Raw genomic sequence first — 57,671 nt, 5'->3', positions numbered from 1 at the left:
CCAGATTGACGTTGCCGGTGTTGCCTTCGTCATATTTATATGTGATTGTATTTTCCCCTTCTTGAAGGAAAACATTGTCATAGCGGTCAGCCCAGCGGTCCCAGCTTTTTAGACTGAAGAAATCGACCTGCTTAATCTTTTGACCGTTCACATACATAGTCAGCGTCCGGTCATCATTGAACCCCAGGCTGTAGCCCAGCTTAACCGAATAGCTGCCGGCAGCAGCGGCATTTACCTTGAAAGAAACGGCAGAGCTAGAAGTCCAGAGCCCTCCGGCAAATCCCGTTCCGCTGTAACCCGGATGATCTGCATCAACCTTTGCATTTCCGGACAGCACGGCATTTTCTGCTTCATACAAGGTGCTGCGCTTGATAATCATGGCATCCAGAGCCAAAGCACTCTTGCCGGACAGGCGGATTGTGTTGCTTCCGGCGTTCAGCGGAAGGTTATAAACGGATTTCAGATCGAAATTCGCCGCAAATCCGGCATTCGAAGGGAAGGAAAGATCGCGGGTTGCTCCCCCATTAACGCCTAATTTCATAGTAACCGGATCCGCCGTGTTATTGTTGTATCTGAAATCCAGCGAGTAGGTCCCGCCAGCAGCAGTATTTACTGTAAACTCTATATAGTCATTAGTGCTGCTGTTATTGTACTTCTCGTATACGCCGCCCGAAGCATAAGCCGTTCCTCCGGGGATTCTCGCTACTCCCGACAGCTTTGCCTCCTCGGCTTCATAGATTTCACTTCTCTCTTCTCCGGAAGGTCTGTTCAGGACGGTGCCGGGGTTGGAAGGAATGCCCAGATTGATGAAATCATTATCATCCCAGTGAATCCGCTGCGCTCTTATGCCTCTGTTCCCGCCGCCTTGCCCATGGGTCGGTATGCCGTGATACAGAATCCAATCCTCGCTGTCGTCTTCGGACTTCAGGAACAGGGGAGAGCCGGGGCCGTACGAGCTGTTCTCATCCGATCTTTTCATCACAGGCTCAGGATATTTGACCCATGAATCCGCATTCATCACATCCGAGGATGCATCCGCAACGGATACGCCAACCGCATAGTTATCATTCATGAAGCTGCTGGCCGAGTAGGCAAAATAGATTTTACCGTTTCTCTCGACTACCGCAGCGCCTTCGTTGATATTATCGTTTTTCTTTTCCCAATCATATTGCGGTTTGGCCACCGTGCCTTCCGGCCCCTCCAGGGTCCACGGGTTCTTCATTTTGACAATCGTCGGACTCTCATCGAATTTCGTATTCTCCGGATTCTGCGGGTCCGTGAAATAATAGTATTTGGTATAGGTGAAGTAGGGTTCCCCTTTAATCATAACCACACCGCAGGCCAAACCGTAGCCTTCCGTGTTCAGCAGTCCCTGCTTGACCGTAACCTGGCCGTTGCTGTCTTCATTGGCAGATTCGCCCTTGAGCTCCCAGGTTCCTTCAAAAGGGTCGGGTGATGCGTTCTCCAGAACGTAGGAGCTTGGATGCCCATATCCGAAGCTGTCCTCCGGGCCGGAAGAGAAATACAGATACCACTTGCCATCCAGCCGGTAGACATATGGACCCCACACATAGCCGAAGTTATCGGGCTTCTTCCAGACCACTTTGCTTTTGGCCGTAGATACGCCGAGAATGGTTTCATGCCTTTTCAAGGTGATGTTATTATCGCCTGAAGATGCAGAATAGTAATAACCGTCAGCAGCCCTGGCCACTGTAGGATCAGCACCGCCCATAAGCGGGTTAACGTAATTAGAGGTTACATCCGCGTAAGATATGCCTGACAGCAGCAATGAAAGTATCAACACCAGGGGGAGCAGCTTTAAGCTTTTTTTCCTCATATGAATCTCCTTTTCTAAGCAATTTCTGATCAATTTGACAAAAGTTATGTTCACTTGCCCTCCTCCGCAAAGATATGACCCTGCTTTTCTTGAAACCGCTTACCATTAATTGCAGCGCTACGCTTCCATTATAAAATAAGAGCGGAACTGTTTTTCCGCATCATGTTTTGCGATATTTTGAGCGATTGGCTGAGCCGGAGAGGGGGCGGGGAGAGCAGCCCGGTGTTCTTGCTATATTTTTAGCTTTCTTATGTTATTTTGACTGGTCTTTATTGTAAAATTCCGGATTGATTATTGACAAGTAAACTTGGCGTATTATAATGAAGATGCCAAGTTTACTTGTCATAATCAAAGGAGGATTTCTAATGGAAAAGGAACTGATATTAGAAAAAAGCAGACAAGAGAAGAACGACGAAGGAAGAGAATTTGTTCATAATAGAGGCAGGAAATTTGGAGTCCTGGGTATGCTGATTATTTTTAGCATCCTGGCTGTTTATAATTTATACGATAACCATCAAGAGACGAATACTGCATTAGTAGCGGTATTTATGGGGTATTTAGGCTGTGAAAGTATCGGGATCTATAGTATAACTAAAAAGAAATTAGATTTAATTAAAGCTATCGCAGGACCTGTATTAAGCATCTATTTTTTCGTAAAGTACTTTTTAATTGCAGGATAGGAGTCAACATGAATGATAAGCTGGTTTTGAAAAACAGGCTGCGGGAGGCAAGGGCAGAGCAAAAAATATCCCAAGCTGAGCTGGCAGAAATGGTGGGTGTTTCAAGGAATACGATAAGTTCGATTGAAACCGGACAGTTCAATCCTACTGCCAAGCTGGCGCTTGTTTTATGTATTGCTTTGGATATGAAATTCGAAGAATTGTTTTATTTTGATCTGTAAAATTCAAGCCGTTTGTAATCTTTTCCCCTCCAGCGGTTAATAATGCTTAGGACTAGCAGGCTGGAAAGGGGTATGGGATGAATGAAACGCAAACTTTTACTGACCGGAGCGGCTGGAAGGATCGGCAACGCACTCTTCAAAGGGCTGAAAGAAGACAGCAGATATGAAGTAATCGGCGCAGATATACAGGCAGACGAAGAGCAGGGGATCGCCCAACTGGATATTAATGATGAAGCACGGCTGGCGGAGCTTACTAAGGGGATCGATACGGTGCTTCACTTTGCCTGGATTAAGGATGAAGACGATTTCCTCGGTAAAGTGCTTCAGGGGAATGTAGCGGGTGCGTATAAATTGTTTGAGGCGGCGGTGCAGAATGGGGTGCGGCGCATTATATTCGCCAGCTCCAATCATGCGACCGGCTATTATAAGTCGGATGAGACAACGGGACCGTCTGACCCTTACCGGCCGGACAGCTTCTATGGATTAAGCAAATGTTATATCGAGCTGCTCGGCCGCCTCTATTCGGACCAGGGCAAGATTTCTTCACTGAATATCCGGATCGGCAACTTCCCCGGGGATGACCGTCCCCATTCGGAGCGGGCAGGGCATATCTGGATCTCGGAGCGTGATTTGCTGCAGCTGGTCAACTGCTGTATCCAAGCGGATGAGGGACTGCAATATTTGAATCTGTACGGGACCTCGGCGAATAGTGACAACTATTATACCATCGGTTATCTGGAGGAGCTGATCGGATACAAGCCTCAGGATGATGCGGCGGAGCTGCTCGAACAGGCGAAGGCGGAGGGCCGGGAAATACGCAAGGATGAAACCGAATATCAGGGCGGGCAGCAGGAGTAGGAAGAGGCGTAAACTGCGGATTCTGTAGCGGTCACCGCCAATAAAAACCAACAGCTGTCTAAGACGGAACAATAAAGTCCTAGACTACTGTTGGTCTTTTTAAATGGAATTACTTATGTAGGGTCATAGCCACTTACTCTAATTAGCGCTGTTGAGCTAAAGTGTTCTGTAAGCTTAATCCTCAATGCTGTATTGTGTATTGTTCATAATCTCTTCGATAACTAAATGGATAGCATCTACATCTTTCAGGCTTGTATCTAGTAAATATTTATGGTTTATTACGGATTCTTTAAATTCTTTGATCAAAGAAAGGCAGCGTTCACCCATCTGGTGTTCCGGCAATCTAAGCTGGTCTCTTTTTAACAAAGTCTCAGGGTCGGTCCATAAAACTACATAGATGACATTTTCGGTTAACCCCTTTAGTTTATCTTTTAGCCAAAATGCCTCAGCTGGAAAAGTAACATAATCAATTACAACATCAATTCCACTCTGAATGAAATTTTGGGTAAGGCTCAAAATATTATTCCAAATGAGCGACGATTCTGAATTGCTTTCCCAAGGCTTTTGTCGCCCGCTAACATGCATATGGCTTACATCATCGCCTGAAATATACGCACTGTTACTTAAGGCGCTCACCAATGAACTCGAGGTAGTGGACTTCCCGACTCCTGCCGGCCCTGACAATATATATACTGTTTGCATTATCTTTCACCTTTCTGCGACAACCACTCATATTTATTGGGATATTGCACCATAGGAGGGGGAAACAGGTGATGCACAGTACGCCCCATCATTCTATTATTCAAATTTTAACTGGAGCGAATCACAAACGGGCACATAGCCTATCTTTTGATAGATGCTATTAGATGTCGGATTTGCTAAGTCCGTATATAAGACGCATTTAGTAAAGCCCTTATCCAATGCAAGCTGGCTAATTTGCGCCACGATTGAAGTAGCGTAACCCTTTCCGCGCATATATGGAGGGGTATATACAAATGCCACGCCAATAGCCGTCTGCATTTCCCTTGTATATCCTGCCATAGCAACAGGTACCCCGTTGTCCTCTAAAATATAGAGTTTTTTCGATGCTATCCGGTAGAGGTAAGGGTCTGCATCTTGCGGGATGGACATTTCTGTTTTGCCATAACTCGCCGCTGCATAAAATGCTTCAGCCCAGTAGGGGAAAAAGTGAATATCCTTGTCATCCAGCAATCGAACGATACCAGCCTTTTGAATGTCTGGGTTTACTGCCGTAAGTTCATATATACGCTGGCTCATGGTTGTTTCAAAGGTAATCCCCTTGCGTAAGGTATATGCTTTGGCAAAATACTCTGCCAAGGTTTTTTCGGTTATCACCCCTGGAATTTCATGGTCTTTCAGCCCATCGATCAGACAGTTGATAGCTTCGGGGTTAATTATGTTGTCTGTTGCATAAAGCGTAATATTGTGTGGCGGTGTCATTATGGCGGTAAGTTGTATGCCCTTAGCATCCGAAATCGTTACCATAAGCCAATTAACAGGGTCACGCCAGTCTGTTTTGTCTTTTCCTTCATGCCCAATGATGATATTGCCAAGAGGAATCAAATTTTGTGCTTCATGACGCATCAGTACAGCATAGGTATCCTTGTAAAACTCATGCACATCCGTATACAACTTGAATTGCATTGCGATATCACCCTTTCATGTGCTCAACCTTTATGAAGACGCAAAAACTATAATTCGGGGGACAGCTCTGAGGTGATTTTCGATTCGGATATCCGCTGCCTCGGACCATTATTAAACAATCCTGCCCGCTGCACAGTACGAAGACAGTGATTGGTAGACTCATATAGCGCAATTAAAAAAACCAGCAAAAGTGCCGGTCATTTCTTCATTGTTGATTAAGCCTAATCTAATGAATCTTATCATCCAACATTATTCCTGATCTTGACTAACTCGTTAATAAAATAATCAAGTTGATTCTCAGTTGATTTAATAGAAGCAGTACGACTGTTTTTTTGGTTTTATAATCCTGTTTTAAAGCTTCTAACGCTAATCCGGCCGCTAGCGCAGCGATTCCATCACCTAATGCAGCTATAGAGATCCCAATAAAATTCCAATTGCTGTACCTCTATTTTCACACATTAGTGTATGTTCGTAAATACAAACCAAAAAAGGAATCTGTTCGTGTAGCCCACTTACTTCTGATTTGCAGCTAAGTGTTGTAGCAACAGATTATTATACTTCGCCGCATGTTTTTGCTCATCGAGAATAATGCCATACAAAGTATCCTTATAAATGCCGTAAGGAAGACCGAACCAAATCTTTCGATACTTTTCAACTGCGGACAATTCACCTTGGAAGGCTTTTTGCAACCCGGCAATATACGAATTAACATGTTCAGGAACTTCGTTGCTAACGCCTGTCACTTCATGTCCAGTTAATTCCCTGTACATTTGTCGGAACATATGATTATGCCCCCGTTCATCATTACGAATAGAGGTAATAACTTCAGCCTGCTCCTGGCCAGGAGCAAGTTGAATGAGCTGGTCATAAAAAAGTTCATCATTTCGCTCCCCCTGCACTGAAGTTCTTATTAATTCAAGTGCGTCTTGGCTTGAAGTTGCCCAAATGGGAGCGAATTGTGGTCTGAACCAATACGGATAAACCATATTCATGAGCGTAACCCTCCGATAATGTAAGTAATTCCACCCTCAATTATATGCACATGAGCCTAGTGTGTGATTAATTCTGAGTATACGAAAGATACAAGCCCTCAACGTGCTCTGTCCGCACCGCGCAGCCATTTCTGCTTGTCATACATTCTGTAAAAATAGTTATAGAGTCTGCTATATAATCCGGGGATAATAAGTAACGGATCTGGCAGATGCTCTGCTACAGCCAAAAGGAGGAGATTACCTTGACTCAGGAAGACCTTATTAACGAAATTTTGGATGATAACATGAAAAGAGAGAAAGAAGACAAAGTAAAAAAGTATAAGATTCTAAATAAATACGCCAAAAAAGGACAGACCGTACTATCCGGCTCGTCCCTGATGGAATACTTTCCGGTGAATGAATTACAGCAGACGCTGGCGAAGCAGACGGTTATTTACAACCGCGGAATTGCGGGCTATGTAACGAGTGAGCTGTTAAGTTCGCTCGAAGAATGTATTTTTGAGTTAGAGCCTGCTAAGCTGTTCATTAATATCGGTACCAATGACATCAGCTCGGCAGACGGCGAATATGACCCCGCGAGATTGCTTGCGAACTATAATGAGATTCTGACGCAGATTGGAGTAAGGCTGCCGGAATGCAAGGTATATGTAATGGCGTATTATCCGGTGAACGCACAAGCTGATTTTGCCGGCATGGATCAGGCTGCGAAAGAAAGCTACTTCCGAACAAGAACGAATGCCGCGTTACTCGAAGCCAATGCCGAAGTGGAGAAATTAGCGGCGCAGCATGGATATGCGTTCATTAATGTGAATGAAGGCTTGATGGACCCGGAAGGGAATTTGAAGGAAGAATACACAATGGATGGCGTTCATATGTATGCGAATGGGTACGCGGTGGTCCTTAATAATCTACAAGAATATCTATAAGCACCTGACACAATGCACAGCAGCAGTTCTCCGGAGGGGAGAACCGCTGCTGTGTTATCCCACTGTCCTCAGATCAGTTCCTCCCGCCGCTTCAAGTACACATACAGCACAATTCCCGACACGGAGCAGACCGCTGCGCATAAGCCGATGAAGCCATACCCCGCCTGCAGACCGCGCAGCAGGCCAAGCTCGCTTGAACGGCCATACACCGTCTTGACGAGTTCAATTACCCAGCCAATGATATAGTTCCCGATAACACTGCCGAGACCCATCAGCGTCACCACAAAAGTAATAGCCGTATCACTCCCGTTAGGATAGCGGCGGGCAATAAACGCCATAACGGTGGGGTAGATGATCGCGATTCCTGCTCCGGACAAGGCGAACAGAAAAGCGAGGCTTTCCCCACCAGCGAGGGCTGCAAAGGTACAGAGCGCCGAGAACAATGAGAAAATAATCAGCGAGAGCACGAAGCCGATCTTGTCTGTCAGCGGACCGATTAATAGTCTTCCCAGCGAGAAGAGCAGGAAGAAGGCCGACAGCATGCCGGAAGCCTTGACGGTGTCCCAGGCGTACGCTTTCTCCAGAAAGTTAACCAGCCAGCCGCCCACAGCGAGCTCGGAGACCACGCCGAAGGACAGGATCATCACCATCATCCAGAGCGCAGGATCGCGCATCAGGGTCTTGAAGGAAGTGCGGTCCTCATGCGGCAGATCATCACCGGGAAAGGTACTGCGCAGCGCCGACACAATCGGCAGCAGACAGAGCGACAGCATCACCAGATACATTCCGCGCCAGTCCAGCAGATGTCCAAACACACTCAGCGACATTACCCCGGTGGCGAGCAGCGGCGCTACGGTTGAACTAAGTCCATAGAAGAAGTGGGATAAATTCATCATCATCCCCGTGTTTTTCACAAAAATCCGCGCCCCCAGAATCGCCAGGCCAATCTCCAGCATCCCGTTGCCGATGTACATGAGGAAGTAGGAGGAAGCGAATAAAGGATAGGTATGCGAGAGGAAGATCAGCACACCCGAGAGGACCATCGAGGCGAACGAAACGATAGTGACCGCCTTGATGCCCCATTTGCGGACGAGAATTGCCGTGAACGAACAGGCGATGAGATAGCCCAGCGCATTCAGCGAGAGCAGCGTACCCAGCTGCCCTTCATCCAGGTTGAAAGCGAACTGAATCCGCGGAATGGCGGGGCCTTTAATATTTTCCGAGATCCCGAAGACAATAAACCCCAGAAAGATGGTTACGAGCTGCATGATATAAATCGTGTTGCGTTTGCCTGCAGAATTGCGTGCTTGAGCCTTCAAAATGATGCCTCCCGGATGATAAAAATGATGTGTGGCTTACTTCCGTTCAACCAGCTGGAACCGGTAGGTCAGGCTCTCCATGGTTGTTGTAATCAGTCCTGCCATGTATTCCTGGCGGGTGTCATTCTGGATGATCAGCTCAGGCATATGCTCGGGCGGAATAATCTCCCGGCAGCCGCTGCGCAGCTCCTCCAGCATCCCGGGCGATATATTATCACCGGTGATAACGATCGTAGCAGGGTTAATGATGCTGATAATGGACACCAGTGCATGTACCGCCAGCTTGCCGGGATCTCCATCGTTCTGAAGCAGCTGCAGCTGCTTCTCCCTCGGAATGCCATAAGGCAGGTAAGACACTTCTCCGCTGAAAAAGCTGTTCCCGTTAAGCAAACGCCCATTCACCATAAAGCCGGCCCCCGGGAAATGGTCCTTGGGGAAGGTCAGCACGGCAAACTGGCTCTCTTCATCCGGAAACAGCCGCTGATACAAGCCGTAAACCGTCAGATTCATATCGTTCTCAATAATAATCTCAACCTCTTCATAGCGTTCCTTCAGCAGAATACCAAGGGGCTGATCTGCGAGCGCCGGAACATCACAGATCCCGATCCGGTCTTGCTGAACTACACCCGGTATGCCGATGCCAACCGCCTGAACATTCGGGTGAACCTCAATAATCTGATCCAGCCAGTCTGTAAGGGTGTCTAGGGTAATCTGGTCATGCACTTTATCCGTTTGCTCCAGGATTTCACCATTCAGGTTCGCCAGCGCATAGCTAATGGATTGAATTCCGCCCTCTGAACGCACGATCATACAGATCATGAGGGAATAATTAGCGTTGAACTGATATTTGCGCGCAGGCCTGCCACCGCTGGATTCCTCCCAGCCAAGCTCCAGAATCTCCCCGGTCTGAACCAGTTCATTGAGAATGGTGCCGCAGGTGGCTACACTTAGCCGGGTCAGCCCGGCAATGGATGCTTTGGTGCCTATGCCGGATGTGCGGAGTATATTTTTAACCAGTTCGACATTTATTTTCTTCACCAGCTGTGTGTTATGAGACGGTGTGGCCATATCGGAACCTTCCTCCCGGATGATTATAATACTATTATTAAAAGAGTTATAATAAGTGTATTGTAGTGACTTCCCGGCAAATAAGCAAGAGATGATTAGCGCAAACAGAGCATTAACACAGGATCAACGAAGTTCGCTTGGTGTCCGCTGCTTGACCTGTTTAAATACACGGTTGAAGGTGCGGATATTGGAGAAACCGCATTCGAGCGCGATATCGAGTATGCTTTTGTCTGTGTTCAGCAGCAGCCGCTCAGCCTGATTGACCCGGATACTGTTGAGGTACGAAATGTAGCTCATGCCCGAGATGCTTTTGAAGAAGCGGGAGAAATAGAACAGGCTCATGTTGGCGTGACGGGCGGCGTCGGCAAGGGTGATGGGATACATGTAATTGACGTCGAGATATTCAAGGACCTCCTGCATGATCTTCATATTCGTAATGCGCCGTTTATCCTTATGGGGATTGACGGTGTCAAGCGGCATATGCCGCAGAATCAATGCGCACAGCTCGTGCAAAAGGCCGGTCATCAGCTGCTCGTGATGCGGAAGCTTCTGAACATGTTCCTGCAGCAGCTCCTGCATGATTGCGGACAGACGGCGGTTAATGGCCTCCTCTTCCGGTGTGGACGGCCGGTTCTCCCGGAAAGGGGAGGTGAGCCGCAGATTCAGGGGCCAGCCTGCCGGAAACCCGATCAGCGACGGATTAAAAATAATCAAAATAAGCTCGGACGTGTTGTCCCTGCTGTCATAGTAGTGGATATCTCCGCTGCTGCATACGGCCAGATCACCTGCCTTAAGCACCCGTGTCTCCGAGTTGATCCCCATCCGGATCGATCCCTCCAGTACATAGACAATCTCCAGATCATTATGCCAGTGGGCGAGATATTCAATATTGTGGCTTATAAATGCAGTGAAGGGAAAAGCTGTTCCATACGTTCGGTTCTCGTGAAAAGCTCTCATGATCTCTCCTGTTCTGAGTCTGCTGGTCCGCTTGTCAGGAAGCGGTTTCAGAGATTTGATGATTATCGCTCTATGTGTATATAAACTTAGCAAAAAATGACCATTCATACAAGCAAAATGGCGAGCATCCGCCACCTGTATGGATTACAATTTCCTCAGGGTATAGAGGTGCTTATTGATTCCATAACCAAAATTGATTGCAGGACAAAAGGAGAACTTGAGATGGCGAAGAAGGCATTGATTGTAAAAGGCGGATGGGATGGTCATGAACCGAATGAGGTTGCAGCGATTTTTGCCGGCATCCTGGAGGCTGAAGGGTTCGAGGTAGAGGTGTCGGATACGCTGGACAGCTTCAACAGCGCTGATGCGCTTAAAGAATTGAGCCTGATTGTGCCCGTCTGGACAATGGGTGAAATCGCAGGTGAACAGGTGGCGTCGGTGCTTGCGGCTGTGGCTTCCGGGGTAGGCATTGCCGGTTGTCACGGCGGGATGTGCGACTCCTTCCGTAACAATACAGAATGGCAATTTTTGACCGGATCACAGTGGGTGGCGCATCCCTTCAACGACGGGGTGGATTATGAAGTGAACATCGTAAGATCCGGCTCCAGCCCGATTGTGGAAGGCATCCCGGATTTCAAGGTGAAGTCCGAGCAGTATTACCTGCATGTGGATCCGGCGGTGGACGTACTGGCGACAACTACTTTTGTGCTGAGTGAAGGCGACCATTCGGCGAACGGTGTAATCACCATGCCTGTTGTTTACACGAAACGTTGGGGTCAGGGCAAGGTATTCTATAACTCACTTGGCCATCATGCGGATATCTTCGATATTCCGGAAGCCAAGGAACTGATGCGTAAAGGCTTCATCTGGGCAGCTAAATAAAACGGGACAAGGAGGGACTCATTGTGCGAAAAGTGAAAGTAGGTATTGTCGGCTGCGGGAATATCAGCGGCATTTATTTCGAGAATTTGACCGGAACCTTTGTGAATACGGAGGTCTATGCCTGTGCCGATCTTGACCTTGAGCGGGCAGGGAAGGCCGCGGAGAAATATGGAGTTCCTCATGTATGGACAACAGAGGAATTGCTGGCTTCAGAAGAGATTGAGATTGTCGTTAATCTGACGACGCCTAATTTCCACTTCGATGTGTGTAAGCAGGCTCTGCTGGCCGGCAAGCATGTGTATGTGGAGAAGCCGCTGTCGCTGACACTGGAGAATGGAACCGAGCTTGTTAAGCTGGCAAAAGATAAAAATCTGTTCATCGGCTGCGCACCGGATACTTTCCTTGGAGGCGGCCTGCAAACCTGCGCCAAGCTGATTGCGGACGGCTATATCGGAGAGCCGATAGCCGCAACGGCCTTCATGCTCTGCCATGGCCATGAGAGCTGGCATCCGGACCCTGAGTTCTACTATCAGGCCGGCGGCGGCCCGATGTTTGATATGGGGCCATATTATCTGACGGCGCTGGTGTCCTTGCTCGGCCCGGCGAAGACGGTATGCGGGATCACCAAAACCTCATTTCCGACACGGACAATCACCAGTGAGAAGAAGTTCGGCAAGGTGGTTGATGTCGAAGTGCCTACACATGTGGCCGGAATCATCGAGTTCGCCAGCGGTGCGGTAGCCACGATGATTACGAGCTTCGATGTCTGGCACAGCACTTTGCCGCGGATCGAAATCTACGGCTCGCTCGGCACGCTGATCGTACCCGACCCGAACACCTTCGGCGGGCCGGTCCTGCTGCGTCCGGCGCACAGCACGGAATTCCAAGAGGTGCCTCTGATCTACAATTATGCCGGGAACAGCCGCGGCATCGGCGTAGCGGATATGGCCCGCTGCATCGGGACAGGCGACACCCCGCGGGCCAATGGCGAGCTGGCAAATCATGTGCTCGAGATCATGCATGCGTTCCACACCAGCTCAGACACTAAGCGCTATGCGGAGCTGGTGACCAGCTGCGAGCAGCCGAAGCTGCTGCCGCTGGGATTGGTGAAAGGATATTTGGAGTAGTGAATATACAGGTTTAAAAGCAGCGATCTGTTCCCGTTATGTCCGGGGGCGGGTCGCTGTTTTTGTGCGTGGCTCCGCTACCCCGTTCGCAACCGCTGTGGCAGCAGTCCGGCCAATCCGCTCCGCAGCCCGTCGTGCCAGCAATCCGGCTTACATGCTTCGTACCCCCTTGCGCCAGCAATCCGACTAATCCGCTTCGTACCTCGTCGCGCCAGCAATCCGATTAATCTGCTCCGTACCTCGTCGCTCCGGCCAATCCGCCCCGCAGCCCGTTGCGCCAACAATCCGACTAATCCGCCCCGTACCTCTTCGCGCCAGCAATCCGACTAATCCGCCCCGCAGCTCATCCCGAGCGATCCCGCGCACCGCCCCGATGCTGGTCAATCGAAATAAGTGGAAAAAGAACATTTAATATCTCATCAAATACTAAAAAGAGGATAATAAGTGGAAAAAGAACAACTAATTCTGCCGAATATGCCTTCCGCAGAGAAATGGAGTGAATTAGATGCCCTTTATCCACTTATTGTTAATAATCAGTTTGGTTATTGAAATTTAAATGTACATTTTCCACTTAATTAATACTGGGCTAGAGACAAACTTATCAAAACGGGCCATTACTGCGATAAATGTCCAATTCCCCGCTGCAGATTGCTCACGCACCCTTGATTTAACCAAATATTACTGTTATTTATGCTTAACGGGGGACTTTCCAGCGCGATGCGGTCAATTAGCGGCTAAAGCTACTATTACAGTAACTAACACCGCTATTAATGCAGTTACCGCTACGCTTCAGTTATCGCAGTTACCGCTACGCTTCAGTTATCGCAGTTACCGCAATCATGGCGTTGCCGCTGCACTCCCCCCGATACACATTATCGCCTGTCTTAATGCCATTTATCTGTACTGCGCAAACACCAATACTACGCAAACAGCTGTACTTCGCTTACATCCGTGCTACGCAAACATTTGTCCTACACAAGCTATTGGCGGATTAACTCTATTGACAACCTGTATATACAGGTTTAAACTGTGTGAGGTGTTTGATCTTGTATATACAAGTTTAATGATTGAAATACAGCAATTCTTTTGGAGGTGCTTAATTTGACCCAGTCCCGGTATTCAGAATGGTGGCGCCGGTCCACAGTGTATCAGGTGTATCCGAAGAGCTTCAAGGACACGACAGGCAATGGAACAGGCGATATAAGAGGCCTTACTGAGAAATTGGATTATTTGCAGGAGCTTGGGATTGATATCGTCTGGCTGCAGCCGGTCTATGTCTCGCCCCAATATGATAACGGTTACGATGTTGCAGATTATAAGGAGATTAACCCCGATTTCGGGACAATGGAGGACTTCGACGAGCTTATACAGGAATTGCACCGGCGCGGCATGAAGCTGATGACCGATATCGTGGTTAATCATACCTCGACGGAACATGAGTGGTTCAAGCAGTCGGTTTCAAGCAAGGACAACCCTTACCGTGATTATTATATCTGGAAGGATCCGGCGCCGGGCGGCGGCTTGCCGAGCAACTGGCAGTCGAAGTTCGGGGGGCCTGCCTGGCAGTTCGATGAGGCTTCGGGACAATATTATCTTACGTTGTTCGACAAGACTCAGGCCGATCTGAATTGGGAGAACGCAGAGGTCCGCAGAGCGGTTAACGATATGATGCTGTTCTGGGCCCGCAAGGGTGTGGACGGCTTCCGGATGGACGTTATTAATCTAATCTCCAAGGACCAGCAGTTTCCTAATGATGACGGAAGTGTGCCGCCGGGAGATGGACGGAAGTTCTATACGGACGGACCGCGCGTTCATGAATACATCAAAGACATGTATAAAGAGGTGTTCGGCCCGTTTGAGATGGTAACGGTCGGGGAGATGTCATCCACTACCCTTGCGCATTGTATCCGCTACTCGAACCCTGAAGAGCGGGAGTTCTCCATGACCTTCAATTTCCACCATCTGAAGGTGGATTATCCGGGCGGCCGGAAGTGGGAGCTGATGCCCTATGATTTCGAGGCATTGAAACGGCTGTTCAGTGAGTGGCAGACCGGGATGCAGCAGGGCGGAGGCTGGAACGCTTTATTCTTCAACAATCATGATCAGCCGCGGGCCCTCTCCAGATTCACCGACGATGATGTTTACCGTGAAGAAAGCGCCAAACTTCTGGCTACAACGCTGCATGGTCTTCAAGGAACCCCTTATGTCTATCAGGGTGAAGAAATCGGCATGCCGAATCCGAAGTGGAAGGGCATCGAAGAATTCCGCGATATTGAGTCCCTGAACATGTACCGTATTCTCCAGGAACAGGGAAAAAGCCCGGAAGCAGCCCTCAGCATTCTGCAGGAACGTTCGCGCGACAATTCACGTACGCCGATGCAGTGGGATGACAGTCCGAATGCCGGATTTACCAGCGGTACGCCATGGCTGAAGGTCGATGAGCGGTACCCGGACATCAATGTGAAGAAAGAGCTGGAGCGGCCGGATTCCATTCTCCATCATTACCGCAAGCTGATTGCGCTGCGCAAAGAGCATGCTGTATTCACCCGAGGCGTATTCCGCAGAATGGATGAAGGACATCCCGAAGTGTTCGCTTATACGCGGACAGGAGAAGGGGAGGCGCTTGTTGTGGTCTCGAACTTCAGCAGCAAGGAGATTAGCTTCCGGTTCGAGGACAAATATTGGACAGACTTAAGCCATGCTGGCACGGACAAGCCTATAATCGGTAATACAGCCGATGCTCCTGCATTAACGCAAGAGCTTAAGCTGAGTCCCTATGCCTCCTATATGTGGTTAACAACATCTAATACGTGAGGAGTGATGATATGGCTATTGACCGCAAGAATGTAGAGGATATTGTACGGGCGGTTGGGGGCAAGGAGAATATTGAGGTCGCGACGCATTGCGTAACCCGGCTGAGATTCTCGCTCTATGACGAGAGCAAGGTGGATTCGGCAGCGCTGGACGCCAACGACCTTGTCAAAGGACAATTTTCCAGCCAGGGCCAGTTCCAGATCGTAATCGGTCCGGGAACCGTTGATAAAGTGTATGACGAGATGATTCAGCTGACCGGCGGAGCCCGTTCTTCCAAGGATGAGGTGAAATCGGCAGCGGCCCGTAAGCAGAATCCTCTGCAGCGGGCGATTAAGACGCTCGCCGATATTTTTATTCCGATCCTTCCGGCCATCGTAACCGCAGGTTTGCTGCTCGGGATCAATAATATTCTGACTGGACCGGGTATCTTCTTCAGCCAGTCGCTGGTTGACGTCTATCCGCAGTGGAAAGACATTGCGGCGATTATCAATACGATTGCCAGCACGGCCTTTACCTTCTTACCGGCCCTGATTGGCTGGGCGGCAGTGACCCGGTTCGGCGGCAGTCCGCTGCTAGGGATTGTGCTCGGACTCATTCTTGTCCATCCTGATTTATTAAGTGCCTACGGCTATGCCAGTGCTTCTACGGAAGGAACGGTTCCGACCTGGAATTTGTTCGGCTGGCATCTGGAGAAGATCGGTTATCAGGGACAGGTATTGCCGGTGCTGGTCTCGGCCTATATTCTGGCCAACATTGAGAAGTTCCTGAACAAGAGAGTCCATGACTCGATTAAACTGCTGGTGGTTGCGCCAGTGACTCTGCTGATTACAGGTTTCCTGGCGTTCACAATCATCGGACCGGTTACATTCGGCATTGCCAATGCGATCACTTCCGGACTGGTCTATGTGTTCGATCATTTCGCGATTCTAGGCGGCTTAATCTATGGCGGATTCTACGCGCTGTTAGTCATCACGGGGATGCACCATACCTTCCTGGCGGTTGACGTTCAGCTTATCGGCAGTGAAGGAGGCACCTTCCTCTGGCCGATGCTCGCTCTCTCCAACATTGCACAGGGGGCTGCGGCACTGGCGATGATGTTCGTCATTAAGGAACAGAAGACCAAAGGCCTTGCAGTGACGTCTTCAATTTCTGCCTTCCTCGGAGTCACCGAGCCGGCAATCTTCGGGGTCAATATCCGCTACCGTTATCCGTTCATCTTCGGGATGATCGGCTCTGCACTGGGCGGGGTTCTGCTCACAATTAACCAGGTCCGCGCTTCTTCCATTGGAGTAGGCGGGGTTCCCGGCTTCTTGTCCATCTTCCCGAACCAGTGGGGCGTATTCTTCGTAGGTATGGCGATTGTGCTGATCGTGCCGTTTGTGGCTACTGTGCTGTATGGCCGTGCCGTCGTCAGCCGTGCCGAGAAGAGTTCAGTTGCAGCCGCAGGCGCAACAGCAGCGGGAACAACAACGGTCAGCCCCCCGGCCGGACAAGATGAACTCAGCAGCCGCCGGTCCGTTCAAGGCTCACAGGAGCCGGTGAACATACTGGAGCTGGCTGCACCGCTCAGCGGCACGGCAGTACCGCTTGCGCAGGTACCCGATCCTGCTTTTGCCGAGGGGCAGATGGGTCAAGGGATTGCCATCGAACCTTCCGAAGGGAAAGTATATGCACCGTTTGATGCCACAGTCGCCCATGTAATCAAGAGCAAACATGCGCTTATTCTGGAGCATGCCAGCGGCGTGCAGGTGCTTATCCACGTAGGGATTAATACCGTGTCGCTCAAAGGCAGCGGATTCACCCAGCTTAAGAATATTGGGGATAAGGTGAAGGCCGGCGAGCTTCTGCTGGAATTCGATATGGATGCCATCCGCGCAGCTGGCTACCCGGTGATCACTCCAATCATCATCCCTGTAGGGCAGGAGATGGTGGAGAAGATTGAGGAGAAGACGGGACCGGCGACGGCGAAGCAGACCAGTATTCTGACCATCCATCTCAAGGGTTAACCCATTCAGTATAGGTTAAGACTTATAATTACAGGCAGAACAGCCCTCCGGGGCTGTTTTTCTTTAAAGCTGAGAAGCCGTACTTAAGAATTGAATCAATGCGTCCAAAGGCATGGCGTGATACAATATAGGGCGGTGATCTATAATGAGAGAAAATATATATTTGCAAATTTATAATGAATACAGTAACCAGATCCATTCCGGCCAGCTGCTGCCCGGGACCAAGCTGCCCTCCGAAAGTGAGCTGGCTGAAGCTTACAACACTTCGCGGGAAACGGTGCGCAAAGCGCTGAATCTGCTGTTCCGCGAGGGCTATATTAATAAAATTAAAGGCCGGGGCTCCTTCGTGCTGGATATGACCCGGATGGATTTTCCCGTAACCGGACTGATTTCATTCAAGGAAATGGCGGATACGCTGGGCGCTCCCTCGCGGACACTGGTGGAGGAGACTGTTCTGGAGCCGGCAGGCGCGGCGTTAGCCAGACAACTCCAGATTCCGCTGGATACTCCGGTATGGAAGGTAATCCGCGCCAGAGAGATTGAAGAAGAACGGATCATTCTGGATAAGGACTTTTTCCGGTCGGATATTGTGCCGTTCTTAAGCGCAGAGATCGCGGAAGGCTCTATCTATGAATATCTGGAAGTGAAGCTGGGGCTGAAGATCAGTTATGCGAAGAAGCTGATATCCGTGGAGCCTTCGACGGAGGAGGATCATCGCCTGCTTGATCTGAAGAAATACACTCATATTGTTGTTGTGCGAAACTATGTGTATCTGGAGAATACGGTGCTGTTCCAATATACCGAATCCAGGCACCGGCTGGATAAGTTTCAGTTTGTGGATTTTGCCAGACGGGTAAGACGGTAATAGGCCTGAAAGCGGCGCCTAGGAAATCAGCGGTAACGAAAAGTAAAACACATTTCCGGTACCGGGCAAGGTGTGAACCCCGATGTCCCCGCCATGTTCTTCAATAATGTATTTACAGATGGCCAGCCCAAGGCCAGCTCCCCCCAATTGGCTGGAACGTGATTTATCCCCGCGGTAGAAACGCTCGAAGAGGCGGGGCAAATGTTCAGGTGCGATTTCTGTGCCATTATCGCTCACGCTGACTTCAAGCCGCTTCCCGGTATGGGAAGCGGCTATGGTTATATGTGCCTCTTCACCTGCGTATTTGGTGGCATTGCCGACCAGGTTGTTAAATACCTGCGTGAGGCGGACCTCGTCTGCCCGCACCATTCCAGCCGGAAAGGGACGGACCACTGTTAATCTGGCTTTGCCCCCGGCAAATTCATATTCCAGCGGCCGCACGATGGATTCCAGCAGAAGGGCGCATTCCATCTCCCCGTAGTTCATTTGCAGCTGCCCCGACTCCAGCTCGGAGAAACGGAACAGATCCTCAATCAGATCGTTTAGCTTGTCTGTCTTGTCCCGGATGATCGATAAATAACGCTCGAATTTGATCGTATCCCGGGCGACGCCGTCCTGCAGACCCTCCACATATCCCCTGATAGATGAAAGAGGGGTTCTGAGATCATGAGAGATGCTCGCTATAAGCTCATTGCGTGCTTGTTCATAAGCGTCCTGGTTCACCTTGGATTCTAACAGACGGGTTCTCATCAGTTCGAACACAGCGCTGAACCTGCCCATTTCATCATTGGCCCGGTAAGTGATCGGGCAATCCATGTTGCCCTGCACAATCTGTTCTGCCACAAGCGTAAGCTCCCGGAGAGGCAGCAGAATTTTGCGGGTAATGATTCGGGTCATCCAAATCGTACAGCAGATAAGCGGGAGTGACACCATAATGATCACAGGAATCATTCCATTATAAGCTTCATCTGCCCGTGCGTTGTTATTGCCGGTACCAAGAGCTACAGATATGAGCAGCAACGGAAGCAGGATAATGATAAACATCGAAGCAACCATGGTGAAGCGGAGGCCCGGTTTCATCATTTAGTCCCCCCGTGAAATTTATAGCCTATGCCTCGAACGGTAAGAATGTACCGGGGATTTGCAGGATCAAGTTCGACCTTTTCCCGTATTTTTTTGACATGCACGGTTACCGTATTGAGATCCCCGTATTCGTGTATTCCCCAGGCACTCTCAAAAATCTGCTCACGGGTAAACACCTGATTGGGATGGATGGCAAGGAAGCGCAGCACCTCGAATTCCCTCGCGGAGAAATGAACGATCTCATTGCGTACCCGGACCTCATATGCTTTAAGATCAAGCTCCAAGCCGGGATATACGACTGAATTCTGTTGCTTGGAAGGTATGGCTAATCCATGGAAACGCCTCAGCTGAGCCTTTACCCTGGCCACAATCTCACCAGGACTGAAAGGCTTCACCACATAATCATCCGCTCCAAGACCGAGCCCCAGAATTTTATCGGAATCCCGTTTTTTTGCGCTGAGCATAATGATGGGAATATCAGACTCTGTACGTATACTGCGGCATACCTCCATGCCATCAAGCAGCGGCAGCATAATATCAAGGATAACCAGCTGCGGCTGAAACCTTCTGAAAGCCCGGAGCGCTTCTTCACCGTCTTGACAGAGAATCACCTCATATCGCTCTATCTCCAAATAATCCCTGATCAGCTCGGCAATCTCCAGCTCATCTTCGACAATCATAATCCGTTCACTTGCCATAGTAAGGACACACCCGTTTTCATAGGATTGTTGTTCTATATAAGACGCACTCAAGAGTTGAACTTGAAGCTTAGTCGTCACTGCGGTGAACATTTGGACTTCCGGCCGCTGTTGTCCCCAGATTTCTTGATTATTACCGCTGTCCGCGGTGGAAATCCGGTGACAAAGGCGGTCGCTACCGCTCCTACAGTTCCAAATTTCCCCTCCGCTTCTTTCGCTTTTTGTTAATTTTATTAGTGCGTCTTATATAAAAACCATCATATATGATTTGGATATTTCCGTAAATCAGGCCGGTTCAAAACCGATCATGGATAATATCAATAATGCGCCGGCAACAATGATCACCAGATAGAGGATGCGTTTTTTCATAATTAGGTCTCCTTTGAATTCTGTTTATTATTTGATTTCCATGTTTCTGAAGCTCATAATCCCCACCCAGGCAAATAAGAGAATAGTTGCAATTGGAATCAGAATAAAGAGAGCGAGTTCATATGTTGTCGGCTGGTAGGCGGTGATATCCATAAATAGCTTAAAAACGGTATGCTCATAAAATTCTCTGTACACAGCCCATTTCCCGCTCAGCCATTGTGAGATTGTATCGAAGAAAAGCAGTACCAGGAGCACCGCACCAATCGTTATGCCGCTTACTGTCGTTGTGACAGCGAACACGGCAACGATGGAAGCAAAGGCCGCTGCATATAGGATCGTGAAGGCAAGTGTGCGCAATAAATATAGGGGGGCATGAATTTCCGGGAGGCTGCCGAAGCCATTCAGCATACTGCCGGCTGCCACGCATATTACAGGGACGATGAGGGACAAAATGATGATTCCGGTAGAATAGGCCGTCAGCTTGGCAGCATAAATCTGCCCGCGGCTGTACCCCGAAGCAGCCGATATTTTCATAATCCCAAGGCCATGCTCATTTGAGAGGAAGAAGCCCCCCACTACGGCTAAAGAGACTTTAAGCACAAGCACATTAACTTGTACACCGTAGCCGAGCCCTGTAATACCACTGAAAACCTTCTGCTCTGAGCCCATATAATTTATAACTCCGGACAAGATGACCGCCACGAAGAAAAAAGTGAAACACAGAATCCGGAATGAGGGGTCTTTGTACAACTTGTACAGTTCAGACCGTAACAGGTTTGCCATTTGCCGCCCCTCCGATCAGCTTGGTATAATACCGCTCCAGCTTTTCGCCCATCGGCATGAACTGCTGGACTTCAAGACCTGCTGCAAACAGCTTCGCGGAGAGCTCGCCGGGACGGCCGAACGGTTCATACAAGCGGATGATACCGTCAGCATCTATCTCGTATTCCGTTGTCTGCCATTCTTCTTGTATAATTCCTAAGGCCCTCTCAGGTGAGTCCACCTTGATGTGCAGGTATTGCCTGCACTTGGCCTGCAGCTCGCTTACAGATAACTGCTCCAGCATCCGCCCGTTATGAATAATGCCGTAATCACTTGCAAGCAAATGGAGCTCACTCAGAATGTGGCTGGATATAAGAATGCTGATGCGCTTGTCTCTATTTAAATGAAGCAATAATTCTCTTAATTCAACAACCCCCACAGGATCGAGCCCATTGGTAGGTTCGTCAAGAATAAGCAGCTCCGGGTTGCCGAGCAGTGAGACCGCCAGACCCAGCCGCTGCTTCATACCCAAAGAGAAGTTGGCAGCGATTTTGCTGCCGGCCTGCTCAAGTCCTACTAATGATAACGTTTGGCGGATCTGAGACTTGTCGCGGATTCCCTTCTGCAGCCGGAATACCTCCAGGTTCTCTGCTGCTGTCAGATGAGGGAAAAGGGCGGGGGTCTCTATAGTCGTGCCAATCCTTTTTCTCGCCTGTACAAGCTTGGTACCTTCACGGTATCCGAATAATTCGATTTGGCCTGAGGTTGGCCTGGAAAGTCCTGCCGCTATCCGCATAAGGGTTGATTTTCCGGCGCCGTTCTGGCCTATGAACCCATAGATGCTGCCCCGGCGTATCGACATATCGACACGGTCCAGAGCAGGATGATTCTTGTAATGCTTCGATAATTGGTGTGCCTGAAGCACATATTCGCTCATGCGTTGTCCCACCCCACTACAGTTCTATGTATTTAATTTGTTTGCCGGCATTCTCTCATTCTAGCGGGCCGTTATAAACGTTCACCCCATCTAATCTGAACAAGCCATTAAGGCTTCATTAACATTTGATAAACATTCAGCAAAAAATGACCATTCCTCCAAGCAAAATGGCGAGCAGAGGCCCGTTGTTTGAATTACAATTTCGATAGGATGGCGATTCTCATAATTTTCGGGGTAAGTCCTTTATTCTGCGTATGGGAAATAATAATATCGGCTTGTAAAATGGTACTGAGGATTGTAAACGCTTGCGCACAATTTCAGGGAGGGTATTATGCACTCAACAAATGTCAGGAATCCTGTGATCCCGGGCTACTATCCAGATCCCAGTGTAGTCCGCGTAAATGATGATTATTATTTGATTAACAGCTCTTTTGAGTATTTCCCTGGCGTCCCTATCTTCCATAGCAAGGATCTCATTCACTGGACGCAGATAGGGCATGTATTGACCCGGCAATCCCAGGTGGATCTGCGGACAAGCGGCAGCTCTGACGGTATATACGCCGCTACGATACGCCATCATGCGGGCCGCTTCTATATGATCACTACGGATGTGCGGGGGATCGGTAATTTCTTCGTGACGGCGGACAAGCCGGAAGGTCCCTGGTCGGAGCCGGTTCTGCTGCCTTACGGGGGAATCGATCCGTCCCTGTTCTTCGATGAGGTTGGGCGCGCTTACGTGACTGTGCAGAATGGAGCCGGCTATGAATCCCATATTATCCAGTACGGGATTGATCCGGTGTCCGGTGAAGTGCTGTCGGAGCCTGTGGAGATCTGGCGGGGGGATGAGGGTCCATGGGTAGAAGGGCCGCATCTGTACAAAATCAAGGGCGTCTACTACCTGATGACGGCATCAGGCGGCACCGCCCGGGATCACCGGGAGATCATTGCCCGCAGCAGCAACCCTTACGGGCCGTTTGAGGATAAGCCTGAACCTATACTTACCCACCGCGGGCTGAAGGAGCATCCGGTTCAATGCCTGGGTCATGCGGATCTGGTGGAGGATATGTCGGGGAATTGGTGGGCCGTGTTTCTGGGCATGCGTCCGGTGGACGGTAAATACTCTCCGCTGGGCAGAGAGACCTTCCTGGCTCCGGTGACCTGGACGGAAGAGGGCTGGCCGGTGATTGACAACAATGAAGGAACAGTGGTCTCCGCTGAGGATGCAGGCCCGGACGACCGTGTTCAGCGGTTGGAGCTGGGCGGCAGCTTCGGGCCGGAATGGGCTTTTCTCCGCAGCTATGAGGAGGAAAGGTATTCCTGGACAGAGCAGGAGGGTAAACTTGCCATCCGGGGGAATGCCTATACGCTGGATGACGAGGCGCCGGCAGTGTTTGCCTGTATCCGCCAGAAGCATCACCGGATGGAGACGGGCGTTAATCTTGATTTTGATCCCGCGAAGGATGGGGAGTATGCCGGATTGGCCGCCCGCCTGAATAACCGGGGATACATCTTCTGGGGACTTGCCGGCAGGGAAGGCAGACGCGTAATTGAGCTTACCGTCAAAGACGGGGATCATAAGCAGGTGTACCATTACGCAGCAGGTAGCTCCGGGGAGGTCCGGCTCCGCCTTGGTTCGGACGGTGAAGTCTATACCTGCTCGTATTCGGAGGATGGGGTATCCTGGCAGGAAGCAGAGCAGCAGGTCCATGTATCTGTTCTGTCACCTGAGGTGAACGGCGGGTTCACCGGGGTCTGCCTGGGACTTCACGCCTCGGGAGAGGGGATGGATGCTGCGGCTCCAGGTTATTTTGCCGAATTCTATTACACAAATACCAAAGGAGATGTCCTATGACACGTTTGCCAAAACAAAATGAACCGCTCGTTACCCACATCTATACTGCGGACCCGTCCGCCCATGTCTATGAAGGGAAAATCTACATTTATCCTTCGCATGATCTGGATCATGACGGACCGGATAATGATAACGGGGACCAGTATGCCATGGAAGATTATCATATTCTGTCGCTGGAGAACTTTGAGTCGCCGGTAGTGGATCACGGCCAGGCGCTTCATCTGGATCAGATCCCCTGGGCCTCCAAGCAGCTCTGGGCTCCGGACGCAGCCTATAAGAACAATACCTATTATCTGTTCTTCCCGGCCCGTGACCACGACGGAATATTCCGGATTGGGGTGGCAACCTCTGCTTCACCGGCAGGCCCGTTTGACCCGCAGCCCGATTACATCGCCGGCAGCTATAGTATAGATCCGGCTGTATTGGTGGATGACGATAACAGGGCATATATCTACTTTGGCGGCCTTTGGGGAGGCCAGCTGGAGAAATGGCAGACAGGCACATTCGTGCCGGATGCGGAGGGACCTGCTCTGGATGCGCCGGCGATTGGACCGCGTGTGGCTCTGCTGAGCGAAGATATGCTGTCTTTTCAGGAGCAGCCTGCAGAGATTTCGATTGTGGATGAAGACGGTAACCCGATTCTTGCCGGTGATGAGCAGCGGAGATATTTCGAGGGGCCATGGGTTCACAAGTACAACGGTACTTACTACCTCTCTTATTCGACAGGAACACAACACACGCTGGTATATGCCGTCAGCCAGAATCCTATGGGGCCGTTTACCTTCAAGGGCGAGATTCTGTCTCCGGTCGTTGGCTGGACTACCCATCATTCGATTGTTGAGTTTGAAGACAAGTGGTACCTGTTCTATCACGACAGCTCGTTGTCGGGCGGCGTGAATCATAAGCGCAGCGTGAAATATACCGAGCTTAAATATAATGAAGACGGAACGATTAAGAAGATTAATCCTTATCCGGCCTCTGCTGAATCTGCGGAGTAATCCGCAGGCTCAGCAGCTTGCATGGCAGCAGAATCAAAGGGCAGCTTCCCCGCGGAGGCTGCTTTTTTGCTGTATGCAGAATGAATAATCCGGCAATAAAAATGCACGTTAGCACGTTAGAGTAAGCCCGGACAAATTGCCGATTCACGCGTAGAGACAGGGAGAATCTCTTGGTTTCTCATACCGGATTCGTACCGGCAGCGCTGAGATTCTTAAGTTCAGATTGTATCGGCATAAATGTTGTACGTAGTGCAACTTCGATACCCGGATATCCGGGTGTTTGGCAGGATTGTTGTACGAAATACAGCAATTGTCCCGTTAAACCGTCTGGAGGCGGCGAAATGATGCCTTTTGTACAACAATTTTGGATTTTGTTCTGCATAGTGAGGGGAATGTTGTATTTGGTGCAGGATTATTGAAAGTAATCTGTACAGCATCCATAGCCGGGAGCTCCAGCATATTCGGCAGGTTAAGCGGGCTTGTAAGACAGTAAACTTGGCTTTGGTAAGCAAGTCATTTGGCCAGGGACTGAACATTTCCTTTAATTTGGCCAGCGTATCTTTAATTTCGCTTCTATTAGATCCGGCAGAAACTGCTATATATTAAGCTTGGATAAAAAATAAGAGGAGGAGCAGTACTTATCAGAATGTAAGAATTTGTATGCTTCACGTTATAACTTATCCTTATATGAATGCGTTCTCATTAAACCGCTGGATTACCTGACAGAGCCGGAGATTAACCCAAGAATGAGGAGAGTGGACAATGGTATCTCATACCCGAACACCGAAACTTCACAAGCTAACTTCAACTGTGTTAAGCGCAGCGCTTCTGGTTACCCTGCTGCCGCAGACAGCCCTGGCCGGAGACACCTGGCCGTTCCAAGAGGAGAGTGCGCATGGGGCGAACCAGCCGAGCGTACATGGTTACACCAGTAATCAGATAGCGGACTGGAGTCCGGAGACGGATCAGGATGCGGAGCTTCTGCGTTCCCGGGTCCCGTTGCAGCAGCGGATTGCGCCCTTCAAGGCTACGCAGGCGAATCCGGACCTGAATCCGGATGTACAGATGATTAACGTAGCGGGAGACTATGGGAATGCATTCATCGAGAACGCTCCTTATACCAACAAGTTCGCACAATATCACTTCAATTTCTGGCAGTATATCGACTATTATTCCTATTGGCATGGTACGGCGACAGCATACACACCGCCGGAATATTATGACGATCTGGCCCAGTCCGACTGGCAGCAGAAATGGTTTGAATTCGGCATGCTGAACATCCCGAACCCAACCTACACCGATGCCGCGCACAAGAATGGCGTGATGTCTCTGGCTGGTGTTTTCTTCTCCAATAATGATCGGGGGCAGCAGACCTATAAACAAATGCTTGTGAAGGATGAGAACGGGAACTTCCCCGTAGCCGCGAAAATGATTGAAATGGCGCGTTACTTCGGCTATGATGGTTATTTCCTTAACCAGGAGGAGCAGAATCCGAACGTCGTGACCGCAGATATTCCGGATTACATTGCATTTATGAAAGCGCTGCAAAAGGGCGGGTTGTATGTCCAGTGGTATGATTCCTTGAATACAGCAACGGGCTCCAATACCTTCGCCAGAACGTTTAACGATAATAATATTTCTATGCTGTACGACAAGACAAGCAAGGAACAGGTCTCGAATTCTTATTTCTTTGATTATGGGATGGGCAGTTCGCAGATCAATGCAGCAACGAATTATCTGAATAATCTGAACAATACACAAGGGACTGATTTCAGCCTCTATGATGTCGGCTTCGCCGGACTGGAAGCTGGGAGGGACCGCTTCAAGAATGTGCAGGGCACGGCGCTAAGCAGCAAGCTGTCCGGCGGTGTTCCGCGGCTAAGCATGGCGACGCTGGGAGCCGACTTTGTCCATGCGGGCCTGGATGAGGATATGGGGAAAGCCTGGCCGGTGTCGAACCGGACGGATAACAAGTACCAGTGGATGACGAACCTGCGGGAGCAGCTCTGGTGGTCGGGACCCAATGTAAATCCTGATAATACCGCGGTATCTGCTGCGAACACTGTATCCGATGTGTATGCCGATAACCGCTATTGGCCGGGGATCGCTTCCGTAATCACGGAACGGTCAGTAGTGAAGGATTTCAGCTTCTACACGAATTTCAATACCGGCCACGGACTGTCCTATTATGTGAACGGAGCGGAATCCAGCGGAGACGAGTGGTCGAATATGAGTCTCCAGGATGTCCCGGTAACCTGGCAATGGTGGCAGGACACATCGGGCAACCGCTTGGAGGTAGATTTCGATTATGGCCCGGAATATGAGTTGTCCGCCAATCCGCGGATGAATTATGAGCAGATCGGCGGCTACAACGGCGGCAGTTCCCTGGTGGTGAACGGGGCACTGGATCAGGAGAACTTCCTCCGGCTGTATAAGAGTGACCTGGCTGTAAAGGCGGACTCTAAGCTGTCCATTGTTTATAACAAGCCTTCGGCTGACGATGCTTCGGTAATGAGTGCGGGTCTGATCTTCCGGGACAACCCGGCTGAGGTGGTTAAGGTTCCTCTGGCGGACAGCGGCAAACAAACCGCAGGCTGGGTGGCCCGTGAAGTTAGCCTCGGGGCTTACGCCGGACGGGAAATCGCTGCTCTCGGCCTTGTATTTACACCCGGACAGAGTACGATTGCGGATTATCAGGTGAATATCGGCCAGCTCCGGATCCATGACGGCTCGGCTGTCAAACCTCCGGCTCCTGAGGGTCTCGCGATTGCGCAGGCTTTGTCAGGCACAGATGAAATGATCGTGAATTGGGAGATGGACCCTGATTATTCCAAAGTGAAGCAATACAATATATATGTGAACGATATCTATATGGGCGGCAAATATGACGAGATGTTCTATATCAAAAAGCTGCCGTCCAAAGCCGGTGTCCTCAAGGTTGTTCCGGTAGGGGCGGACGGGCTGGAGGGGGACGCAGCCAGCTTGTCCTTCGACCTGAATTCGGCGGTCTCGAATATTGAAGCAGCGTCTGCTGCGGATGGGGATTTACTGGTCAAATGGTCGAATCCCGGTTCCGCCCAGGGTGCGGTTAAGGTTACAGTGAAGTCGACCAACTGGATTACCACGCCTGAGCCGGTCTTGCAGGAACTGACCTTGCCCGAGGGTACAACTTCAGCCCTGTTCCCGAACATGCCGGTGAACGGAGACGAGTATACCGTTACGGTCCAGGCTGGCAATACGGATAAGGTAACCTATAACGGGACCTTCACCGATAAGGTGTCCGAGCCCTATGCGGAGAATTGGTCGTGGAACGGCAATACGCTGAACCTGCCGATGCCGAACGCCAGGGACTGGCGGTATATGTATATTAATGAAGACGGCAAGGACAGATCCTTTCCGGTAACCTATTTGTCGGATGCTGCTGCGAACAAGCCTATGATTATCCGCGGCCGCACGACAAAAGCCAGTCTGAGCTTTACCTCAACAGCTAAAGTGGTAACAGCGGTGATGGAGGATTACAGCGGGAACAAGTCCCGGCCTGTATACCTTAGAGGGCGCTATGATATCACCTTTGATGCTAACGGGGGAAGTCCGGCCGGAACAGTAGTTCAGGCTGTGTACGGGGAGTACTTGAATGCTCCGGCTGTAACGAAGGAAGGTTACGAGCTGGAGGGCTGGTACAACGGTGCCGAGAAATGGGATTTTGCTGCCCGGACGGTACCTGGTGAATTAACGCTGACGGCGAAATGGGCCCTCAAGGCCCCGGAGGTGCAGATTGTCAGTGAAGGCTCGCTGCGGGCGGGCGGGACTGGTGTGCTGCGCGCCGCCGGCAAAGGGGCAGGCAGTCTATCCTACACTTGGTATGTGGACAGGGGAGAGGGCTATGGCGAACCGGCCGGAACGGGGGAGGTGCTGACGCTTCCGGAGTTGTCGGAGTCGATGAGCGGCTACCGGTACAAGGTAGTCGTGACAGGCGAAGGCGGCTTGACCGGTGAGCAGGAATACCTCCTGCAGGTGCTTCCGGCTGAAGCAGAATGGACTCTTCCGGCATTCGTGACCGATCTGCCGCCTCTGCTGGAGACAACCGGAGGGGAAGCTGTAACGCTGCTGGTGGATCTGACAGGAGATGTGGAGTCCATCGCCTGGGAGATGAAGCGCGCGGACGGCGGGGATTGGCTGCCGGTTCCGGATGTTACCGGAGCGGTGTACCGCTTCACTCCGGGAGTGGAAGATGACGGGATGCAGTACCGTGTGGTGCTGACCGGCAAAGCGGAGCTGAATGCAGAACGTATCACCGGAACGGAGCTTAAGCTCAAGGTCTATCCGGCGCATGAACTCCCGTCGGTTCAAGCATTTACGGCCACGGTTAATCCGGTACCAGAGGGTGATCCGGTAACCTTCAGCGTAGTTGCCGCTTCAACTTACGGGGAGCTGAGCTACCGCTGGCTGAAGAATGACCTTGTACTGGAGGGTGCGCTTGGAAGCAGCCTGACCATCGGACAGACTCAAATTGCTGATGCGGGGGCGTACCAGGTTGAGGTGACCAATACCCGCATCATTGGTAACCGTACTTATACGGATGCGGTCCGCACGGAGCCGATTGCTCTGAGCGTCAACCGCCAAGCCGTGACGCCAACGAATCCTCCGGTGACAACAACAAGTCCGCCGTCAGTAACGGCGAAGCCTGCGGCAACACCACAACCAGCCGCAACGCCGGGTCCTTCGGCTGCAGTCATTACCGCCGCCCAGCTTAGCAGCTCTGCGGTGAACGGGGTAGTTACAGTGCAGATAGGGCAAGCGGCTGTCATTGAGCTTCCGGTGGATGCCGGGGCGCTGCTGGGAACCCATTCCCTGCGTGTGCAGGGAGACGGAATCGGGCTGGTGCTGGCGCCGGCGCTGCTGAAGCAGCTGGCGGAAGTCCTGCCTGCTGATCAAAGCGGCGGCGCAAAGATCCTGCTGAAGGCGGAATTGAAGGCGCTGGATGAAGTGAAGCTGAAGACGGAGGCCGGCGTAACGCTGAGAGGCAAGCTGATCGATTATGAGCTGTATCTGACCGGGGCGGATGGAACGGCGCACCATCTTGAAGCTTATACAACTCCAGTGAGTCTGGTATGGCAGGCTGACGGACTTACGCCGAAGCTGCTTGGCCTGTACCGTGCGGGAAGTGACGGCACACTCGCCTATCTGGGCGGGGCGGCAGAAGACGGCGGGCTCACGGGACTTCTGGACGGCGGCGGCACGTATGCGCTGCTGGAGTATTCCAAGCAGTTCAGCGATGTTCCGGTCACGCACTGGGCCTTTGAAGCCTTGCGTGAGCTGTCTGCGAAGCATCTGATCAAGGGGATATCAGAGCAGGCTTATCAGCCGGGCCGCAATATTACCCGGGCTGAATTCGTGCAGCTGATGGCGGGCATGCTGCAGCTAAGCGGCAGCGGCACTACTTCCTTCGCCGATGTTCCGGCAGGCGCCTGGTATCAGAGTGGGCTCTCCGGCATGGTCCAGGCGGGGCTGATTACCGGCCGTACGCCGGAATCCTTCCAGCCGTCTGCGGAGATCAGCCGCGAAGAGATGACCGTCATTCTGATGCGGGCTTACCGGCTGCAGCAGGGTTCAATCCCGGCCGCAGCGGGCAGCCTGACTATTAAGGATGCTGCGGATATCTCGGACTGGGCAGCGGATCAGGTGGCTGAAGCGGCAGCGCTTGGCCTCGTGAGAGGGCGGGCTGACGGAACCTTTGCGCCCAAAGCCCCTGCCACCCGTGCAGAAGCTGCGCAGCTGCTGCTGAATTATTTGAATTAAGCCTGGCGGGCGGTAAGGAATTACCGCCCGCTTGCAAGCCATAAACAAGGCGCTCACTCCTGAACAGTATTAGGGGGGAGCGCTTCTTGTGTATCATAATGACAGGCGTAAGCCAGCAAATGTTAAGGAGGTGGACTATGCGGAGTAATTCCCTGTACCGCAAGTATTTTAAAGATAATATGTTTATGCGGTTTACCCTTATCGTATCCTGTATCTTCATTGCAACGATCATTGCCTTCTCGTATCTGGTGCTGATGCTGATCTCGGATTCTGCGGTGCAGCGGCAGATGGATATCCAGCGCAAGACGATGGAGAGCATCAGCAACTATGTGGAGAACAAATACCAGTCCGTCCAGGATATGATGCGTGATGTCTACCGGGACGGGAGTCTGGCGAGCAACACCACATTTCTGCTGGAGCATCCCTTCGGCGAATATGTCGAGCACCGGCTGGACCGCTACCTGCTCGGGGATCAGTCTACGTCTAACGCTGTGCAGTATTTCCAGAACAAGATCGACGATGATCCGGATATCCGCAGCCTGATGCTGTACAGCGCCAATCAGCAGGTGATGTACTATTATGACAACCGCAGACAGTTTGACCGGGTATCGACCAATGCGGCCCATTCCTTCGTCCCTGATTCGATGGTTCTGGATGAGGAGAGCCTGGTGTCCGTGCCGAATATTTGGGTGCTGAAGAGCATCGGCATGCAGAGAACCCCTATGTTCTCGGTGAAAATCCCCATTACCAACAAGTCGTCGCTGCTCAATATCGGCCAGATGCTGGTCTACTTTGATTCCGAATCCATCTGGCAGGCGATGAATAATTATAAGCAGGATTTCAAAGGCGAAATTCTTGTGCTCTCTGCCCAGAATGAAGTCATCTTTGACACTTCGGGTCAAGGGTACGGCCGGAAATATCTGCAGCTGCAAGGGGCGAACTCCGGGGAAGAAATCTCCATGGACGGGATGGTGGCGACCCGCCTGACCCAGAGCCAGGCGGGTTACACGGTGGTCAGCCTGATCTCTAAGAAGGAGCTCGCCGAAACCTACAGCAGTGCGCGCAATACCATTGTTACGATTGCCCTCGTATGCATCCTGTTCGCAGTGCTGCTGCCGGCGATGTTTATTTCGAATTTTGCCAAACGGACACACCGCATCATCCGCTTCACCCGCAAGGTCAAAAACGGGGATTTGAACACCCGGATCGTAGACAACCGTGAGGATGAATTAGGCCAGATTGCCAAGAGCTTCAACAGCATGCTGGATGAACTGAACCAGTATATTGATCAGGTGTACAAAGCTGAAATCAAGCAGAAGCATACGGAAATCGCTACCCTGGAGGCTAGGGTGAATCCGCATTTTCTCTATAATACGCTGGAGGTTATACGGATGCGGGCGATTTCCAGCGGAGCGAAGGATGTCGGCGAAATGATCTACAGCCTGTCTGTGCTCTTCAAATCGTATGTCCGCCCGAAGGCGAAATATACGTTCAAGGATGAGCTGGAAGCCTGCCGTATGTACCTGGAGCTGTTCCGGATCCGTTACAAGGACCGGTTCGCTTATACCATCGACTGCAGTAAAGAGCTGGAAGGTCTTCCTGTACTCAAAATGTCCCTCCAGCCGGTAATCGAGAACTACATTCTGCATGGCATGCGCACCGGACAAACCGGTAACGTGATCAGCATCAGGATCCATCCCGATGATAACAACAATATACGGGCTGTAGTCACGGACAACGGCCTGGGCATTGCCGGGGAGAAGCTGGACCGGCTCCGGCTGGGGCTGGAGGATAACCGGGAATTGTCCGGATCAGAGTCGTTCGGGCTGCGGAGCATCCATGAACGGCTAAGGCTGATGTACGGCAAGCCGTACGGGGTTGAGCTGGCTAGTGAACAAGGAGCAGGCACCGAGGTCACCATTACTTTTCCATATCCCGTTAAGGAGGAGACAGAGCATGTATAAGGTGTTTATTGTCGATGATGAGCCGTTCATTCTTAGCGGCCTGCAGGATATATTGGACTGGGAGCGGCTGGGCCTCACGATTGTGGGACAAGCCGAGAACGGGCAGGAAGCGCTGGAGCAGCTGCGCGAGGTGCCTGCCGATATTCTCATTACCGATATATCCATGCCCGTGATGACCGGCCTTGAGCTGATCCGTGCTGCCCAGGAATTCCTTCCGGAGCTGAAGGTGGTTGTGCTGAGCGGCTATGATGAATTCATCTATGTCAAAGAAGGCCTGTCGCTCGGCATTGAGAATTATCTGCTCAAGCCGATCAACCTGGAGGAATTCCAGAGTACGCTGGAGACGATTGCCGAGAAGCTGAATGTCTCCAGACTCGATACGGAGTGGTATGAGTATACGAACTCCGTGCTGAAGGATAATGTGCTGCTGCGCTGGATGCGGAGGCAGATTGATCCTGAAGAGCTGTCCGAACGGCTGAATCTGCTGGGCTTGTCAATCAGCAGCCGTTATATTCAAGTTGCGCTGGTCCAGGCGGAGCCGGCCACGGAAGCCTTCCGGAAGAATGCCGCCGCTCTAGTCGGTGCCCATGCTTCGTTCTTCATGTTCTGGGACTCGGATAGTGATCTGGTGCTCATACATAATTATGCGGACGAGAGCAGAGGGGCGGAAGAGATGGCCTCCATTCTGCAGGAGATCACCGGCTTAGGCGCTCCCGGCCAGCGGCTGCGCGTTGCGGTTGGAGCCGTCATGGACGGGGTGCAGGCTGCTCCGGCCAGCTATGAGCAGGCGAAGCAGGCTCAGGAATTCCTGGAAATCTACCCGGAGCGCAGCCTGATCTATTATGAACAGCTGAAGGAGCGCAAGGAAGATATTGAAGCGGCCTTACCGGAGGACTGGAGCGAGTATTCGAAATTAATTATGGCCAAGAATCTTCCGGCGCTGACCGGGCGGCTCGAATTGTATTTCTCTGCGAAATGTATGGAGGGGCTGACCCCCGAGCTGCTCCGGGAGATTTCCCTGGAATGGATTCTGTATTTCCGCATGCTGATTAAAGAGATCCGCAGTGAAATGGAGCGGGAGCTTATTGCGCAGGGGCTGACCGCGATACACAGGGCGAATTCACTGCCGGGCCTGTCCGCTGCTGTCATGCAGACAGCCGGAAGCATCATCGAACTGCTGGACCGTGAGCTGAAGAGCCCGGTTGTGAACCAGGTGCTGAATTATATTGAGAAATCCTACAGTGAGGATCTGTCGCTGAAGAAGCTGGGCTTCATGTTCAATATTCACCCGGTGTATCTCGGACAGCTGTTTCACAAAATGACCGGTGAATCGTTTGCGGAATATATGAACCGTTACCGGATTGAGAAGGCGAAGGAGCAGCTCCGCTCGACAAACCACAAGGTACATGAGATCGCGCGAAGTGTCGGCTACTGGGAGATGGGCTATTTCTACAAACAATTTAAGAAATACGTTGGCATCTCTCCGACAGAATTCAAGGGGCTGCTCTAAGGCAGCTCCTTTTTGTAAGATAGATGTTATGTTTGAGGGTATTTTTCTTTACTTCATACATGAATTTATATAGTTTCTCTTCTATTTGAAAATGCTTTCATCTTATAAAGTAAACGTATAGCTCATGGAAACCTGCAGCCGGGAATGCCCGGCGGGCCTGGATTTCCGGACGGCTAATTAAAAGGGGGTACGGCAAATGAGTAAGAAAAAGAAACACTTCTCCTTGTTGTTGACAACGCTTTTAACATTATCACTGGCGCTTAGCGCATGCGGGGGGAACAACGCCAAGAATACGAATACGGGCGGAGAAACTGCATCGGGGACGAACACAGCGGCCACATCTGAAACCAAGCCTTCGGAAGATCCCGTAGAACTGATCTGGTACACCATCGGGGCACCGCAGAAGGACCTGAACAAAGTTGTTGATGAAATTAATAAATACACGCTGGACAAAATCAATGCCACACTCGATGTGAAGATGATTGACTTCGGGGATTACACGCAGAAAATGCAGGTCATGGTTGCCTCGGGCGAACCGATGGATATTCTGTTCACCTGTTCCTGGGCGTTTGATTATGTGCAGAATGCCCGCAAAGGGGCGTTCCTGCAGCTGGATGATCTGCTGAAGAATCAGGGCAAAGGCATCGTGGATGCCATTGATCCGGCCTTCCTGGAAGGCTCCAAGGTGGACGGCCATAACTATGCGATTCCGGCCAATAAAGAGCTGCCTGCGCAAGAGGTATTCCGCTTCAACAAAGAGCTGCTGGACAAATACAAGCTTGATCTCACCAGCGTGAAAACGATGGCAGATCTCGAGCCGCTGCTCAAAACAATCAAAGACAACGAGCCGGAGATTACCCCGTACGCCATGGTCAAGGACTTCATGCCGATTATGCCGTTTGACTATATCATCGAGAAGATGCCTATGGCGGTATACATGGACACCAAGGACTATAAAGTAGTGAACATCCTGGAAACCCCGGAAATCAAGGAAGCGCTGAAAACCGTCCGCAAGTTCTATCAGGCAGGCTACATCTCTCCTGAAGTAGCTACAACATCGTCGGTGGATGACTTGTACAAAGCGGGTAAATGGTTCACCGACCGGGCTGCCACCCAGCCGATGGCTGACAATCTGTGGAGTGCAAGCTACGGTTATCCGGTTGTGTCCACGCCGGCCAGCCAGCCTTACATCTACAACTGGTCCGTTATGGGGTCCATGCAGGCCATCTCCGCCAACTCCGAGCACCCTGAGAAAGCAATGGAATTCCTGAACCTGCTGAATACAGATCCTGTATTGCGCAACATGATTGATTCCGGTATCGAAGGCGTCCATTACGAGAAAATCAGCGACAACATGATCAAGAACCTCCCGGATGCGAAGAACTACGATATGCCGACCTTCTCACTGGGCAACATTATGATCAACTACCTGAATGAAGGCGACCCTGAGAACAAATGGGAAGAATTCAAGAAGTTCAATGATTCCGGCATCAACGCGCCGCTGCTTGGCTTTAACTTCGATACGTCCAACATCACGAATGAAATTGCTGCCGTTCAGAACGTGAAGGAAGAATTCTGGGCACCGCTGATGACAGGCTCGGTAGATCCGGAAGAGTATCTGGCCAAGGCCAATGAGAAATTCAAAGCCGCCGGTCTGGATAAAATTATTGCCGAAGCACAAACACAGCTCGACGCCTGGAAAGCAGCGAACAATAAGTAGCAGGTAATTCAAGATCGGGCGGGTGATTAGACTTGGCCCGATCTTTTTGTATTAACGGAAGAATTTTCCGGCAAAGGAGGAACTGGGAGCATGGGGAAAATAGGAAAGTCCGCTAAAGATATTGTCAGAAATAAAGTGCTGCTGTTTATGGTTCTCCCGGGCGCACTGTGGTTTTTGTTCTTCTCCTACCTGCCTATGGTGGGTACGGTCATTGCGTTTAAGGAATACCGGTTCAGCAGGGACGGGTTCTGGGCCAGCATTATTAACAGCAAGTGGGTCGGCTGGGATAACTTCAAGTTTCTGTTCAGCACCAACGATGCTTTTCTGATCACACGCAACACGCTTCTATATAATACGGCTTTCATTATCATTGGCCTGATCCTGTCGGTGCTGCTGGCAGTTGTGCTGTCTGAGATTACCAATAAAAAGCTGGCCAAGCTCTATCAGACTGGAATGTTCCTGCCGTATTTTCTGTCCTGGGTCGTTGTAGGCTACTTTGCCTTCAGCTTTCTGAGCTCGGAGCGGGGACTGCTTAACGCCTTATTCGGCAGCAAAATCTCATGGTACTCCGAATCGAAATACTGGCCGTTCATTATTATATTCGTCTATCTTTGGAAGGCTGTCGGCTACAACAGTGTGGTCTATCTGGCCGCCATCATGGGCATCGACAAGTCCCTGTACGAAGCATCGATGATCGACGGGGCCAGCAAGTTCCAGCAGATCCGCAATATTACGCTGCCGCTGCTGAATCCGATCATTATCATCATGACTTTGCTTGCGATCGGGAAGATTTTTTATGCCGATTTCGGGCTGTTCTATCAGGTGCCACGGGATTCGGGGACACTCTACAGCGTGACCAATGTTATCGATACGTATGTGTACCGCGGGCTCAAGACTACCGGCGAGATCGGGATGAGCACGGCTGCGGGCTTATATCAATCCGTGGTTGGCTTTGTACTGGTCATCACCTCGAATTACATCGTGCGCAGATTCGATAAGGACAGTGCATTATTCTAGGGAAAATGAAGGAAAGTGAGGTCATCCAATGTCTGCTAATGCTGTGAAATCGCGCGATTTTCACCGGCTGTCGTCCGTGTGGAATATCATCTTCAACTGTATCGCCGGAGGCTTTGCCATACTGTGCATCTTCCCGTTTCTGTTCGTAGTCCTCATCTCCTTCACTGACGAAGGTTCGCTTGCGCGGGACGGCTATCAATTAATTCCGGCCAAATGGAGTCTCGAAGCCTACAAATATGTATTTGGCTCGGGGGATACGCTGCTCCGTTCCTATGGGGTGACGATTGCTGTTACCGTAATTGGCACGCTGGTCAGCCTGCTGCTTATTTCACTCTATGCCTATGCCATTTCCCGTAAAAGCTTCAAATACCGCAATTTCTTCGCGTTTTTTGCTTTCTTCACCATGTTATTTAACGGCGGGCTCGTGCCTACCTATATTATCGTGACGCAGCTGCTGGGCCTGAAGGACAGTATCTGGGCGCTGGTGCTGCCGCTGGCGGTCAATGCTTTTTACATTATGATTCTGCGGACCTTCTACATTACCAGCGTGCCGGATGCCCTGATCGAGTCGGCCAAAATCGACGGTGCCGGAGAGTTCCGCACCTTCCTGAGAATTGTTCTGCCGCTGTCCCTGCCCGGCCTGGCTACAATTGGCCTGTTCAGCACGCTCGGGTACTGGAACGACTGGTTCAATGCTCTGCTCTATATTGATAATCCCAATCTGGTGCCGCTGCAGTCGATGCTGATGCGGATTGAGACCAGTATGCAGTTCATTATGCAGAATTCGCAGAACAGCTCACTCAGCCTGGAAGCGATGCGCTCCATGCCTCAGGATACTTCACGTATGGCAATGGTGGTGCTGGCTACCGGGCCCATTATATTCGCGTATCCGTTCTTTCAGCGTTACTTCATCCAGGGCCTTACCATAGGTGCAGTTAAAGAATAGGAGTTCAACAGGAGAAAGGGTGTGGGGAACCGGATGTTATATAGAGATCATACGAAGCCTGCCGGAGAGCGTACAGAGCATCTGCTGGGGCTGATGACACCGGAAGAGAAGGTTGGCCAGCTGATTCAGCTGTTCGGGTGGCAGACCTATGAATATACAGAAGGCAGCGTAGAGCTGACAGAAGATTTCAAACGCCAGGTCCGTGAAGGCGGAGTTGGCGCATTATATGGAACCCTGCGGGCAGACCCCTGGACGGGAGTCACCCTGGAGACAGGACTTGGGCCGCGTGCCGGAGCCGAAGCGGTGAATGCGATCCAGCGTTATGTGCTGGAGCATTCCAGGCTGGGCATTCCCCTGCTGATCGGGGAGGAATGCTCGCATGGTCATATGGCAATCGGGGCAACCGTATTTCCGGTCCCGCTGCTGATCGGCAGCACCTGGAATGTGGAGCTGTACCGGGAGATGTGCCGGGCCGTGGCGCTGGAGACCCGGGCGCAAGGCGGGGCGGTTACGTATTCTCCCGTGTTAGATGTGGTGCGTGATCCGCGCTGGGGCCGTACCGAGGAATGTTTCGGAGAAGATCCGTATCTCATCGGCGAATTCGCCGTGGCTTCCGTGGAGGGGCTGCAGGGCGAGGAGCTGGCCAGCGGGTCCAGTGTGGGGGCGACTTTGAAGCACTTTGTGGCTTATGGCAGCTCCGAGGGCGGCAGAAATGCCGGTCCGGCGCATATCGGCAAGCGGGAGCTGCTTGAGGTCGATATGTATCCGTTCCGCAAGGCGGTGGAAGCCGGTGCGGTGTCCATCATGCCGGCGTATAACGAGATTGACGGCGTACCGTGCACAACCAATGAGGAGCTGCTGCGGGATGTGCTGCGCGGGGAATGGGGCTTCGGCGGCCTGATCATTACCGACTGCGGCGCGATTGATATGCTGGCGGCGGGCCATGATACGGCTGACGGCGGCGAAGATGCGGCTGTGCAGGCGCTCCGCGCCGGGATAGATATGGAGATGTCCGGCGTCATGTTCGGCCGGTATCTGCTCGACGCTCTGCGCAACGGCCGTTTGGAGGAGAAGCTGGTGGATGAGGCAGCCGCGCGTGTGCTGGAGCTGAAGTTCCGGCTGGGGCTGTTCGACCAGCCGTTTGCGAATCCCGATCTGGCGGAGCGTGTGACCGGAAGCCCGGAGCATGCGGAGCTGGCACGGAACATAGCAGCAGAAGGAATTGTGCTGCTGAAGAATAACGGTATCCTCCCCTTGTCTGCGGGCATAGGCAAAGTGGCTGTCATCGGACCCAACGCGGATACCGGCTACAATCAGCTCGGGGATTACACCTCCCCGCAGCCGCGTGACCGGGTGGCGACGGTGCTGGCCGGAATACGGGCTAAGCTCTCCGCGGAGAAGGAATTGGTACGCTATGCGCCGGGCTGCCGGATCAAAGACAGTTCCACCGAAGGGTTCGAGTCCGCGCTCCAGGCTGCGGCTTGGGCGGATACGATCGTTCTCGCACTGGGCGGGTCGAGCGCCAGAGACTTTGGCGAGGGCAGCATTGATCTGCGGACCGGAGCCTCGAAGGTGACGGAGAACGAGCTTAGTGATATGGATTGCGGCGAAGGCATCGACCGGATGTCCCTTCAGCTGTCCGGCGTCCAGCTGGAGCTGATGAAGCAGCTGAAGGCGCTCGGCAAGCCGGTGGTGGTTGTATATATCAACGGCCGTCCCGTTGCCGAGCCGTGGATCGATGAGCAGGCGGATGCCATTCTGGAAGCCTGGTATCCCGGGCAGGAGGGCGGCCATGCCATTGCGGACATTCTGTTCGGCGATGTGAATCCGTCAGGCAGATTGACCCTCTCCTTGCCTGCGGACGCGGGACAACTGCCCGTATATTATCTGGGCAAACGGTCCCGTGGTGCACGGTATCTTGAAGGGGATTCTCAGCCGCTCTACCCCTTCGGCTTCGGACTCAGCTATACCGAATTCAGCTACACCGGGCTTCAGGTAGAACCTGCTGAAATCCGGGCCGACGGAACGGCTGAAGTTACTGTGGAAGTAGAGAATACAGGCTCCCGCAGAGGTGCGGAGGTCGTGCAGCTATATATTTCCGACCGGGTCAGCAAGGTGACCAGACCGGCCAAAGAATTGAAAGGGTTCCGGAAGATTTACCTGGAGCCGGGGGAGAAGCAGACGGTTACTTTCAGGCTCAGTGCAGATCAACTGAGCTATATCGGGCCGGAGTACAAGCCGGTGGTTGAACCGGGGATCTTCCGGATCGGAGTAGGAAGGAACGTCAACGATACGCTCGATATGGAGCTTGCAGTTATGGAGGAGCAGATATGAAACGTATAGACATGGAGCGAATAGACAGGTTTATCCGTGAATTATCGCAGCAGCAATGGCTGGAATACCGCGTGGTTGAGGACTGGCAGGTGTTCTCCACAGCCTACCGGCAGCCGGGCCATTATGATGAGCTGCAGCCGTATCCGGGCAGTGAAGCCTTCGGATTGTTCCCGAGTGTGCAGGGAACTACTTATATGTTCCGTACAACGCTCGATATTCCGGAGGAATGGCCTAGAGCAGACACGGGACTGATCTTCCGTTCGGGCGGAGAAGGGCTGCTGCGTGTGGGCGGAGCTTCCCGCCAGGGACTGGACCGCAATCATACCTTCGCTTCCCTTGATCCGGAGGCCGACGGACGAAAGCCGGAGATTGAGATTGAGCTGTATGATCCGGTTCCCGAGCCCGATGACCCGCTGAATAAGCAGGCGGTGATCCAGCCGCCGGTCCGGTCCATAACCGCTGCACTCGTTAGGGTTAACCTGCCTGTGCAGTCGCTGATGTACACCGTGATCGTGATCCGTGATTCGGCGCTGCTGCTGCCGGAGCAGGACTTCAGGCGGGCACGTATCCTGGAGGCGCTGTATCAGGCGATGGATGCTTTTGTCCTTATGGGGCCAGAAGCAGCAGGGGACAGCGGCGGAATCGAAGGCATCGAGCAGGAGCTGACCGGAAAGGTCCGGGAAATCGGCGGCAACAGTGAAGGCTTCATTCATATGGTCGGGCAGTCGCATATCGATATCGCCTGGCTGTGGCCGGCGCGGGAAACTGTGCGCAAGGCCAGCCGTACATTCTCGACGGTTCATGCGCTGATGGAGGAATATCCGGAGTACCGCTATGCCCAGAGCCAGCCGCAGCTGTTCGCTTATCTGAAGGATAACGACCCTGAGCTGTATGAGAAGGTGAAGGCGCGGATCCGTGAAGGACGCTGGGAGCTGGTCGGCGGCATGTGGGTCGAGCCTGACCTGAATATTCCCAGCGGTGAGTCCCTGATGCGGCAAATGCTGTACGGGCAGCGGTTCTATCAGGAGGAATTCGGACTGCGTTCCGAGATTGAATGGCTGCCGGATACCTTCGGTTATTGCGCCTCCCTGCCGCAGATCCTGAAGCACGGCAAGGTCCGCTATTTCATGACAACCAAGCTCGGCTGGAATGATACGAATCTGTTCCCTTACGATTTGTTCTACTGGGTAGGCATAGACGGAACTGCACTCTTGTCCTACATGAACCACGGCGTAAATGAGAATACGCTGCCGAAGGATATCCATGAGCACTGGCAGTCCTACCGGGAAAAAACGGTCCACAGCGAGCAGATGCTGCTGTACGGACACGGTGACGGGGGCGGCGGAGTTACGCGGGAGATGCTCGAATATATCAACCGTTCGGAGCTGATGGTAGGCCAGCCAGCTTCAACCTATAGTACGGCGGCGGATTTCTTCGCCGGCATTGAGCAGGCTAAGCCGGAGCTGCCGGTCTGGCAGGGCGATCTGTATCTGGAGCTGCACCGGGGTACCTATACGACTCATGCCAAGAATAAACGCAATAACCGCAAGGCGGAGATTCTGTACCGGGAAGCAGAAGTATGGCAGACACTGGCCGGAGACCGTATGCAGCCTGACCTGCGCGAAAAGACAGGCCATGCCCTGCATAAAGGCTGGAAGCTGATCCTGCTGAATCAGTTCCACGACATTATTCCGGGTTCCTCGATTCCCGAGGTCTATCAGACTTCGGACAAAGAGTACCGGGATATCTTCAATCTGGGAGAGGACAGTCTGAAGAGTGTCATGAAAGCGGCTGTATCCGGGATCGACACCCGGGGAGAGGGCAAGCCTTTTGTCATTCTGAACAGCCTGGGCTGGACCCGGGATATGGTGGTTGAGCTCCAGGCGGCCGGAGACGGAGCAGATAACACTGCTGCCGCCGTATATGACCGGAACGGAATGCGGCTGGCCGCGGAGCCGGTTGCAGATGGAGAGTCAGCCGTTCTCCGCATCCGGGTTCCGGAGGTTCCGGCGTTCGGGTATGCAACCGTGTGGCTGAGAGATGAGGAACATCCAGCGTTGCGCGGAGATGGCAGAGTTGACGGTAACGGCGAGGTTGGCAGCGATAGCAGAGATGAGCCGGCACCGGTTGAAGCATCGAATGAAGCTTCGGTTGCAGCTTCGTTCGGCCAGGAATGGGAAACCGGATATTACCGGCTCCGGTTCAATGAACAGGGTGAGATCATCAGCCTGTATGACAAGGAAGCCGGGCGTGAGATCGTCAAGCCCGGTGAGCGCGCGAACCGCCTGCATTTCTTCCATGACCGTCCTGTGCTCTGGGACGCATGGGATCTGGACAGCCGGTATGAGGAGCAGCCCGCCGGAGAAGCCGTTCTGCTGGAGAAGAAGCTGCTGTCCTCAGGCCCTGTCTGCGATGTACTGTATTTCCGCTGGAGCATCGGCCAGACCGAAATTGAGCAGGAGCTGATCCTGTATCACTGTGACCGGCGAATCGACTTTAAGACGAAGGTGCAATGGAATGAAGCCCATAAGCTGCTGAAGGTCGGCTTCCCGGTAGATGTAGTGACCAGCAAGGCCACCTATGAGATTCCGTTCGGCGCGCTGGAGCGGTCAACCCACCGCAATACCAGCTGGGAGCAGGCGCAATATGAAGTCTGCGGCCACCGCTATGCGGATGTGTCAGAGCATGACTATGGCGTCAGCCTGCTGAATGACTGCAAGTACGGCTACGACACGCAGGGCAGCACAATCCGGCTGTCGCTGCTGCGCGCGCCGCGCTGGCCGGATCATTCGGCGGATCTGGGCACACATGAATTCACGTATTCCCTGTATCCGCATACCGGAGACTGGCGCGGGGCGCATACCCTCCGCAAAGCCGCTGAGCTGAATCATACTTCCTATGCGGTCGCTTGTGCTTCAAGTGCAGGACAGCTGCCGCCTTCCGGCTCCTTCCTCCCTTATGACGGGAAGCAGGTTATCCTGGATACGGTCAAATTGGCGGAAGACGGAACCGGCAGCATTCTGCGGCTGTATGAATCCGCCGGCGGACGCGAGACCGTCAAGCTCGGCTGGCCGCTGCCGCATTCGGCGATATACCTGTCCAATGCACTGGAAGAAGAGACGGAGCTGCTGCCGGATGAGGCTGGGGAGCTGACGCTTACGTTCCTCCCGTTTGAGATCAAGACTATTAAAATTATTCATTCTATAGATTAAGCCGAAGGAGACTATCACCTTGGAACAATTCAGACTTCCCCAGATTCACATGCCGGAGCTGCCGCTGCCGTCCTCCATTCAGGCTGTGCTTGCCGAAGCCGACGAGAAGCTGGCCCACCGGCCCAAGCTGCAGCGCCTGTTCCGGAACTGTTTCCCGAACACGCTGGAGACCACCACCAAGCTGCTGGACGACGGAACCACGTTTGTCATTACGGGTGATATTCCGGCCTGCTGGCTGCGCGATTCAGTCGAGCAGGTGATTCATTATGTGCCTTTTGCCGCCAAAGACCTGGACCTGCAGCGTATTATCGGCGGGCTGATCAAGCGTCATACAGAGTATGTGCTGACCGATCCTTACGCCAACGCGTTCAACGAAACAGCTAACGACTGGCACTGGAATGCCGGGGATGTGACGGAGATGTCGCCCTGGGTGTGGGAGCGCAAGTTCGAGATTGACTCGCTGTGCTTCGTGATCCGGCTGGCCCATGCCTATTGGGAGGAGACGAAGCAGACGGACTTCTTCACGGCTGATTTCAAAAAAATGCTGCGCACCATTACCGATCTCTTCAAGCGGGAGCAGCATCATGCGGAACAATCCCCGTACCGCTTCACCCGGAACAACGGGATTATGGAGGACTCTATCCGTAACGGCGGACTCGGTATGCCGGTCAACTATACAGGGATGATCTGGTCCGGCTTCCGCTCCAGTGACGATGCCTGCGATTTCCACTACAACATTCCGGGGAATATGTTCGCCGTGGTGGCTCTGCGCCAGATGCAGGACTTCGCCGAGTGGGTGTTCCGCGATCTGGATTTCCTGGCCGAGCTGAAGGCGCTGGAGCAGGAGGTGGATCACGGCATCAAGCTGTACGGCATCTACCGCCACCCTGAGTTCGGGCCAATCTATGCCTACGAGACGGACGGCTACGGTAATTACTGCCTGATGGATGACGCGGGAACACCGGGCCTGATGTCCATTCCTTACCTTGGGTATTTGAAGAATGACGATCCGGTTTATCAGAATACAAGACGTTTTGCGCTGAGCAGCGAGAATCCGTTCTATTACGAAGGCCAATCCGCCAAAGGTATCGGCAGTCCGCATACCCCTCCGGGTTATATCTGGCATATGGCGCTGTCTATGCAGGGGATTACGGCGGACAGTAAGGAAGAGAAGCTGGCGGTAATTGACATGCTTGAAGCAACGGATGCCGATACCGGCTATATGCATGAAGGCTTCCTGGCTGACGATCCGTCGGTTTTCACCCGCAAGTGGTTCGCCTGGTCGAACAGCCTGTTCTCCCAGCTGGTCTGGCGGGCGCTGCAGGAAGGCATTCTCTAAATTCATATCATACTTTTTCATAGATAAAGGAGAGCTGAGCATGAGTACAATTATTGGAGAAACATTGTCAAATATCCCTTGGCAAGAGAAGCCGGTGAGCAGCAATGCGCCTGTCTGGAGATACTCCGCCAATCCGATCATCCACCGGGATGCCATTCCGAATTCGAACAGTGTATTTAATTCGGCGGTCATTCCCTTCGGGGACGGCTTCGCCGGTGTGTTCCGCTGCGATTCCAAATCGGTCAGCATGGATATTTTTGCCGGGTTCAGCGAGGACGGAGTGAACTGGAAGATTAATCATGAACCTATCGTCTTCCAGGGCGATGAGGATGTGATCAAGCGCGAATACCGCTACGATCCCCGGGTATGCAAGATCGATGACCGTTACTATATTTCCTGGTGCAACGGCTATCACGGGCCGACGATTGGGCTCGCGTATACCTTTGATTTTCAAACCTTTCATCAGATAGAAAATGCCTTCCTGCCGTATAACCGTAACGGTGTGCTGTTCCCGCGCAAGATCGGCGGCCATTACGCCATGCTCAGCCGTCCAAGCGATACCGGACATACCCCGTTTGGCGATATCTTTTACAGCGAAAGTCCTGACCTTACCTTCTGGGGTAAACACCGCTATGTGATGGGTACGGTGAACGGTGACGCTTCTGCCTGGCAGTCCAAAAAAATAGGCCCGGGTCCGATTCCAATTGAGACCGATAAGGGCTGGCTGCTGATCTACCATGGCGTAATCAACACCTGCAACGGGTTTGTCTACCGCATGGGCTGTGCGCTGCTGGATCTGGATCAGCCCTGGAAGGTGAAAGCACGCTCGCGCAACTATATTCTCGGCCCGGAAACCTTGTACGAATGTGTGGGCGATGTGCCGAACGTGACCTTCCCCTGCGCGGCATTGACAGATGCGGCTACAGGACGGATTGCCATCTACTACGGTTGTGCGGATACAGTTACGGGTCTGGCCTTCACTACCGTCGACGAATTGCTTAACTATATGGAGGAGTATCCTCTGGAGACTGAGGTGTAACAGCCATGAACAAACCACAAACGGCGCATATCATCTCCCATACGCACTGGGACCGGGAATGGTATCTCCCTTATGAGCGCCATCATCTCCGGCTCATCCGGCTGGTCGACAGCCTGCTGGACACGCTGGAGCAGAATCCGGGATTTCGGAGCTTTTTCTTCGACGGGCAGACGATTATTATAGAAGATTACCTTCAGGTCCGCCCGGAGAACCGGGAACGTCTGGAGCGCCATATCCGCGAAGGGCGGATCTATATCGGGCCGTGGTATATCCTGCAGGATGCGTTCCTGACCAGTCCGGAAGCCAACGTGCGCAATCTGCAGATCGGGCATCAGGACGCGGAGGTATACGGTGAGGTATCGAAGATCGGTTATTTCCCCGACACCTTCGGCCTGACCGGACAAATTCCGCAGCTCATGGCACAGGCGGGAATCACCAATGCCTTCTTCGGGCGCGGGGTGAAGCCGACGGGCTTCAACAATACGGTCTCCAGCGACGGCTATGAATCCTCGTTCTCAGAGCTGGTCTGGGAAGGTCCGGACGGCTCCAAGGTGCTGGGCATCCTGTTCGCCAACTGGTATTCGAACGGTAATGAGATTCCGGCAGGTGCGGAGGAGGCGGGGAGCTTCTGGGAGCGCAAGCTGGCAGATGCGAGGCAGTATGCGGCTACGGATCAGCTGCTGTTCATGAACGGCTGCGATCATCAGCCGCTGCAGACCGATCTGCCGGAAGCGATCCGTACCGCGGAGCAGCTGTACCCGGAGATTTCGTTCGTTCATTCGAACTTTGCCGGCTATATCCAGGCTGTGCAGGATTCGCTCGCCGGCCGCAGTCTCTCCACCGTGAAGGGCGAGCTGCGAAGCCAGCGCACCGACGGCTGGGGCACGCTGGTCAATACGGCTTCCGCCCGGGTGTACTTGAAGCAGCTGAATCAGCGGGGCCAGGCGCTGCTGGAGAAGGTCGCCGAGCCGCTGGCCGTTATCGCCAGGCTGCACGGCGGGGAGTATCCGCATCACCTGTTCACCTATGCGTGGAAGACGCTACTGCAGAACCATCCGCATGATTCCATCTGCGGCTGCAGTGTGGACGAGGTGCACCGGGAGATGATAACCCGGTTCGACAAGAGCCGTCACACCGCCGAAGGCATCGTGGCGGACAGCATGCAGGCGATCACTTCGGCAGTGGACACATCAGGCTTCGCCGCGTATGGTGAAGCTGCCATTCCGCTCGTTGTGACGAATACAAGCGGCTGGAGCCGCACGGGCACAGTCAGCGTGGAGCTGGACGCAGCCCGCCTGTATCTGCGCGAAGGCTTCACGCTGGAAGAGACCGCCCGCCGGATGAAGGCGGTTGACCTGAGCGGGCGTGTCCTGGTGGATGAACAAGGCAACGAAGTGCCTTGTACGATTCAGGACCTGGGTCTGTCGTTCGGCTACGACCTGCCGGATGACCGGTTCCGGCAGCCGTACAGCTGCCGCAAGGTGCAGCTGACCTTCGAAGCGGCGGATGTGCCAGCGCTAGGGCTGCGCGCTTATGCCTGGGTCCGCCCGCTGGCGGAAGCTGCTGCCGGGCGATCCGGCCATGAATTGGCAGGGGCCGCTGCAGCAATGGGTAGCGCGGCAACGAACGGGGCGGAGCTGTCGGTTGCCGGAGCCGCAACCGCAACAACGAACGGGGCAGAACTTCCGGCAGTCTCCGGAGCCGCGGCATCGCTTGTCCACGGCGGACGGAGACTGGAGAACGAATCGCTGCGGGTGGAGATTATGACAGACGGTTCCTTCACGCTGGAGCATAAGCCAAGCGGCAAAGTATACCGTGATCTCGGTGTCTATGAGAATACCGGGGACATCGGCAACGAATATATGTACAGACAGCCTGCGGGTGAAGTTCCGCTGACTACCCGGGGGCTGACGGCTGATATCCGCATCATCGAAGATGCGCCGTACCGGGCGTCCGTAGAGATCACCCATGAATGGGAGATTCCTGCTTCCGCCGATGCCGTGCTGGAAGAAGAGCAGCGTGCGCTGGTCTATTATCCGGAGCGGCAGGCACAGCGCTCAGCGGACACAGTACTGCTTAAGCTGCGGACAGTATTAAGGCTGGAACGCAGCGGCAAGGGCCTGGAAGTGAAGAGTTACATCCATAATACCGCGAAGGACCACCGTCTGCGGATGCTGTTCCCTACAGATCTTGAAGCGGCATTCCACCGCGTAGACTCGATGTTCGAGCTGGCGGAGCGGCCGAATGAACCGGCGCCGGAGTGGCTGAACCCGAGCAATGCGCAGCATCAACAGAGCTTTGTGGATGTTGCCGGGGGGCAGGCGGGGCTTACGGTTGCTAATCTCGGACTCCATGAATATGAAATTCTGCGTGACGGCCGCAACACCATCGCCATTACCCTGCTCCGCTGTGTCGGGGAGATGGGTGACTGGGGCTGGTTCCCGACACCGGAAGCCCAGTGCCAAGGTGAGCATACGGCGGAGCTGCTGCTTATTCCGCACAGCGGGGATGCTGTAGCCTCCGGAGCTGCTGCCGCTGCCTACCAGTTCCAGATTCCCTGGACCTGCGCTCAGGCGGAGGTTCACGCAGGAACTATTCCTGCCGTGTACTCGGCTGTCCGCTGGAGCGGCACGGCTGCCGCCTTCTCTTCGCTTAAGATGAACAGGGACAGCGGTGATCTGCTGCTCCGCTGGTTCAATATGACCGGCCAGCCTTGTGAACTGAAGCTGGAGACGGAACTTCCGGCTGCGGGCTTCTATACATCGAATGTGCTGGAAGCTAAGGGGGCGGAGGTTACGGCTGAGACTGGACGGCCGGCGCACGGCGGAGCAAATGCGGTGGAGCTTCAGCTGGTCGGACATGAAATACTGACCGTTGGCATCCGGCTTGGCTGATATAAGGATAAAGCTAAATTAGAAGTAGAATTGGAGTTAAAGTTAAAGTAAAAGTAAGAGTAGAAGTAGAAGTGGGGGGTGACCCGCAGATGGATAAGCTAAACGGTGATCAAAGCCCGTTCTCCGTTGTGCAGCAATATACTAAGGCTTCTCCTGGGCAATGGAGACTCTCTGCACAATCCCGGGTTAGAATTGTAGATAATGCCAGAGCAGATGGCAACAGAGTGCTGAATGATACGATATTCATCGTTCTCTCGGAATACGCAGACTGTCTGGCTCCATCCGGCCGTCTCCTGCCTGTACAATATGGAGAGTGTGAGACCCCGGCTTCAGGAGATATTGTCATTGAATTGAACGACAGTGGAAACACCGGAGACAGCGGAGTAGGCGGAGGTATGGACAGCCGGGAAGGTTATATCATTGAAATCGGCAAGTTCGTACACATCATGGCCCCTAGCGAAAGGACCGTGATGTATGCAATACGGACGGTGATGCAGCTGCTGTTGGCTGACGGCTTCATGCCCTACGGCAGAATTCTTGATTATCCCGTGATGCCTGAACGGGCGCTGCATATTGACATCGGGCGGAAATTCTATACCGCCGAGTGGATTATGGACAGAATTAGGGAGATGTCACGGCTAAGACTGAATACGCTGCAGCTGCATTTCTCGGAGAATGAAGGCTTCCGGCTGATGAGCGAGAGTCATCCCGGGGTTATGTCGGAAGAATATTTAACCAAGCAGGAAATGAAGGCGATTATTCATACGGCTGCAAGGTATCATGTTGCCCTTATTCCTTCACTGGATTCACCGGGACATCTGGGCTATGCGCTGAGAATTCATCCGGACTGGCTACTAAGGGATTCAGCGGGAAACGCAGCTCCGGGCGCGCTGGATATTACGAATGCCGCTGCGCGGCAATTCGTGCTGAAGCTGATCGATGAGTATGCCGAATTATTTGCCGGCAGCACCCATTTTCATATCGGCGGCGATGAATTTATCAACTTTGGACAGTTTGATGAATATCCTCAGCTGGCAGAGTATGCGGAGAATGTACTGAACATCAGCGGCGGGACGGGTGTGGACACTTACATTGACTACCTTAACGGAGTTGCTGAACATCTGGAGTCCAAGGGCTGGACCGTCCGCGCCTGGAATGATGGACTGTACCGTGGGGATCAGATCCAGAGGGTAGCGCCTAAACCTTCTATCCAAATTACGTATTGGACAAAATGGCATGAGATGATGGCCCCGGTTGAAGAGATCATTGCGCAGGGACATCAGGTGATGAATTTCAACGATGCTTACTTTTATTACGTACTTGGTGAGCATGCAGGCTATACGTATCCAAAAGGAGAGAAAATCTGCAATTCATGGCATCCGGGGTTGTTCCCGCAGCGGTCCGGCGGAGCGAAGCAGGAATATCCCGCGGGTTCTTATCCGCGTGAGTTAATCGGCTGTTCCTTCTCTATCTGGAGCGACAAGCCGGCAGCGCAGACCGAACACGAAGTGGCAGACGGAATCCGCGGGCCGCTTAGCGCTATGGCGGAGAGAGCGTGGCTGGGGAAGCAGAAGCTGGCCGGTTACGCGGAGTTCAGCTGACGCGGTTAATAGTTGAAATTCAAAGCTGTCCCACAAGCCAAAAAGGCTTGTTGGGGCAGCTTTTTTTTCATTTAGGAAATTGTGATATTCGTCTGCTACGGATAAGTCTCTTTGTAATTTGGAGCTGATTAGTCCAGAGAATGAAGTTATTCCTGTATCGGAAATCCCTTTGATTCCACCCGGATGCGGGTTCAAGGAGGGAAAAAGGAGCAAAAGTGCACCTGAATCCGCTGAGAGTGGGCAGCAGGAGGAAATGAAGAGCATAGTGCGCTTGATTCCACCGGCTGCTGCCCTAGAAGTAGTCTCAATAGAGCAATGATGGGGGACCTTAAAACCTACATAAGCTGCACAGGCTGCACAGGCTGCACAGGCTGCACAGGCTGCATAAGCTCCAGCAGGATTCACCCGTTAGGGTGATTTTAATCCTATTTGGGTAATTACACGATGAAATTCCGTTGAGAAGTCAAACCCCCGAGTGAAGCGGACTGAGATTCCGTTATATCTCTCAAAAAGCTTTTAATCAGGGTAAAGCGGACTGAGAATCGCTTATCTTGTTCATTCGAGCCTGAAATGGAGGAGATTCGGCCATATAAGAGATTCTGAGTCCGATTGATCACCGAATCCGCCTAATTTGCACCAATAGCGGAATTTCAGTCCGCCTAGCTGGCTGTGGAGTCAGAGTCATGATGAGTAAGCCAAGTTTCAGTTGCGAGAATGAATTCCGATGGGCTCGCCCTGTCCGCCAACCGGGTGAATTTGTCCTTTCCACTATTCGTTTTATACTATTCGTTTTATATTATTCGTCTTCTGTTATTCGCCTATTGTTATTCCTCCTATATTCCTCTTCAATTCGTCTTATATCATTCCTCATTGTTGCTCCGCATAATTCAAGCCTAATTGATAGGCCTGGTTAAGCAGCAGCTCATAATGCCGGGGATTAGAATCTAATGTTGTCTCGTATAGAAACTCAACCCTGGAATTGGAGATCCCGCAATAATCTGCGATTCCTACATTGAGCTGGTGGGCAATCGTTTCATCATAGTTACGCTTCTGCATCTGTTCCTGTGACACGCCTGCCAGAGCCATCCACAGAACCTGCTGATGATGAAGCTGGTTCTTGCCGTATGCAAATCCGTTGTTCCACACCCGGTCGATATAACCTTTCAGCATGGCCGGCAAATGCCACCACCAGACGGGGAAAACAAAGGCCAGGGCATCATGCTCCTTCATCCGCTTCATTTCCCTCTCCACCTCAGGTGAGAAGGATTGCTCCTCAATCGACATATCAGGCTCGTCTAAGCCTCTCAAAATAGGGTCAAAACCAATCCCGTGCAAATCCAATATCTCATAGCCGTGTCCTGCTTCGGCCAGACCCTGTGCGAAACGATGGGCAGCCGCAAAGGTCAGGGAATCTGGTCTTGGGTGCGAAACAACGATTAATACGTTCATGCTAGTATCTTCACTACCTTTCTGAACCGCCAATTTGTAGCCATGATCAGTGGCTGATGCTATTATAAACAGGAATAAAAATGTCTGGAAGTACGCACTTTCATGTTCTATAGGATGAGAAAGGTACCATAGGAACATTGAAGTTCCCTGCACCCGATAGTATATTTCCGGTATATATACAGCCTTTTGACGGAGGAATAAGCAATGACAGAACAGAATGACAATAGCACGCCAAAGAAGTATAGAGTCGGAGTAGAGGCGGCATTGGAGGTCATGGGAGGCAAGTGGAAGCCTTTGATCATCTATCATTTGATGACAGGGTGCAAACGGACGTCCGAGCTTCGGCGGTTAATCCCCGGCATTACGCAAAAAATGCTGACCACCCAGCTAAGAGGCCTGGAGAAAGATGAGATTATAGCGCGAAAGATTTATCAGGAAATCCCGCCGAGAGTGGAGTATGAGTTAACGTCTTACGGCTGGGGATTAAAGCCCGCGCTGGACCTTTTATGTTATTGGGGGGAGGATCACCTGGACAAGGTTTATGGTGACAAATCCAAGGTCTTGGAAGAGTTTTAAGCTGTGCACGGGAGAACCGTCAAACCTGATGAGGGGTGGCGGTTTTTCTGTTATCTTCTGACCGGTATGGGGTTCTATGCAAAGTTACCTTAAGGAATTCATTACCTATCTCCCTGGAATTTCTGGGTGTATCATTCTAATATCAGATGCGCAGCTGGTATATTCTAGTGAATGGGAAAAAGGTGAGATGATCATGGGGAAGGACAATTTTCTTAAATCGCTGCTGTCTGACAAGGTGAATATGACACCGAACGGGTTTGCTGCTGATCAGTTAAGCGCAGAAGAGTTTGCTGAACGCTCTGAGTTGTTTTTTGACAACATCCTGGAGATCTCTTCCTCCGATATATCGGGCATAGCAGGCTATGGCTGGCTGGATGAAGAGGGCAAGACGGAATTTACAACCTGCCGGGAGTTCCTGACGGGAACATTCGATGAAAAAAGGGAGGGCTACTGGTTCAACTGGCGGGAGATGTTCGACACCACCGTGCTGGACCGTGACTTCTTCGAGCAGTACTATAAGGAAATGGAAGACCGTATCCATTATTGCGAAGGCCAGCGTTACCTGGTTTATAATAATGCGTACTTCAAAAATATGATCACAGACGGCCGGGCAGTGCTTGGTTTCCCGGATTGGAGCAAGTGCGGGATTTTCGATTGTCTGGTAGATATCGCTAATATGGATCTGAATGAGCCTTACTTCAACATCCCGGAGCTGTTCAATGAATACTGCAAGACCAGGAATATCATCATCCCGGATTTCAAAGAACGCTTCTTATGCATGGCGTATTACAAAGGAATCGACACCTTGCGTTGGCATGCCTCCATTGATGATGAGTGCTCCTGCAAGTCCATAGTTAAATCCATAAGTGAGCTGAAGGACCGGATCTACGCTCTTTAGCCCTGTAGAAGGTGAATGAATGTATGAAATATGAGCATGCCGGTGATGTGATCCCGGAGGAGTTATTAAGGGAAGTCCAGAAATATGCGGCAGGCAGGCTTCTGTATTTCCCGGCAGGGGATGAGAAGAAGGCCTGGGGAGAGTCGACAGGATACAGAGAGCGGCTGCAAAAGCGCAACCTGATGATCCGCAACAAGTACGCGCATGGAGTGACGATTGCGGAAATCGCAGATGAATATTACCTGTCCCTGGATTCGGTGAAGAAGATCATCTACTCGAAGAAAAATGACCGGCTTTTAACGTATGCCCCGACTGTGGAGTCGGCTGTACAGTTCATGGATGCCGGAATGATCGAAGAATGGATTCAGTGTTATTTGCTGCTCACCCGCAAGGCCTTAACCGGGCAGGAGGAATCCGGGAAGCAAGAGCAGCTGTACTTCGGCGTTGTGAAGTTTCCGCTGCGGCTTATAGGGCGTGATGAACATATGGGCAGCAGTAATGACCCGGCTCATGTACAAGATGAGGATACAGCAGCATTCCCTCCGCTGGTGATTCAGTATACAGAAGGCAAATTTCATTGCCCTGTCCAAAAGAATATACTGGCTGCACTCAGGCAGCGCAAGGTTAATGCTTATCCGGCGGTCATCAGTATGGCGGGGAATGACGATTATAAGAGATTCATGAAATACTACGGAACTGTGCTCCATTATGTTAGTGAAGGTTGAGGTTGGGTTCACAATAGCTATGTGAGGGCGGATGCCGCAATGACTGCATATGAGAAAGCAAAATTAGAGATTGCAGAAGTAGAAAATGTATTGAAGCAGCATTTTGGCGCAGGTCCGTTCAGGGTGACGCCAGTAGAAGGGGGAAACCTCAGCAGTGTATTCTCCTTTGAGCATGAAAGGCAAGACTACATTATTAAGTTTAGTGATATGGAGGGAGCCTACGATACAGAAGGTTTTGTAGCAAATCTGTTAACCAGCCAGGGCATCCCGTTTGCCAAATGTCTGGGGCAGGGTAAAGCGGGTCCGCTCAGCTATTCTATCTCGGAACGGATTAGAGGCGGCAATCTTGTGGATTGTTCCGATCGTGAGAAGAGCAGCCTGCTTCCTGAGCTTATCGGCATATTGACCCGGATGAATCATGCCGGTCTCGGCGCAACAAGCGGCTTCGGATGGATACAGCCAAGCGGAGCCGGCACTTACCCGGCATGGCGGGAGTATATTATTTCATTCTTCGCCGAGGATCAGACCGGAACCTTCTGGGAAGGCTGGCACAGCTTATTTACGGCGACCTGTCTGGAAAAGGATGTATTCGAAGAATGCTACCACCGTCTGCTGGCGTATGCGGAATATAACGAGCCGCACCGCTATTTTATCCATGGGGATTTTCAGCCCTGGAATATCCTGTCGGATGGCCGGCAGATCACCGGAATCATCGACGGCAATTTTGCCTATGGAGATTTCCTGGTCGATCTGGCTACCTTGGAAGGGAATTTAGGAGAGCTTGATGTAGTTCAAGCTTATCAGGAATACCAACACAGGGAGGGAATCATCATCCCTGATTTCCAAGAACGGCTGACCGGTGCGCGGTATTTCAAAGGTCTGGACGCACTCCGTTTCTATGCCAAAATGGGCTGGGATGATGCTTATCGTCAGCTGCGTGATTACCTGCTTCAGCTGCCGGAGTGAGCGGGCGAATGGAAAATAACGGGCAACAAGTTCTATCCAGCAATCTGGATTGACTTGTTTGTCCTGAAAGCAGGCGGCCTATTGAAATTTAAAATTTTGCTAATCAGCATCCTTACACTCGTGATATTAGGTGTTGCGGGGAATTACAGGTGGGAATACCGTGAATCAGACGAAGTATTCAGCTATAAATATGACAGATGGGCCAAACAATTATGGGCTGAATTTACTCCCGAAATAGGAACCAACGATATTATTGATATACCGCTGGTCTACGGTGATAAGCTTACTACAGAGGGATTGGAACCCTATTTAATGAAAATGGGGGTGTCGGGTGAAATTGTTAAGATATGGGTACACCGAACCAGATTATCGGATGTTTATATTGGGGCGCTAATAGCAAACACGGCTATGATTGTACTTATTTGTTTGAATATCATTATTGGAAAAAAGCGGTAAGACATTACCCCTTCAAGGGTTGTCCTACCGCTTTTACTATTTCCCTTATTTATCAGCCCATCACCGCCGGATCAAACCCCTGAGGAAATACCGCCTCAAACTGCTCCTTACTCTCATATTGTCTATACCAAGTCTCTGCAATGACATCAGGGTCACCTGCCGTTCCGGCCTCGATTGCGGTTCCGATGGACAGATGCCCGACGTATATCCCCTTATCTTTTAACTCATTGTGCAGATTGGCCGCGTAGTTACGAATCCCCGACATTACAATTCCCCCATTCCCGACAAAAGGCAGCGGGTACATCGCCGAGATCCCGGTCGTAAACAGAATCGCTCCGGAGCGGCTGTTCATCATATCGGGTAATACCTCATTCACAGACAGAATGGCCGGCAGCAGATAGCTGTTGATTTGTTCAAGAGTACTTTGCGGCGTAGTTTCCAGGACACTGGTGAATGTCGCCCAGCCCGCATAAGGACTGAATTCCAGCACATCGATTGGACCAAACGTTTCTTTTGCCGCCCGGAGGGCCCGCTGTAAAGAACTCAAATCCGTAACATCTGCCGCAAAAGCTTGAGCTCCAATATGGAGCTGTTCAAGCCCGCTGACGATCAAGGCTAATTTCTCTGCATTACGCGAGATTACGGCTACCCTGAATCCGTTCTCCCCGAATTTTTTGGCTAACGACAGGCCTAATCCGGGGCCTGCGCCGACGATTGCAATAGTTCTCATAGTTTAAACTCTCCTTCGATGTGATATATTAAATTAACGCGTGTTGCTTTAATCAGAATATACCGCTTATCATGCAGCGCAACAATCAACAAAACAGGTGCAGATGTTGCTATAGCAACAAGACGTACCTATTGTCGGGCGGGAGGATGCTATGGCGAATAAAGTAATGAATGTACGGGTGACGCATACGAAGGAGTCGTTGGCGGGTGCTTTTATCGAGCTGGTGTCCGTGAAGGATTTCGAGAAAATCACGATTGCCGATATCACCCAACGGGCTAAAGTGAACCGGGCTACCTTCTATGCACATTTTAATGATAAATACGAATTACTGGACTACATGATGGGGGACTCTGCATCGGCAGCCATCAGACAACACACTGCAGGGAAAGTGAAGGTTGACCCGGACAGCATCGGGCAGCTTGTTCTGGCCGTGTGCGATTTCTATGACCAGCCGGAGGTGAGCTGCCGCAGCAGCTATATAGGATTCGTCGTACCGCAGCTCAGAGATAAGATGTTAACTGCGCTCAAGGCTTATTTGCTGGACGGTCTGGGTAGTCTCTATACGGAGGGTGAGCGGAAAATAATGGCTTCTTTTGCTGCCCAGGCTATCCATGAAGGAGCTGTTCAATGGGTGTCCGGGGAGATCAGCATGGACAAAGAGGAAGTCGCCCGTAAGGTGGCAGTATTAGTCACGGGAGGATTTGAGGCTTACGCACGGGAGGGGGACAGGGCATGGAATTTGCAAGTATAACGACGCTTATTATTTCAAGCATCACATTCATAAATATTCTGCTGGCGCTGGGGTTCCTGTTCATTGAGCGGAGAGAGGCGGGTTACACCTGGGCCTGGCTGATGGTTCTGTTCTTCATTCCTATCTTGGGGTTCGTTCTGTATATCTTTTTCGGGCGGAATCTGAAGAAGAAGAATTTCTACAATCTGTTCATTGAAGAGCAGGATTTTGTCCAGGCCGAGACAGACCGGCAGCTGGCTTCGCTGCATGACGAAGTCCAGGAGATATCTCCCTGGCTGCAGAAATATACAGAGCTCATCACGATGAACATCAGATCGTCGCATGGTCTTTTATCCAGTGATAATGATATCGTTATCTATAGTGACGGGAAGCAGAAATTTGACGCATTATTCGAGGATATCAGGTCCGCGAGGACAGAGATTAATATTCAATATTACATCATTCAGCCGGATGCCCTGGGGAAGAAGCTGAGGGATGAATTAACCCGCAAAGCGCAGGAAGGCGTGAAGGTGCGGCTGCTCTATGATGAAGTCGGCTCCAAACGGATTCCGCCCGGGTTCTTCAAAGAATTACGTGCAGCAGGTGGAGAGGTGGAGGTGTTCTTCCCGTCTCTGCTCAGACCGCTGAATTTCCGGATCAACAACCGGAATCACCGCAAGCTGTGCATTATAGATGGAAGGATTGCTTATATCGGCGGGTTCAATGTCGGAGATGAATACCTTGGACTGGACAAGAAATTCGGCTATTGGCGGGACACCCACCTCAGGATCACCGGGAATGCCGTCAATCACATTCAAGGCAGATTTGTTCTGGACTGGCATCAGGCCGG

General features: G+C 51.9%; 44 protein-coding genes (2 of these 44 only partly in view). 30 read left to right on the top strand and 14 right to left on the bottom strand.

What is annotated here, in order from left to right; translation table 11 throughout:
- Positions 1–1,837: the 5' portion of a CBM35 domain-containing protein gene (locus PBOR_RS36425; protein WP_081972173.1), read on the bottom strand. Its footprint begins 3,647 nt before the window's first position; only the first 1,837 of its 5,484 coding nucleotides appear in the window; it begins with the start codon at positions 1,835–1,837; the stop codon falls past the left edge of the window.
- Positions 1,838–2,202: 365 nt separating this feature from the next.
- On the opposite strand from PBOR_RS36425, the gene PBOR_RS25075 reads away from it, so the two are divergent.
- The 3 genes from PBOR_RS25075 to PBOR_RS25065 all read left to right on the top strand — a co-directional run bounded on the left by PBOR_RS25075 (position 2,203) and on the right by PBOR_RS25065 (position 3,596).
- Positions 2,203–2,517: a DUF6442 family protein gene (locus tag PBOR_RS25075; protein WP_039302483.1), complete on the top strand. Its 315-nt coding sequence runs from the start codon at positions 2,203–2,205 to the stop codon at positions 2,515–2,517.
- 8 nt (positions 2,518–2,525) lie between these two features.
- A complete protein-coding gene (locus PBOR_RS25070) occupies positions 2,526–2,738 on the top strand; it encodes a helix-turn-helix transcriptional regulator (protein WP_042216398.1) in 213 nt (70 codons plus the stop codon).
- An 81-nt stretch (positions 2,739–2,819) separates the two neighbouring features.
- Positions 2,820–3,596, top strand: a complete 777-nt coding sequence (locus tag PBOR_RS25065; protein ID WP_042216396.1) for an NAD-dependent epimerase/dehydratase family protein — start codon at positions 2,820–2,822, stop codon at positions 3,594–3,596.
- A gap of 174 nt (positions 3,597–3,770) precedes the next feature.
- Here PBOR_RS25065 and PBOR_RS25060 read toward each other — a convergent pair whose 3' ends face one another.
- From PBOR_RS25060 to PBOR_RS25050, 3 genes are all read right to left on the bottom strand, one after another.
- Complete coding sequence (locus tag PBOR_RS25060) at positions 3,771–4,298, bottom strand: AAA family ATPase (RefSeq protein ID WP_042216394.1); 528 nt, start codon at positions 4,296–4,298, stop codon at positions 3,771–3,773.
- 96 nt (positions 4,299–4,394) lie between these two features.
- A complete protein-coding gene (locus tag PBOR_RS25055) occupies positions 4,395–5,261 on the bottom strand; it encodes a GNAT family N-acetyltransferase (RefSeq protein ID WP_042216392.1) in 867 nt (288 codons plus the stop codon).
- Positions 5,262–5,773: 512 nt separating this feature from the next.
- On the bottom strand, positions 5,774–6,253 hold the full coding sequence (locus PBOR_RS25050) for a ferritin-like domain-containing protein (protein WP_042216390.1): 480 nt from the start codon (positions 6,251–6,253) through the stop codon (positions 5,774–5,776).
- A gap of 284 nt (positions 6,254–6,537) precedes the next feature.
- Here PBOR_RS25050 and PBOR_RS25045 point away from each other — a divergent pair, with 284 nt between their 5' ends.
- Positions 6,538–7,179: a GDSL-type esterase/lipase family protein gene (locus PBOR_RS25045; protein WP_218918857.1), complete on the top strand. Its 642-nt coding sequence runs from the start codon at positions 6,538–6,540 to the stop codon at positions 7,177–7,179.
- A gap of 68 nt (positions 7,180–7,247) precedes the next feature.
- Here PBOR_RS25045 and PBOR_RS25040 read toward each other — a convergent pair whose 3' ends face one another.
- From PBOR_RS25040 to PBOR_RS25030, 3 genes are all read right to left on the bottom strand, one after another.
- Positions 7,248–8,447 carry an MFS transporter gene (locus PBOR_RS25040; RefSeq protein ID WP_042219900.1) on the bottom strand — a complete coding sequence of 400 codons (1,200 nt, stop codon included), beginning with the start codon at positions 8,445–8,447 and terminating at the stop codon, positions 7,248–7,250.
- A gap of 87 nt (positions 8,448–8,534) precedes the next feature.
- On the bottom strand, positions 8,535–9,566 hold the full coding sequence (locus PBOR_RS25035) for an ROK family protein (RefSeq protein ID WP_042216386.1): 1,032 nt from the start codon (positions 9,564–9,566) through the stop codon (positions 8,535–8,537).
- Between the two features lie 123 nt (positions 9,567–9,689).
- Positions 9,690–10,523, bottom strand: coding sequence for a helix-turn-helix transcriptional regulator (locus PBOR_RS25030; RefSeq protein WP_042216384.1), 834 nt, complete (start codon positions 10,521–10,523; stop codon positions 9,690–9,692).
- Positions 10,524–10,745: 222 nt separating this feature from the next.
- Between PBOR_RS25030 and PBOR_RS25025 the strand changes: the two genes are divergently transcribed.
- Complete coding sequence (locus tag PBOR_RS25025) at positions 10,746–11,405, top strand: ThuA domain-containing protein (RefSeq protein ID WP_042216383.1); 660 nt, start codon at positions 10,746–10,748, stop codon at positions 11,403–11,405.
- A 23-nt stretch (positions 11,406–11,428) separates the two neighbouring features.
- A complete protein-coding gene (locus PBOR_RS25020; protein WP_174479832.1) occupies positions 11,429–12,532 on the top strand; it encodes a Gfo/Idh/MocA family protein in 1,104 nt (367 codons plus the stop codon).
- Between the two features lie 186 nt (positions 12,533–12,718).
- On the opposite strand, the gene PBOR_RS25015 is transcribed toward PBOR_RS25020, so the two are convergent.
- On the bottom strand, positions 12,719–12,916 hold the full coding sequence (locus PBOR_RS25015; RefSeq protein WP_157764124.1) for a hypothetical protein: 198 nt from the start codon (positions 12,914–12,916) through the stop codon (positions 12,719–12,721).
- A gap of 717 nt (positions 12,917–13,633) precedes the next feature.
- On the opposite strand from PBOR_RS25015, the gene treC reads away from it, so the two are divergent.
- The 3 genes from treC to treR all read left to right on the top strand — a co-directional run bounded on the left by treC (position 13,634) and on the right by treR (position 18,217).
- A complete protein-coding gene (treC, locus tag PBOR_RS25010; protein WP_425415505.1) occupies positions 13,634–15,346 on the top strand; it encodes an alpha,alpha-phosphotrehalase in 1,713 nt (570 codons plus the stop codon).
- A gap of 11 nt (positions 15,347–15,357) precedes the next feature.
- Positions 15,358–17,352, top strand: a complete 1,995-nt coding sequence (gene treP, locus PBOR_RS25005) for a PTS system trehalose-specific EIIBC component (protein ID WP_042216375.1) — start codon at positions 15,358–15,360, stop codon at positions 17,350–17,352.
- A gap of 145 nt (positions 17,353–17,497) precedes the next feature.
- On the top strand, positions 17,498–18,217 hold the full coding sequence (gene treR / locus PBOR_RS25000; protein ID WP_042216373.1) for a trehalose operon repressor: 720 nt from the start codon (positions 17,498–17,500) through the stop codon (positions 18,215–18,217).
- Between the two features lie 18 nt (positions 18,218–18,235).
- Here the strand turns inward: treR and PBOR_RS24995 are convergent, their stop codons facing one another.
- The 4 genes from PBOR_RS24995 to PBOR_RS24980 form a co-directional block, all read right to left on the bottom strand.
- Complete coding sequence (locus tag PBOR_RS24995) at positions 18,236–19,300, bottom strand: sensor histidine kinase (protein ID WP_081972171.1); 1,065 nt, start codon at positions 19,298–19,300, stop codon at positions 18,236–18,238.
- A complete protein-coding gene (locus PBOR_RS24990) occupies positions 19,297–19,998 on the bottom strand; it encodes a response regulator transcription factor (protein WP_042216369.1) in 702 nt (233 codons plus the stop codon). Before PBOR_RS24990 ends, PBOR_RS24995 begins: the two co-directional genes overlap by 4 nt.
- A gap of 396 nt (positions 19,999–20,394) precedes the next feature.
- Entirely contained in the window at positions 20,395–21,150 is a 756-nt protein-coding gene (locus PBOR_RS24985; protein WP_042216367.1) for an ABC transporter permease, read from the bottom strand.
- Positions 21,128–22,066, bottom strand: a complete 939-nt coding sequence (locus tag PBOR_RS24980; protein ID WP_042216365.1) for an ATP-binding cassette domain-containing protein — start codon at positions 22,064–22,066, stop codon at positions 21,128–21,130. Before PBOR_RS24980 ends, PBOR_RS24985 begins: the two co-directional genes overlap by 23 nt.
- Positions 22,067–22,397: 331 nt before the next feature.
- Here PBOR_RS24980 and PBOR_RS24975 point away from each other — a divergent pair, with 331 nt between their 5' ends.
- From PBOR_RS24975 to PBOR_RS24910, 14 genes are all read left to right on the top strand, one after another.
- Positions 22,398–23,918, top strand: coding sequence for a glycoside hydrolase family 43 protein (locus PBOR_RS24975; protein WP_042216363.1), 1,521 nt, complete (start codon positions 22,398–22,400; stop codon positions 23,916–23,918).
- A complete protein-coding gene (locus PBOR_RS24970) occupies positions 23,915–24,916 on the top strand; it encodes a glycoside hydrolase family 43 protein (protein ID WP_042216361.1) in 1,002 nt (333 codons plus the stop codon). The genes PBOR_RS24975 and PBOR_RS24970 overlap by 4 nt, the downstream gene beginning before the upstream one ends.
- Positions 24,917–25,678: 762 nt before the next feature.
- On the top strand, positions 25,679–30,715 hold the full coding sequence (locus tag PBOR_RS36420) for an endo-beta-N-acetylglucosaminidase (RefSeq protein WP_081972170.1): 5,037 nt from the start codon (positions 25,679–25,681) through the stop codon (positions 30,713–30,715).
- A gap of 137 nt (positions 30,716–30,852) precedes the next feature.
- Complete coding sequence (locus tag PBOR_RS24960) at positions 30,853–32,679, top strand: sensor histidine kinase (protein ID WP_042216359.1); 1,827 nt, start codon at positions 30,853–30,855, stop codon at positions 32,677–32,679.
- Positions 32,672–34,189 (top strand): response regulator transcription factor, encoded by a 1,518-nt coding sequence (locus PBOR_RS24955; RefSeq protein ID WP_042216357.1) that lies wholly within the window; start codon positions 32,672–32,674, stop codon positions 34,187–34,189. Before PBOR_RS24960 ends, PBOR_RS24955 begins: the two co-directional genes overlap by 8 nt.
- 196 nt (positions 34,190–34,385) lie before the next feature.
- Complete coding sequence (locus tag PBOR_RS24950; protein ID WP_042216354.1) at positions 34,386–35,909, top strand: ABC transporter substrate-binding protein; 1,524 nt, start codon at positions 34,386–34,388, stop codon at positions 35,907–35,909.
- A 90-nt stretch (positions 35,910–35,999) separates the two neighbouring features.
- Positions 36,000–36,926: an ABC transporter permease gene (locus PBOR_RS24945; RefSeq protein WP_042216353.1), complete on the top strand. Its 927-nt coding sequence runs from the start codon at positions 36,000–36,002 to the stop codon at positions 36,924–36,926.
- 28 nt (positions 36,927–36,954) lie between these two features.
- Entirely contained in the window at positions 36,955–37,872 is a 918-nt protein-coding gene (locus PBOR_RS24940; protein ID WP_042216351.1) for a carbohydrate ABC transporter permease, read from the top strand.
- A 33-nt stretch (positions 37,873–37,905) separates the two neighbouring features.
- On the top strand, positions 37,906–40,206 hold the full coding sequence (locus PBOR_RS24935) for a glycoside hydrolase family 3 N-terminal domain-containing protein (RefSeq protein WP_042219897.1): 2,301 nt from the start codon (positions 37,906–37,908) through the stop codon (positions 40,204–40,206).
- A gap of 11 nt (positions 40,207–40,217) precedes the next feature.
- Positions 40,218–43,418: an alpha-mannosidase gene (locus PBOR_RS24930; RefSeq protein WP_042219894.1), complete on the top strand. Its 3,201-nt coding sequence runs from the start codon at positions 40,218–40,220 to the stop codon at positions 43,416–43,418.
- 19 nt (positions 43,419–43,437) lie between these two features.
- Entirely contained in the window at positions 43,438–44,757 is a 1,320-nt protein-coding gene (locus PBOR_RS24925; RefSeq protein ID WP_042216348.1) for a glycoside hydrolase family 125 protein, read from the top strand.
- 40 nt (positions 44,758–44,797) lie between these two features.
- Entirely contained in the window at positions 44,798–45,796 is a 999-nt protein-coding gene (locus PBOR_RS24920; protein WP_042216346.1) for a glycoside hydrolase family 130 protein, read from the top strand.
- A gap of 5 nt (positions 45,797–45,801) precedes the next feature.
- On the top strand, positions 45,802–48,690 hold the full coding sequence (locus PBOR_RS24915; protein WP_042216344.1) for an alpha-mannosidase: 2,889 nt from the start codon (positions 45,802–45,804) through the stop codon (positions 48,688–48,690).
- 89 nt (positions 48,691–48,779) lie between these two features.
- Positions 48,780–50,291 (top strand): beta-N-acetylhexosaminidase, encoded by a 1,512-nt coding sequence (locus PBOR_RS24910; protein WP_042216342.1) that lies wholly within the window; start codon positions 48,780–48,782, stop codon positions 50,289–50,291.
- A gap of 867 nt (positions 50,292–51,158) precedes the next feature.
- On the opposite strand, the gene PBOR_RS24905 is transcribed toward PBOR_RS24910, so the two are convergent.
- On the bottom strand, positions 51,159–51,740 hold the full coding sequence (locus PBOR_RS24905; protein ID WP_042216340.1) for an NAD(P)H oxidoreductase: 582 nt from the start codon (positions 51,738–51,740) through the stop codon (positions 51,159–51,161).
- A 204-nt stretch (positions 51,741–51,944) separates the two neighbouring features.
- Here PBOR_RS24905 and PBOR_RS24900 point away from each other — a divergent pair, with 204 nt between their 5' ends.
- The 5 genes from PBOR_RS24900 to PBOR_RS24880 all read left to right on the top strand — a co-directional run bounded on the left by PBOR_RS24900 (position 51,945) and on the right by PBOR_RS24880 (position 55,361).
- Positions 51,945–52,316: a winged helix-turn-helix transcriptional regulator gene (locus PBOR_RS24900; RefSeq protein WP_042216338.1), complete on the top strand. Its 372-nt coding sequence runs from the start codon at positions 51,945–51,947 to the stop codon at positions 52,314–52,316.
- Positions 52,317–52,509: 193 nt separating this feature from the next.
- Positions 52,510–53,214: a hypothetical protein gene (locus PBOR_RS24895; RefSeq protein ID WP_042216336.1), complete on the top strand. Its 705-nt coding sequence runs from the start codon at positions 52,510–52,512 to the stop codon at positions 53,212–53,214.
- 23 nt (positions 53,215–53,237) lie between these two features.
- Complete coding sequence (locus PBOR_RS37580) at positions 53,238–53,939, top strand: CD3324 family protein (protein WP_174479831.1); 702 nt, start codon at positions 53,238–53,240, stop codon at positions 53,937–53,939.
- 39 nt (positions 53,940–53,978) lie between these two features.
- Positions 53,979–54,905 carry an aminoglycoside phosphotransferase family protein gene (locus tag PBOR_RS24885; protein WP_042216335.1) on the top strand — a complete coding sequence of 309 codons (927 nt, stop codon included), beginning with the start codon at positions 53,979–53,981 and terminating at the stop codon, positions 54,903–54,905.
- A gap of 81 nt (positions 54,906–54,986) precedes the next feature.
- Positions 54,987–55,361: a hypothetical protein gene (locus PBOR_RS24880; protein ID WP_042216333.1), complete on the top strand. Its 375-nt coding sequence runs from the start codon at positions 54,987–54,989 to the stop codon at positions 55,359–55,361.
- A gap of 52 nt (positions 55,362–55,413) precedes the next feature.
- On the opposite strand, the gene PBOR_RS24875 is transcribed toward PBOR_RS24880, so the two are convergent.
- The gene (locus tag PBOR_RS24875) at positions 55,414–56,091 is read right to left on the bottom strand and encodes an SDR family NAD(P)-dependent oxidoreductase (protein WP_042216332.1); all 678 of its coding nucleotides are present in this window, start codon (positions 56,089–56,091) and stop codon (positions 55,414–55,416) included.
- Between the two features lie 151 nt (positions 56,092–56,242).
- Between PBOR_RS24875 and PBOR_RS24870 the strand changes: the two genes are divergently transcribed.
- Together PBOR_RS24870 and cls are read left to right on the top strand one after the other, a co-directional pair.
- On the top strand, positions 56,243–56,842 hold the full coding sequence (locus tag PBOR_RS24870) for a TetR family transcriptional regulator (protein ID WP_042216330.1): 600 nt from the start codon (positions 56,243–56,245) through the stop codon (positions 56,840–56,842).
- Positions 56,824–57,671, top strand: the 5' portion of a protein-coding gene (gene cls, locus PBOR_RS24865; RefSeq protein ID WP_042216328.1) for a cardiolipin synthase. 607 nt of this gene lie beyond the right edge of the window; 848 of the gene's 1,455 nt are visible here — the first part of the coding sequence; its start codon is at positions 56,824–56,826; its stop codon lies off the right edge, out of view. Before PBOR_RS24870 ends, cls begins: the two co-directional genes overlap by 19 nt.

The organism is Paenibacillus borealis (genome assembly GCF_000758665.1).
GTDB lineage: Bacteria > Bacillota > Bacilli > Paenibacillales > Paenibacillaceae > Paenibacillus_AQ > Paenibacillus_AQ borealis.
The sequence above is the reverse complement of the archived record's forward strand: the minus strand, read 5'-3'. Positions and strand labels throughout refer to the sequence as shown.

Bases quoted from the DNA above. Each gene is read 5' to 3' on its own strand.
- PBOR_RS25075 (WP_039302483.1), top strand. From the start codon at position 2,203: ATGGAAAAGGAACTGATATTAGAAAAAAGCAGACAAGAGAAGAACGAC.
- PBOR_RS25070 (WP_042216398.1), top strand. From the start codon at position 2,526: ATGAATGATAAGCTGGTTTTGAAAAACAGGCTGCGGGAGGCAAGGGCA.
- PBOR_RS25065 (WP_042216396.1), top strand. From the start codon at position 2,820: ATGAAACGCAAACTTTTACTGACCGGAGCGGCTGGAAGGATCGGCAAC.
- PBOR_RS25060 (WP_042216394.1), bottom strand. From the start codon at position 4,298: ATGCAAACAGTATATATATTGTCAGGGCCGGCAGGAGTCGGGAAGTCC.
- PBOR_RS25055 (WP_042216392.1), bottom strand. From the start codon at position 5,261: ATGCAATTCAAGTTGTATACGGATGTGCATGAGTTTTACAAGGATACC.
- PBOR_RS25050 (WP_042216390.1), bottom strand. From the start codon at position 6,253: ATGAATATGGTTTATCCGTATTGGTTCAGACCACAATTCGCTCCCATT.
- PBOR_RS25045 (WP_218918857.1), top strand. From the start codon at position 6,538: ATGAAAAGAGAGAAAGAAGACAAAGTAAAAAAGTATAAGATTCTAAAT.
- PBOR_RS25040 (WP_042219900.1), bottom strand. From the start codon at position 8,447: ATGCAGCTCGTAACCATCTTTCTGGGGTTTATTGTCTTCGGGATCTCG.
- PBOR_RS25035 (WP_042216386.1), bottom strand. From the start codon at position 9,566: ATGGCCACACCGTCTCATAACACACAGCTGGTGAAGAAAATAAATGTC.
- PBOR_RS25030 (WP_042216384.1), bottom strand. From the start codon at position 10,523: ATGAGAGCTTTTCACGAGAACCGAACGTATGGAACAGCTTTTCCCTTC.
- PBOR_RS25025 (WP_042216383.1), top strand. From the start codon at position 10,746: ATGGCGAAGAAGGCATTGATTGTAAAAGGCGGATGGGATGGTCATGAA.
- treP (WP_042216375.1), top strand. From the start codon at position 15,358: ATGGCTATTGACCGCAAGAATGTAGAGGATATTGTACGGGCGGTTGGG.
- treR (WP_042216373.1), top strand. From the start codon at position 17,498: ATGAGAGAAAATATATATTTGCAAATTTATAATGAATACAGTAACCAG.
- PBOR_RS24995 (WP_081972171.1), bottom strand. From the start codon at position 19,300: ATGATGAAACCGGGCCTCCGCTTCACCATGGTTGCTTCGATGTTTATC.
- PBOR_RS24990 (WP_042216369.1), bottom strand. From the start codon at position 19,998: ATGGCAAGTGAACGGATTATGATTGTCGAAGATGAGCTGGAGATTGCC.
- PBOR_RS24985 (WP_042216367.1), bottom strand. From the start codon at position 21,150: ATGGCAAACCTGTTACGGTCTGAACTGTACAAGTTGTACAAAGACCCC.
- PBOR_RS24980 (WP_042216365.1), bottom strand. From the start codon at position 22,066: ATGAGCGAATATGTGCTTCAGGCACACCAATTATCGAAGCATTACAAG.
- PBOR_RS24975 (WP_042216363.1), top strand. From the start codon at position 22,398: ATGCACTCAACAAATGTCAGGAATCCTGTGATCCCGGGCTACTATCCA.
- PBOR_RS24970 (WP_042216361.1), top strand. From the start codon at position 23,915: ATGACACGTTTGCCAAAACAAAATGAACCGCTCGTTACCCACATCTAT.
- PBOR_RS36420 (WP_081972170.1), top strand. From the start codon at position 25,679: ATGGTATCTCATACCCGAACACCGAAACTTCACAAGCTAACTTCAACT.
- PBOR_RS24960 (WP_042216359.1), top strand. From the start codon at position 30,853: ATGCGGAGTAATTCCCTGTACCGCAAGTATTTTAAAGATAATATGTTT.
- PBOR_RS24955 (WP_042216357.1), top strand. From the start codon at position 32,672: ATGTATAAGGTGTTTATTGTCGATGATGAGCCGTTCATTCTTAGCGGC.
- PBOR_RS24950 (WP_042216354.1), top strand. From the start codon at position 34,386: ATGAGTAAGAAAAAGAAACACTTCTCCTTGTTGTTGACAACGCTTTTA.
- PBOR_RS24945 (WP_042216353.1), top strand. From the start codon at position 36,000: ATGGGGAAAATAGGAAAGTCCGCTAAAGATATTGTCAGAAATAAAGTG.
- PBOR_RS24940 (WP_042216351.1), top strand. From the start codon at position 36,955: ATGTCTGCTAATGCTGTGAAATCGCGCGATTTTCACCGGCTGTCGTCC.
- PBOR_RS24935 (WP_042219897.1), top strand. From the start codon at position 37,906: ATGTTATATAGAGATCATACGAAGCCTGCCGGAGAGCGTACAGAGCAT.
- PBOR_RS24930 (WP_042219894.1), top strand. From the start codon at position 40,218: ATGGAGCGAATAGACAGGTTTATCCGTGAATTATCGCAGCAGCAATGG.
- PBOR_RS24920 (WP_042216346.1), top strand. From the start codon at position 44,798: ATGAGTACAATTATTGGAGAAACATTGTCAAATATCCCTTGGCAAGAG.
- PBOR_RS24915 (WP_042216344.1), top strand. From the start codon at position 45,802: ATGAACAAACCACAAACGGCGCATATCATCTCCCATACGCACTGGGAC.
- PBOR_RS24910 (WP_042216342.1), top strand. From the start codon at position 48,780: ATGGATAAGCTAAACGGTGATCAAAGCCCGTTCTCCGTTGTGCAGCAA.
- PBOR_RS24905 (WP_042216340.1), bottom strand. From the start codon at position 51,740: ATGAACGTATTAATCGTTGTTTCGCACCCAAGACCAGATTCCCTGACC.
- PBOR_RS24900 (WP_042216338.1), top strand. From the start codon at position 51,945: ATGACAGAACAGAATGACAATAGCACGCCAAAGAAGTATAGAGTCGGA.
- PBOR_RS24895 (WP_042216336.1), top strand. From the start codon at position 52,510: ATGGGGAAGGACAATTTTCTTAAATCGCTGCTGTCTGACAAGGTGAAT.
- PBOR_RS37580 (WP_174479831.1), top strand. From the start codon at position 53,238: ATGAAATATGAGCATGCCGGTGATGTGATCCCGGAGGAGTTATTAAGG.
- PBOR_RS24885 (WP_042216335.1), top strand. From the start codon at position 53,979: ATGACTGCATATGAGAAAGCAAAATTAGAGATTGCAGAAGTAGAAAAT.
- PBOR_RS24875 (WP_042216332.1), bottom strand. From the start codon at position 56,091: ATGAGAACTATTGCAATCGTCGGCGCAGGCCCCGGATTAGGCCTGTCG.
- PBOR_RS24870 (WP_042216330.1), top strand. From the start codon at position 56,243: ATGGCGAATAAAGTAATGAATGTACGGGTGACGCATACGAAGGAGTCG.